This is a genomic window from Vogesella perlucida (genome assembly GCF_979366545.1).
Map to the genome: position 1 here is coordinate 1 of NZ_CEETRO010000012.1, position 56,187 is coordinate 56,187.

Consider the following 56,187-nt stretch of genomic DNA (forward strand, 5'->3'; position numbering starts at 1 on the left):
CCGCTGCGCCAGTGGCCAGCATCACCCTGAATGCCAACATCACCGCCGACGACGTGATCAACGCCGCCGAAGCAGGCCAGCAGGTGGCCATTACCGGTACCGTCGGTGGCGACGTGAAGGTAGGCGATACCGTCACCCTGACCGTCAACAACCAGACCTACACCGGTACCGTACAGGCCGGTAACACCTTCAGCATCAACGTACCGGGCGCCGAGCTGGTAGCCGACGCCGACAAGGTAATCGACGCCAAAGTCACCACTACCGACGCCGCAGGCAACAGCATCACCGTCAGCGACACCGAGGGTTACCGCGTGGATGTGGCACCGACCACTGCTGGTGGTGCGGTAACGGGTACGGAGGACACGGCGTTTGTCTTTACCTGGGCACAGTTCAACGTGGCTGATATCGACAGTGGCAATAACCTGTCGGTCAAAGTGGCCACCCTGCCCGCGGATGGCACACTGCAGTACAACAATGGCAGCAGCTGGGTGGCTGTGACTGCTAACCAGGTCATCAGCAAGGCTGATATCGATACCGGCAAGCTGCGCTTTGTGCCGGATACCAACGAGTCGGGCGTGGATGGCTACAGCACCGCCGGAACTGGTAACCTGCAGAAGGATTACGCCAGCTTCAACTATCAGGCAGTAGATGGCAGTGGCAATAGCAGTAGTACTGCCAGCATGAAGGTTGATATCACACCGGTGGCTGACGCGCCTACCTTGAGTATCAGTCCGGCACCGTCTGCAGCACCGACAGGCCTGAAGAAAGAAGTCTGGACCGGGATGGTGATCAGTGATGGTGTCAATGACGGTAACGGTGTTAGCCCGAATCTGCTGGAGGCTGCTATTGAGAGTGCCAGCGGTACAGCCACCGTATCGACTATCACTAACGTGACGCAGGCCAGCGTTGACGTGAACACGGCCACCAGGGTGACTGGTTTGGTATATCTGGAGGCCGGCAAGACCTACACCTTCAGTGGTGTGGCGGATGACAGCTTCCGTCTGGAAGTGGGTGGTGTTACCGTGGCCAACGCCAACTGGGGCAGCAATAGTGGTAACTATTCAGGTAATTTTGTACCGACAGCCAACGGGTACTACACCCTGACCATGTTCCATCACAATGAAGCCGGCCCGGGCAATTTTGATGTGAATGTCAGCATCAATGGTGCCGCAGCACAGGACCTAAGCTCGAGTACCCTGAAGCTGTACACCGCCACGACCGACATTACTGGTGCTGGCGTGAACCTGTCGCCACTGGTACCGAATGCCAGCGGTGAAGGTGGTTACTACACCGAGGTGCAACAGAATCGTGGCAATGAAGACAGCTGGATTCCGCTGTCCCGCGTTACCAGTGCGCTGGTGGATGCCGATGGTTCGGAATCGCTGGCCTTGTCGATCAGCGGTCTGCGTCCGGGTACCCAGTTGAAGGATGTCAGCGGTGTTGTGGTGATTGCAGATGCGGCAGGCAATGTCACGCTGCCTAATGGCTGGAACCTGGCTACCCTGCAGCTCAAGGGGCCGCAGGACTACAACGGCACTATGAACCTGACCGTGAAGGCGACTGCTACCGAGCAGGTTGGTGGCAGTAGCCAGACTACCACGGTACCACTGACGGTCATTATTGATCCGGTAGCGGATGCGCCAGTGGTCACCGCCACCACGGTTGCTGTGTCGGAAGAGGGCTTGGCCGGTGGTTTGGTAGACAGCACGGGCAACCCGAGCGATACCACCAATAGCAAGACGGCCACTGGCACCATGTCGATTGTTGACCCGGATGGCGATGCCATCAGCAGTGTGGTACTGACCGCACCGACAACGGCACTGACCAGCGCTGGCCAGACTGTGACCTGGAGCGGTAGCAACACCAATACCCTGACTGCCACTGCGGGTGGTCAGACGGTGGCAACCATTACTATCGACAACAGCGGTAAGTACACCGTGAATCTGCTGAAGCCGGTAGATCACGCCACCGGTAATGGCGAGAATGTGCTGTCGCTGAGTGTGGGCGTGAAAGCCACGGCCGGTGGTGTATCTACCACCGGTACGTTGACGGTGAATGTTGAAGACGACGCCCCGGCGGTCATTGCCAGCCAGGATGCCAACATCGCCATGACCAATACCAACTTGTTGATCACGCTGGATGTGTCCGGTTCGATGGCAACAACCGACGGTGTGGCTGGCCAGACCCGTCTGCAAAGTGCCATTGCTTCGGTGAAAACCCTGCTCGACCGTTACGACGAGTTTGGTGATGTGCGCGTGAGCCTGGTGAAATTTGGTGGTGATACCGAAACGGCACAGATGGGTACGACCTGGCTGACCATTGCACAGGCCAAGACCTATCTGGATACACTGAGTGCGGGTGGTGGTACCAACTACGATGCGGCGCTCAACACCACCATGACGGCCTTCAATACCAGCGGCAAGCTGAGCAATGCGCAGAACGTGGCCTATTTCTTCACGGATGGCGTGCCGACTTTCGGTAGCGGTAGCGATGCCACGCTGACAGGTACCCAGAATGGTAACGGTGGCTCGCCGGATGGTGTGGATTCCGGCATTCAGGCAAGCGAAGAAGCGACCTGGAAGAACTTCCTGCTGAACAACCAGGTGAAGTCCTTTGCTATCGGTATGGGCTCGGGCATTACCGATACTACCTACCTGCACCCGATTGCCTACGATGGCCAGTCTTCGGTGAATACCGACGGCGTGCGTGTATCGAGCTTTGATCAGCTCGATAATGTCCTGGGTAGCACCGTGCAAGCACCGGTAGGTGGCCAGTTGGTGAACGGTGGCTTGTTGTCCGGCCTGGTGGGTGCAGATGGCGGCGCGTACATCGCTTCGGTGCAAGTAGCTGGTCGGCTTTACCTGTTCAACGGTACGGCCCAGACCGGTGGCGTGTTTGATGCCAGCACCAAAACCTGGACCATTACCACCGCCAACAATGGCAAGTTCATTGTGGACATGGACGCAGGTACCTACACCTACAAGGCACCGGATACGCTGGCAACAAGCAGCATTACCGAGACCATGAACTTTACTGTGTCGGATCGCGATGGTGATACCCAGTCGTCGGCTGTCAATGTGTATGTTGACAAAACCAACGTCACTATCGGCACCACGGCAGGTGAAACCCTGACTGGTACCGCTGCACCTGACCTGATTCTGGGGCGCGACGGTAATGACGTGATCGATGGCGGTGCTGGCAATGACAAGCTGTATGGTGCTGATGGTGTTGATACCCTGCGCGGCGGTAGCGGCAACGACCTGCTGGATGGTGGTGCCGGTGACGACACCCTGATCGGTGGTAGCGGCAACGACACCATGACAGGTGGTCTGGGTATTGATACCTTCCAGTGGACCCTGGCGGACAAGGGCACGACTGCCAACCCGGCGCAAGATGTCATTACCGACTTCAAGACCGGTGTGGGTGGCGATGTGCTGGATCTGCGTGACCTGCTGCAAGGTGAAAACAGTGGCAACCTGACGCAGTACCTGCACTTCTCGGCCAGTGGTAACGATACGCTGGTACAGATCAGCAGCAGTGGTGCCTTCACCAGCAACGGTGCCAACGCAGCCAGCGTGACTGATCAGAGCATTCTGCTGAAGGATGTAACGCTGAGCAGCCTGGGTAGCACAGACCAACAGGTGATTACCGAGCTGTTGAAAAACAACCTGAAAACCGACCAGTAAAACGGGTGTGTAATTGGGTATGTGACAAAGGAGCCGGCTTGCCGGCTCTTTTTTTGTACCTGTACCAAACGTCACACGCTATGCGGCCAAGTTTCAATACACTGGAACGGCAATTGCTATACTGCCCCTATCTTTCGCTGGAGCGCTGCTGTGGAAAACTTACCGATGCGGGATGGCTTGTCGCTAGACTCCCATTTTCAGCCCATTTATAGCCTGGCCCACCGCCGTACCGTGGGTATGGAGGCGCTACTGCGTGCCTCCGAGCAAGGCATGGCGCTGAGCCCGCCACAGGTGTACGAGCGCTATATCCGCCGTGATGATCGTGCCGCCATGGACCTGGCCGTGGTACGCGCCCATTGCCAGCACTTTGCCCGCACGCCGGCAGCCCAGCGCTGGCTGTTTCTTAATATCGACGCAGTAACGCTGGCCGACCTGAACTACGTGCAGCAGCTGCAGCAGATCATTGCCGACTCGGGCATTCCGCCGCAGCTGATTGTGCTGGAGGTGCTGGAGCAAGCACTGGAGCTGGATGCTGGCCTGCTGGAAGGCGTGGCGCTGCTGCGCGAGCAGGGCTGCTTGCTGGCGATTGATGATTTTGGTGTCGGCCACTCCAACCTGGACCGCGTGTGTAGCTTGGAGCCGGACTTCATCAAGTTTGACCGCCACCTGCTGCGCAGCGCGGTCAACCAGCAGCGCACACGCACGCTTTTGTCGCGCTTGGTACGCCTGATGCACGAAATTGGTGCATTGGTGGTGGTGGAGGGGGTGGAAAGCGAGTCTGATGTGGTGGTAGCGCTGGATTCCGGCTGCGATCTGGTGCAGGGCTACTATGTGGCCATGCCCGCCGTGGTGCCAGACCGCGATGAGCAGATTACCCCGCGGCTGGATGCCAAGTGGGACGAGCTGATGAACCGCGAGCTGCTGCGCCGCAAGCTGAACCGCCGCCAGCTGGAGCTATCACGCCAGGCCTTTGTGCAAACCGCCATTGCCCTGATGCAGGGTAACGAGTTCAGGTTGGCCGCACAGCCTATGTTGAACCTGCCGGATGTGATTCGCTGTTTCTTGCTGGATCAGGAAGGCCGCCAGCTGGGCCGTAATCTGAATGTGCGCGAATTGTCCGAGGTAAACCGCCTGCGCTTTGCCCCACTGGAAGACACTACCGGGGCGGTGTGGTCGCGTCGTAGTTATTTCCAGCACGCGATTGACCAGCCCGGTGTGTTGTATATGAGCGAGCCCTACCTGTCGATGACGGACACGCGCACCTGTGTGACCCTGTCGATGGCGATCGAGATCGACGAGCAAATGCACGTACTGTGTTCGGACGTGATGCTGCCCAAGTAAACGTGGGTAGGGCATACAGCAAAACACCGGGCCTGGGCCCGGTGTTTTGTTTGGGATAGCGCTTACGGTGCGGTAATCGGGTCGAACAAGGTCACTACCTGGCGCACGCCGGCGGTTTTGGCGGCGACCTGTGCGGCCGCTTCGCCTTCGGCGTCGCTAACCAGGCCCAGCAGGTAAACCACGCCACGCTCGGTGACAACCTTGATGGCATTGGGCGGGTAGCCTTGGCCTTCCAGCAGGCGGGTACGAACCTTGGTGGTCAGCCAGGTGTCGTTGTTGCGCTGTGCCAGCGTGGTAACCGGGGCGACAACCAGATGGTTGTAGACACGTCTGACATTGGGAATACCCCGGGCCATCAGCTCGATATCGGCTTTTTGTGCCTCGCTTTGCGCTTCGCCTGTCAGCAGGACGGCGCGGTTATAGCTGGTGGCATTCACGTGGCTGCCGGCAAAACGCTCGCTGAGCTGGCGCACCGCTTTCAGCTCGATACCCTGATCTTCAACATAGGTACCACTGGTGCGTCGGTCAGTTACCACCAAGGCACTGGCGGCCACACCGCCAGCTACCAGGGGGAAGCAGGCGCTCAGGTTGGCCGCCATCAGAGTGGCAACGGTCAGGCTTATCAGGCGGGGTGTCATTCAATCTCCTCCCAGCAGCATGTAATCGATGGCATCGCACAGGGCGTGGATGACCAGCAGGTGGATTTCCTGAATGCGGGCCGTACGTGTGACCGCTACGTTCAGGTGCAGGTCTTCGGGTGACAGGATTTCGGCTACCTGCCCCCCGTCATTACCGGTCAGCGCAATCACGCTCATGCCGCGCTCGTGGGCGGCGTAGATCGCTTCCACGATATTGGCAGACTGGCCGGAGCTGGTAATCACCAGCAGCAGGTCGTTGTGGTGGCCTATGGCCCGTACCTGCTTGGAGTAGATCAGGTCAAATTCGTAATGGTTGCCAATGGCCGTGAGCGCCGGGCTATCGTGCGACAGCGACATGGCAGCCAGGCCCGGGCGTTCTTTTTCGAAATGCCCCAGCATGCTGGTAACAAAATGATGTGCCACGGCCGCGCCGCCGCCGTTACCGCAGGCCAGGATCTTGCCTTCATTCATCAGGCTAGCCACCATTTTTTCAGCAGCTACCGCGATGGCGGGTGCCAGCTCGTCCATGACTAGCTGCTGGGTAGCGATGCTTTCGCGGAAATGCCCGCTGGCGCGATCGATCAAATCCATCGTCTATCCTTTGTACTCAGCCGGCGCAGCGCCTAGCTGATGATGTTCTTGAGCCATACCGGTGGTGCGGCGCCCTCAAACAGCACCGCATCAAAACGGCAGGGGCTATTGAGGTGATGCTGGGTTAGGTAAAGGTTGGCCGCAGCCTGTAATTTGCGGCATTTTGCCGGGCTGATGCTCGCCGCTGCACCGCCATACTGTTGGCTGCTGCGGGCCCGCACCTCGACAAATACCCGGTATTTGCCATCCTGCATGATCAGGTCTATCTCGCCAAAACGGCAATGCCAGTTGCGCGCCAGCAAGACCAGGCCTTGTGCCTGCAAGAACGAGCAGGCTTGGTCTTCAAAGAGGTCGCCGCTCGCCCGGCTCATTACTCGGCGCCAACGATGCTGCTAGGCAAATCACGCTGGACGACCCAGCTTTTGCCGATGCGCAGGTCACCACTGACCCCACCCAGACGTATCTGACCAGGGTTCTTGTTGCTGGCCAGCACCGCACCCAGCCGGTACGCATCGATACCCAGCGCATACAAACGCTCGGTGGCTTTGTTGAGCGGGTTCACCGGGCGGGCAATCAGCCGGGCCTCGGGGTGGTTGGGTATCAGTAGCCAAGGCATATCAATCAGCCGCAAGCCGGTCATGGCCGGACCCGGCTTGTGCACATTCGCCAGCGAGGTAGCATAGGCGGGCAGGTCCGGGTTCAGTACGGCGCGGGTGGCCTCTACCTCTTTGCTATCCAGTGCCAGAAAAACCGCGTCGGCAATACGCAGCTCGATATCCAGTTGGTCTGCAGCCAGGGCCGAAACGTTCAATTCGCGCGCGACTTTGCCGGTGCGGCTACGCCATTCTTCGGCAAATGCCTGGCGCAAACGCTGGGACAGGTTGTCGTTATTGAACAGGATCAGCGGCTGCTGGCTGCCATCATCGCGCATCATGCGGGCAATTTGCTGAGCCTCGGTTTCTATTGTCACCGACAGGCTCCACACCTTGCTGCCTGCTGGCGGGGGCTTATCCAGTGCATTCAGTACCAGCGTGGGCAGCTTGCTGCTTGCAGCGACTCTGGCGGCACCCTGGCGGGTGAGCGGGCCGACAATGAAGGTAGCGCCATTGGCCACCAGCTGCTGGTAAGCCGCGGCCGTGTCACTTTCGTCCCGTAGGGCGACAAAGCTGGTTTCCACGCTGCCATCTGCGCTGGCCGCCGCATCAAAGCCGGCTTTCACCACCTGTGCGGCCTCACCCAGCTGGCTGGAATCTACCGGTAGCATCAACCCCAGATGCACACCCTTGGCTTTGGCCGGCAGTTTGCCGGGCACGGCCACAGGGTTGGCCGCAGCAGGCACTGCTGCGGACGCGCTGCCTTTTGGGGGGGCAGGCTGCAGTGAGGCCTGATTTTGTTGAAGTATGTAGCCCGGGGATTGTGCAATCGCTACACTTGCCGCCAACAAGACGGCAGAGCCGGATAACCATGGAGCCAAAACGTGCAGACAGCGCTTGATCACTTGATGAATTCTGCTCGGGAAACATTTGTCGAAAGGGCATTATATGTGGTGGCAACGCCCATTGGAAATTTGGCTGATGTGACCGTTCGCGCCATTGCCGGGTTCCATGCCGCCGATATTGTGCTGGCCGAAGATACCCGCGTGACCGGCAGCCTGCTGAGCGCCTACGGCATCAGCAAAAAGCTGGTAAGCCTGCGCGAACATAACGAGCGCGAGATGGCGGCCAACGTGATTCGCTGGCTGGAAGAGGGCAAGATCGTGGTGCAGGTTTCCGATGCGGGCACTCCCGGTATCTCCGACCCCGGCGCACGCCTGGCCGAAGCCGTGTGGGCAGCCGGCCTGCGCGTGGTGCCTATCGTCGGCGCCTCGGCCGTAGTGGGCGCGATGTCTGCCAGCGGCCTGGAAACCGCACGCTTTCTGTTTCACGGCTTTTTGCCGCCAAAGCAGGGCGCACGCTGCAAGACCGTGCAGCAATGGGCGCAGGCCGATTACGCCGTAGTGTGCTACGAGGCTCCGCACCGCATTCTGGATTGCGTCGAAGACATCGTGGCCACCCTGGGCCCGGATCGCCCGCTGGTACTGGCGCGCGAGCTCACCAAAACCTTCGAGACCTTCTTGCGCTTGCCCGCTGGCGAACTATTGGCGCGCATACGCAGCGACAGCAACCAGCAGCGTGGCGAGTGCGTGCTGATTATCGATGCCGCTCCGCAAGCCGCCGCAGCAGACGATGCACTCCCTGCCGCGGCCATGTCTTTGCTGGCCGAGCTGGCGGCTGTGTTGCCTACCAAACAGGCTGCGGGTATCGTGGCGTCGCATTACGACCTGAACAAAAAACTGCTGTATGACTATGCACTGAAGCTCAAAAGCACAGAGTGATATTTACAAGTAGCACTGTCGCGTCTATACTGCGTTCCTCTGATTTTCTCGCCCGGGTGGCGAAATTGGTAGACGCAGGGGACTCAAAATCCCCCGCCGCAAGGTGTGCCGGTTCGAGTCCGGCCCCGGGCACCACGAGAAAGTCCAGCAACATCCCAAGCAGTCCATCAAACCCGCACAGCACAAGGCTCTGCGGGTTTTTTGTTGCTTTGCGGCGGCTCACTCTGCCTAGCGTTTCTATGCCCCATTTTGCGTGCCTTTCTTTGACATGCAAATGGCACTGTCTTTTCTTCCCTTGCTGGCTGCCAATATCAAGACCTTTGAGCGCTGCGTGAGCACGTTAAAGCGCTATCCGTATCGCCCTAGCATCAACCGTAGAGTTGGCCGTACGCCAATGCGTGGCAGACCGCGTATGGCGCTGGCGTTGTTGTTGTGCTTGCGTGGGTTTGGTCAGGATGACTTCTGCTTTCATGTCATTTGGGTGATGGGCATGCCCCATGTTGGCTCGTCTTGCTTGGCAATGAAGCAGATGAATGTTCTGGCACGATAGTGTCGGCTTTGTGTGCCTGGCTTAGGCGCAGCAAGGTTTGACTACCTGGCGGCTGTTTGGTGTTAGGGCATGCCGTCTCTCAAGTGCTTATTTATTCCATGCAGCTTTTGGCATTTCATGCTGTATTTTTTAGTTGAAATGAATTTTGTGAAAAATTTGTTTCAAAAAATAATAAAGTAAATACGAAGTAAAACAACTAGATATCCAATGCCGTACTTATCGATATTGGGGTGGAAAATGGCAGGCATGGTCTACACTGTGACTGTTTAGCTTATACTCCGCGGCCAAATTCATGCATGCAAACCTATGCCACTGATTGATACCCACCTGCATTTTGATGCGCCGGAGTTTGCCGCCGATGCTGCCCAGCGTTGGGCCTTGGCGCGGGCTGCTGGGGTGGTACATGCCATTGTGCCTGCAGTGATGGCGGAGTCGTTTAATCATGCTATCGACGTGGCAGAACAGTTTGGCATGGATGTGGCGCTGGGCTTGCACCCGCTTTATCTGGCCAGCCACAAGGCAGAGCACCTGCATGTGCTGGAGCAGTATCTGGCGCAGGGCAAAGCAGTCGCCGTGGGGGAGTGCGGGCTGGATTTCTACGTTCCCGGACTGGATCCGCAGCAGCAGGAGGCGCTTTTGCTGGCGCAGCTGAAGCTTGCCCGTCGTTTCGATTTGCCGGTGATTTTGCATGTGCGCCGTGCGCAAGACCGTGTATTGAAGTGTTTGCGCCAGGTACGGGTGCGTGGGGGGCTGGCGCATGCGTTTAATGGCAGTGCCCAGCAGGCACAGGCTTTTATCGACCTGGGTTTTTGCCTAGGTTTTGGCGGCGCCATGACGTATCAGGGCTCGCAGCGTATACGCCGCCTGGCTGCGGATTTACCGCTGTCTGCGTTAGTGCTGGAAACGGATGGCCCGGATATGGCGCCGGAGTGGGGGCAAGGGCTGCCGAACGGGCCCGAGAACCTGCCCCGCATTGCTTCGGTATTGGCCGAGCTGCGAGGCTTGCCGCTGGCTGAGCTAGCCGAGGCAACTTATCAGAATGTGCGTCGTGTTATACCGGCGCTGCGGCCGATAGTGTGATGACAGTAGTGGTGCTGGATAGTGAACAAGGAGAAAGCAATGTTGAAAAATGTCACGGTAACAGCACGCATCAGTATGGGCTTTGCGTTCATGCTGCTGGTTTTATTGTTGATTGTGGGCAGCAGTTTGTTGGCGTTGGGCCGGGCGGGGGGAAGCCTGGACGATCTGGTAAATCGTAGTCTGGCATTTAGCCATCACATTCAGTCTGTTCGGGCCGAGGTGGGTAATTTACGCCGCTACGAAAAAGACCTGCTACTGAATATCCAGAGCGTAGAGAAACGTAAAGAATATCTGGATAAATGGCAAGACAGTGTGGCGAAAGTGCGTAAGCACCTGCAGGCAGCAGACACCTTGGCCAGTAGCACTGAGCAGGATGCGATCAAGTCGCTATTGGGTGCTATGGAGCGTTATGAGGGCGGGCTCAAGCGTGTTGCCGGCCAAATTGACGCGGGTGGTTTGGCTACGCCGCAAGAGGGTAACAAGGCGCTGGAGCCAGTGAAAGATGCTGTGCGCGGTATGGAAAGTACCACGCGTACCCTGGTTGATAATGCCAGTGAGCAGGCTGTGGCAAGCCAGCAGGCGGTACAGGCCGAGATCGCCTCATCACGTAGTTTGTTGTTGGGGCTGAGCGTGCTGGCGCTGTTGGCCGGGATGGGCACGGCAGTGGCTATTTCACTGTCTATTCGTCGCCCATTGGGCGAGATGACGCTATTGGCTGAGCAGCTGGCGAGCAGCAAAGACCTGTCGGTGACCATTCCTGATTATGGCCGCAATGAACTTGGCCGTACGGGCCAGGCGCTGAATCACCTGATTGTGACGGTGCGCGAGTTGATAAGCGAATCGCATCAGCATTCTGCCAAGTTGGTAGGCGCATCGGATCGTTTGTCTGGCGTGAGTGATGCCATTCACGATGCTGCGGTAAACCAGTCGAATGCTGCATCGGCTAGCGCGGCTGCGGTAGAGCAGCTGACGGTGAGTGTCAGTGTGTTGGCCGATAATGCAGAAGGGGTGGAGCTGCAGTCGCGCCAGACGGCTACGGATGCACGTGCCGGCAGCGATATGGCACAAACCGCCGCAAACCAGATTCAGCATATTGCCCAGAGTATTGCCCAGACTTCCGGCACAATCGATAGCTTGAACCAGCGCTCTAGCGAGATTGGCAATATCGTGAGCGTGATTCGCGAGATTGCCGACCAGACCAATCTGCTCGCACTGAATGCTGCCATCGAGGCGGCACGGGCAGGGGAAACCGGACGTGGTTTTGCGGTGGTAGCCGACGAGGTGCGCAAGCTGGCCGAGCGTACTAGCCAGGCGACAACTGAAATTTCCAGTCGTATTGCCGGTGTGCAGCGTGATACACAGCAGGCCTTCCAGAACATGCAGCAGGCTAACACGCTGGTAGAAAGTGGCGTGGAGGGTACAGGTAAGGTTGTCCAGTCGTTGCAGCAAATATTCCAGTCATCCATCCAGGCGCAAGAGAAGGTCGCAGAGATGGTGCAGGCGATTCAGGAGCAACGCATGGCTAGCCAGGATATTGCGCAGAATATGGAACAGATCGCTCAGATGAATGACCAGACACGGCTGGCGGTGGCCGAGGCCAGTAGCTTGTCTGGCGGTTTGAAGCAGCAATCTCAGGAGCTGGATCACAGCATTACACGCTTCAAGGTATAAGCCCCCTCAGTCTGGTTCAGGTTGCCTGTTGGGCAAAATTTTCGGTATGCAGTAGTGTGGCTGGATAGATTTGTCGATAAGGTTGCCGTGTTGTTGCCAGCAAGCAAAAAGCCCGCATCAAGGATGCGGGCTTTGCGTTTGGTACGGATTTACTTGGTGGCGGGTGCCGCTGGCGTAATGCGGCGTACCAGTGGTGCGCTTGCCGGTTTGGCTGGGGCTGGAGCCAAGCGGGTTGCCGGTACCGGAGTAGGGCGTGCACCTGTGGCATCTTGCATGACCACGGCTACGCGGCGGTTGAGCGGGTCGTTGGCAGCTTTACCCGGCAGTGGCTGTGTGTCGCCGCGGCCAACACTCTCAATGCGGCTGGCTTGTACACCACGGCTGGTCAGATAGTTCTGCACGCTTTGCGCCCGGTTTTTCGACAGCTCCAGATTGGACGCTGGATTGCCAGTGCTATCGGTATGACCTTCTACCAGGAAGCGTTTCTGGGCCAGTTGTGGCATTTGCAGTGTGCTAGCCAGCTGATCCAGCATGGGTTGGCTTTCCGGGCGGATCTTGGCCGAATTCAAGTCGAATTGCACTTGCATGTTGACGGTGATGTCGCGTGTGGTGGCGACTGGTGTCGTGTTTGCCACGACAGGAGCCAGCTCCGTGCCAGTATTGAAAGAACGAGCAGGGATCTTGCTGGCATCCAGCGGGGTAGGGGCAACATAGGTGGTCGGGCAGCTTGGCGCGGTCAGATCGGTACTGACTTCTGCACCATCATCTTTTGGCTTGAGCTGCATGGTTTCCATCAGGCGGCCAGACTCACCCAGTACGCGGTAGGTGGCCAGTTGCTGATTCAGCTCGGCATTCAACAGCTCGCGGCGCGATTGGAACAGCTCGTTTTCGCTATCCAGCATGTCCAGCAATGTACGCTGGCCAATGTCGAATTGCTTGCGGTAAGCATCACGGGCTTTTTCGGTGGAAAGCTGGTGTTGACGCAGCGATTCCAGCTGGCTGCTGATACGTACCGAGTCATTGTAGGCAATAGAAACTTGCTGTCGCATGTCACGGCAGGCTTTTACCCCCAGTGCTTCAGCTTCGTCCCGGCGCTCGGTGGCCGAGGCCAGACGTGCGCGGTCGGCACCGCCACGATATAGGTTCAAGTTCATCACCAGCTCGATGGCTTGTTCGTTGGTACGGCCTTTTACACCGTCCTTGTTATTGGTGGCGGCCTTGTTGGCGCGTAGATCCACCGTAGGCGAGAAGGCACCACGGCGGACATCGATTTCGGCTTCAGCCGCACGGTAGAACGCACGGGCAGCTTGCAGCGATGGATTACTTTTGTCTGCCAGAACCATCAGCTCATTCGCTGGCGGGATCAGCCCCAGGTTCAGCCCCGGCAGCTTCAGCTCGTTGGCTGGCGCTTCGCCAGTAATGCGGGCATAGCGGGCGGAGACATCATTCAGGTTGGATAGCTCGTTCACCAGGTTGGACTCAGCCAGAGCCAGGCGGCCTGCGATTTGTTCCAGGTCTACACGGCGGCCAACCCCTTGGGTAACGCGCTGCAGAATCTGTTCGTAAATGCCTTTGTGAATGGCATAGTTTTCTTCTGCGATATTGACCAGTTTGCTGTAGCGCACTACGTCAACAAAAGCACGTACCGACTCCAGGCCTTGTGCTTCGGCGGCAGCCAGGTATTCGAAGTAGCGTGCGCGGCTGGTATAGTCGAGCTGCTTTACCTGGTTGGTAGTGATGAAGCCGGCAAACAGGTTCTGGCTCAGGGCCAGGTTATAACCGTGGCGGGTGAAGCTGCTGGTGCTAGTGCCGCCGGTGGACGTGGGTGTCTTGTTTTTTTCACGTGCGGTGGCGTAGCTCAGATCCACTGTGGGTTTGAAACCGGCTTCTGCAATGCCACGCTCTTCCAGGCTGGCGCGGAACGTGTGCCACTTCATGCGAACTTCCGCATTGTTTTTCAAGGTTTGTTCAATGGTGTCTTTCAGCTCCAATGCGTGGCTGGTCATGGGTAACGAAAGAGCCAGCAAGGCGATAAGCGTACTGCCGGAGATGCGTTTAGGGCGGAAGTTCATGAGAGCCTCATTGAATACTGTGATAATTGAACAGCTGATTATTAAGCGGTAGTTCTAAGTATTTTAAATAAAAGCTTTATGTGCTGTATTTTCGGAAGTGGATGCTAAAGTGTCAAGCTAAACGTGGCAAAACCCGCGGGCTTGCTATACGCTTGTTGCATGTTAAGACAGAAGCATGAGTTGCCATCCGGCGGAACCAGTCTATGGGTGTACCTTTAGTGTTAAGTCGTTGTAAGTGGCTGCCGGTGTGTCTGGTCCTGGCTGCGCTTGCCCTGGCCGAAATGCCCCTTGAGCGCGTGCAGCAGCTCTATGGTGGCCAAGCTGTACGTATATATCGAGAGTGGCAGCAATTACTTTTGTCTTCCCGGCGCGAAAGCAATGAACAAACCCTGTTGCGGGATGTAAACCAGTTTTTCAACCAGCGCTACCAGTTTGTTGATGATATCGATCTGTGGAAGCAGCCGGACTACTGGGCGACACCTCTGGAAAGTATGGCGCGCGGCGCGGGTGATTGCGAAGATTATACAATCGCCAAATATTTTACCTTGCGCGAGCTCGGCGTGGCACCGCAGAAGCTGCGACTGACTTATGTCAAAGCGCGTCTTGGCGGTGCTGCCAGTACCGTAACGCAGGCGCACATGGTGTTGGCTTACTACCCGGGCCCTGCGGCGGAGCCCCTGATTCTGGATAACCTCATCAGCACCATACGGCCCGCCTCGCAGCGTACAGATTTGCAGCCGGTGTTCAGTTTCAACGCCGATGGTATCTGGGTGGGAGGCGGCCCCAATCCGAACTCCAGTGTGGACAGGCTGACCCGTTGGCGCCAGCTGATCGACAAGATGAAAACCGAAGGCTTTATTTCCTGAGAGATGGCATGAAACGCGTTTCCCTGATTCAACAGCTATGGATGCTGGTTATCGCAGCGGTAGTGCTGGCGGCCGCGGGCAGCCTGACGGCCAACTTGTTTAATGCGCGTGATTATCTGCAACAGCAGTTGGCCGCGCAAAGCGCGGATGCGGCCAACTCGCTCGCTTTGCTTATTACGCAGAATCAGGCTGACCCGGTGATGGGGGAGACGCTGATCAATGCTGCATTTGACCAGGGCCATTTCCGTCAGATCAGCTGGGTGAGTGCCCAAGGCAAGGTGCTGGTGCTGAGGCAGAATGCCCAGCGTGCGGGCGAGACGCCAGCCTGGTTCCGCGAGGTGTTCACGCTGGTGCCGGCCCCGGCGCGTGCCATGGTAAGCAGTGGCTGGATGCAAGCGGGTTATATCCAGGTAGAGAGTGAGGCCGGTTATGCCTACGAGTCATTGTGGCGGGGTGCGCTGAATGTGTCGTTCTGGGTACTGTTGGCCGGTTTGCTCGTGGGTGGTATCGGTTCTCTTGGTGTCAGCACTATCCGCAGGCAGCTGCTTTCCGTGGTGAATCAGGCCAAGTCCATTACCCAGCGCCGTTTTATCACCATTCCAGAGCCGGACGGGCCTGAAATGGGGCGCTTGGCGCAAGCCATGAACGCCATGGTGATGCGCGTGAAAGCCATGTTTGAAGAAGAAGCCGTACGGCTGGAAGCCCTGCGCCGCCAGATCAACTTTGACAGTGTCACCAACCTGGCTAACCGCGGTTTCTTCATGGGGCGGCTGGGTGCAGAGCTGGCCGAGCGTGATAAAGCGGGCCGCACGCTGCTCTTGATGCGTATCGATGGCCTGGCCGAGCTGAATGCCAAATTGGGGCGCCCGCTCACCGACGAGATGCTCAGCCAGTTTGGCACGGTGTTGCGTAATCAGGATCGCTTTGGTCTGGATAGCCTGGCTTCCCGCTTGAATGGTGCCGACTTCGCCCTGCTATTGGCCAGCTCGCAAGCAGAGTTGCCGCGTCTGGAGGCGCTGCATGATGAGCTGGGTGCCTTGCTGGGCAGCTTTGCCTCGCAGGATGTGTGCCTGGCGATGGCGGCGACCGATGTACGGGATGGCGATGCCATTCGCGATATCATGTCGCGTCTAGATAATGCGCTGGCTTTGTCCGAAGCGGCAGGTGGCGTGAAAGTGACACTGGCGGACGAGAATGTCCACAAGCCATTGGCGATGACGGCGGATCACTGGAGTGCTTTGCTGGATGAGGCCATCGCTACCCGTCAGCTCAAGCTGGTACGTTTTGCCGTACGTGATGCCAATGGTGGCCTGTTGCACGAAGAAGCGCCACTGCGCTTGCACCAGGGGGACGATTGGCTGCCTGCCGGGCAGTTCATGCCCATGGCTATCCGTACTCGCCGCGTGGCGGCGCTGGACCTGGCAGCCGTGAACCTGGCACTGCAGCAGTTGGCCGCAGAACCAGTGTGTCAGGGTATTGCGGTGAACCTGGCGGCCGAGTCACTGGCGGATGACCAGTTCGTGACGAAGCTGGTCGGGTTGATTCGCAGCCAGCGTGCCGCTGCGGGCCGGTTGTGGCTGGAGATGGCCGAGGTGGGGATCGTGCAGCGTTTTGACCGCTTCCGCACGCTATGCCTGGCGTTGGCAGACCTGCCGTGCAAGGTGGGGATCGAACACTTTGGCCGGCAATTCAGTTTAATTGGCCAGCTGCACGATCTGGGCATCGACTATCTAAAAATCGACGGTAGTTTTGTGCAGCAAATTGATCAGGAAACCGGCAATCAGGCATTCCTGAAAGGGGTGTGCAATATCGCGCACAATATTGGCCTGGGCGTGGTGGCTGAAGGCGTGCGTACCGATGCCGAGCAGCAGATGTTGCTGTCTTTGGGCTTTGATGGCCTGACCGGCCCCGGTGTGAAATAAACGATTGGGGTGTGGGCCAATCGCAGGGCGAGTGTGGCAAGCCACCTCGCCCTGTTTGTTTGTCTGGCGCGTGCTGTCCTTGTGAATGCGTGCAGGCTGGTGTGTTGGCGAGGCAGGCCTGGGGGTGGCACGGACGAAAAGAAATAAGCATCCGGGGGACTTTTGTTTGCTGCGGCCAACCTTTAGCAGGGCGAGTGTGGCAAACCACCTCGCCCTGCTTGTCTGGTGCGTGCCGTGCTCGTGGATGTGTGCAGGCTGGTGTGCCGGCGAGGCAGGCCTGGGGGTGTCAGTGCGGGAGAAAAGAAAAAAGGCATCCGAAGATGCCTTTTTGTTTGCTGCGGCCAACCTTGGCTTAATTCTGCTGGATACCTGCTACCAGCCATTTGCCATTGCTGCTGTCGTCTTTTACATAGTGCCAGGTTTCGCTGAACGCTACCGCCGGGGCACCCACAGTCTCGCTCACCATGCCGTTAAAGCGCACGCTGGCAATCATGCGGCTGCTTTCCACGGTGGCCTCGACGATCTGGCAGTCCAGCTGCGGGAAGTCGGCAGGTTCGGTGTTGGCCGTGATGTCGTCTTTCAGCGCATTGAACAGGTCGGCTGTCATGTACTTGCGTACTTCTTCCAGGCTGTCGGCAGAGTTGAGGTTCTGCAGATGCAGGAAGGTGGCTTTCGCCTGGCGCAGGAAGTGCGGGGCTTCCGTGCCGTCCGGCAGGCGCTGGAACGATGCAGGTGGCGGGGTCAGGCCACTGCCGCCCATGGCGTTATTGCCGGAGCCGATTGGCGGGATGCCGTTGGCGCCTGCTGGCGAAGGCTGGAAGTGCATGGGCTGCGTTTGCAGCGGTGGTGCTCGATGGCCTGCCTGCTTGCTGGCTGCTCTACGGCGCAGGAAGGAGAGCAGTGCCAGACCCGCCAGCGAGCCGCCAATCACGGCCAGCCATGGGAAACCACCATCGTCATCGCCCATGGCAGAGCCCAGCAGGTAGCCTGCTGCGGCACCCGCCGCACCAGCGGCCACCATGCCGCCGACGCCGGAGCCTTTTTGTTGCGGGGCAACCTGAGTCGGGGTCTTGGCCGGAATGGCGTTCTGTTGCTGGAAGCTTTGGGTTGGGGTGGCGCGCTGCATGCCGGCGCTCTTGCCTTTACCCACGCGTGCGGCTTCTGCAAACGGCGTGGCCAGCACAGCAATGAGGGAGAGGGCCAGAATGGACGTCTTCGCTCGGGTAATCATTGATTCATTCTCCGGTAGGTGAGCTGACTCTGATGGTCAGGTAGCGTTTCGACTAGGCGAAACAAGGCTTAGTTCTGGGCAGGGGTGATTATTTCAAGTACCTGCACGGTATCACCCTGTACGGCAAAGCGTACGTCGCAATGCGCCAGGCGGATGCCATACACCCTGGCGGGGTCGTCCTGGTAGGCGGGGCGCGGGTCTTGTGCCAGTACCTCGTCTATCAGCCCGGCTAGCCATGGCGGTGCCAGCTGCCAAGCCTGCAGGTCAGCGTGTGCCTTGGGCTGCCACTGCACGGCCAGCAGCGGGGGAGGGCCATCGACAAAGCCGCCGCGGGCATCCGGCTTGGCTTCCACAAAGGGGATGTACGGTTTGATGTCCAGTACCGGCGTGCCGTCCAGCAGGTCGGCACCGGCCAAGTGCAGGGTGACACCTTGTTGCGTATCGATACTTTTGAGTTCGACCAAAGACAGGCCCAAACCGTTGGGCCGGTGCGTGGCACGGCTGGCAAACACGCCTACTTTGCTATTACCGCCCAGCCGTGGCGGGCGCACCAGTGGCTGCCAGCCACGGGCCAGGGTTTCGTGGAAGACAAAGGTCAGCCATACGTGCGAAAACGCTTCCAGGCCGCGTACGCAGTCGGGCTGGTTGTAGGGTGGCAGCAGGGTGAGGCTAACCGGGGCCGAGGGCGCCAACGCCGGTTGGCGCGGGATGCCGAATTTTTCCTGATACGGCGAGCTGATCAGGCCAATGGGGTGCAGTGTGTAGCTCATGCCCCGATTGTAGCGAAAGGTTGGCCGCACGGGCGTGCGGCCAACCTTGGGCGGGACGGGCCAGGAGAGGTTAGCCCGCGAAGTGACGCTGATGGCGCATGTCCAGACGGCTCATCGGCAGCAGCATGAAGAAATCGGCGCAGTTGAAATCCGGGTCCCACGCCGGCTCGCCGCACACCCAAGCACCGGCGCGCAGATAGCCCTTGATCAGCGGGGGCACGGGTACCTGGCTGTCGTCTTGTACCTCGCCCAGCGGCAAGGGCAGGTGCGGGGTGACGCGCCATTCGGCAGGTGACAGGTTCTTGCTTTCCAGCAGGCGGTACAGGCTCACTGCTTGGTGGCCGCCATCGGCCAGGCTCACGCTGGCGCAACCGGCCAGATACTGGCCACCATGCTGGCGCACGTAGTCGGCCAAACCGGCCCACAGCAGGGCGATGACGGCACCACGGCGGTAATCTTTGTGTACGCAGGAGCGGCCGATTTCGATGATATGGTCGCGGATACCGGCCAGGCGGCTCATGTCGAATTCGTGCTCGGAGTACAGGCTGGGCAGCTGGCGCGCTTTGTGTGGCGGCAGCATGCGGTAGGTACCCACTACCTTGCCTGTGGTGTTGTCTTCCACAATCAGGTGGTCGCAATACGGGTCGTATTCGTCACGGTCTATCCCTTCGGCAGCAGAGGCCAGGCTGGCCCCCATTTCCTGGGCAAATACCTGATAACGCAACTTTTGTGCGCGGCGGATATCCTTGGCGCTATGCGCCACACGCACACTCAGCTTGCTGGCGGGGGCCAGCAGAGCGGTTTCGAGACCTTGCTGCATCGTGCACTCCGGGTAGAGGTAGTGCCACCATGCTATGCAGCCAGCTTGACAGCGCCGTGACGCCAGCATGGCACGATGATGACCGTCTTTTGAAACCCGCATGACAAGCAGGGTGATTAAAATCAACGACTTATAAAGTGTGCGCTTTTGGCGTACAATAGCCGGTTTTGTTTGACCGATCTTTTCGCACAATACCTATGATCTATCCCACGACCTTTGACGTAATCGTAGTAGGCGGTGGCCACGCCGGCACCGAGGCCGCCTTGGCCGCTGCACGCATGGGCTGCAAGACCCTGCTGCTCACGCACAACATCGAAACCCTGGGCCAGATGTCGTGCAACCCGTCTATTGGCGGTATCGGCAAAGGTCATCTGGTGAAAGAGGTGGATGCGTTGGGTGGTGCCATGGCGCTGGCGACCGATATCGGTGGCATCCAGTTCCGCACGCTCAACGCCAGCAAAGGCCCGGCCGTACGCGCTACCCGCGCCCAGGCCGACCGCGTGCTGTACAAGGCAGCCATTCGCGAAATGCTGGAAAACCAGCCCAACCTGATGCTGTTCCAGCAGCCGGTGGATGATTTGCTGATCGAGGGCGACCGCGTAGCCGGTGCCATCACCGCTATCGGCATTACCTTCCGCGCCAAGACCGTGGTGTTGACGGCCGGCACCTTCCTGTCCGGCAAGATCCACGTCGGGCTGGAAAACTACACCGGCGGCCGCGCTGGCGACCAGGCAGCCTCCACGCTGGGCGAACGCCTGCGCGAGCTCAGCCTGCCGGTAGGCCGCCTGAAAACCGGTACCCCGCCGCGCATCGATGGCCGCACCATCGACTTTTCGGTGATGGAAGCCCAGCCGGGCGATACCCCCGAGCCGGTATTCTCCTACCGCGGCAGCCGCGCCATGCACCCCAAGCAGCTGCCGTGCTGGATTACGCATACCAATCAGCAAACCCACGACATCATCCGCAGCGGTTTTGACCGCAGCCCGATGTTTACCGGCGTGATTGAAGGCGTGGGCCCGCGCTACTGCCCGTCCATCGAAGACAAGATCAACCGCTTTGCCGACAAGGAAAGCCACCAGATCTTCCTGGAGCCGGAAGGCCTCACCACGCACGAGTACTACCCTAACGGTATCTCTACCAGCCTGCCGTTCGACATCCAGCTGGCTGCTGTGCGCTCCATGCGTGGCCTGGAAAACGCCCACATCCTGCGCCCCGGCTATGCCATCGAGTACGACTACTTCGACCCGCGTGGCCTGAAATCCTCGCTGGAAACCAAAGCCATCCATGGCCTGTTCTTTGCCGGCCAGATCAACGGCACCACCGGCTACGAAGAAGCCGCCGCGCAGGGCCTGCTGGCGGGCCTGAACGCCGGCCTGTACGCTCGCGAGCAGGACGCTTGGTGCCCACGCCGCGATGAAGCTTACCTGGGCGTACTGGTGGACGACCTCACCACGCTGGGCGTGTCCGAGCCGTACCGCATGTTTACCAGCCGTGCCGAGTTCCGCCTGCAGCTGCGCGAAGACAATGCCGATCTGCGCTTGACCGAGGTTGGCCGCAAGCTGGGCCTGATCGGCGATGCGCAGTGGGATGCCTTCTGCCGCAAGCGTGACGCGGTAGAAGCAGAAAAGCAGCGCCTCACCAGCACCTGGGTACAACCAGGCAAACTGCAGCCGGGCGAAGATGAAGCCATCGTCGGCCAGAAGCTGGCGCGTGAATACACCCTGGCCGACCTGCTGCGCCGCCCCAATGTAGCCTACGCCGAGCTGATGAAGCTATCGCTGGCAGGGGAGGGGGTGCAAGATGACGTGGTGGCCGAGCAGGTGGAAATCCAGATCAAATATCAAGGCTACATCGACCGCCAGAACGAAGAAGTGGCCAAGCGTGAACAGCTGGACGACGTCAAGCTGCCGCTGGATATCGACTACGCGCTGGTAAAAGGCCTGTCGAAGGAAGTGTCGCAAAAGCTGAACCAGCACCGCCCGGAAACCCTGGGCCAGGCCTCGCGCATCCAGGGCATTACGCCTGCCGCCGTCGCCTTGCTGCTGGTACACCTGAAACGCGGCTTTAGCGAAGCACGCAGCGCAGGTTAAGGCGCTTTTTGTTGCACTGCGCTCCGGGGTAGCCACTTCGGGGCGCATTTGTTTTTGATACCCGTTACAATCGGGTCAACTTACACACCTTATTCCGAACATCATGACGCATCGCGCAGAACTCACCCAGGGCCTGGCCGCTATCGGCCTGGATTTGTCCGACGCACAAATCGATTTGCTGGAAGGCTATCTGGGCCTGCTGGCCAAGTGGAACCAGACCTACAACCTCACCGCCATCCGCGATAAAGACCGCATGGTGAGCTACCACTTGCTGGACAGTCTGACCCTGGTGCCGCAGCTGGCTGGTGGTACGCGCATGCTGGACGTGGGTTCGGGCGGCGGCATGCCGGGTATCCCCACCGCGATTGCCCGCCCCGACCTGAAAGTGGTGGTGCTGGACGCCAATCACAAGAAAACCACCTTCCTGCGCCAGGCGGTGATCGAGCTGAAGCTGGATAACGTGGAAGTGATTACCGAGCGTGTAGAAGCCTACCAGCCGGCAGAAAAGTTCGACCGCATCACCAGCCGTGCCTTCTCCGAGCTGGCCGAGTTTGTGAAACTGTCGCGCCACCTGTTGGCCGCAGACGGCCAGTTTGTCGCCATGAAAGGCGTTTACCCGTTTGAAGAAATCGCCCAGCTGCCGGCCGACTTTGCCGTGGCCGAGGTGAAAAAACTGGACGTGCCGGGGCTGGATGCCGAACAGCGCCACCTGGTACGCGTGGTAGCAAAATGACAGCGCGCATCATCGCTGTGGCCAACCAGAAGGGCGGGGTGGGTAAAACCACTACCGTCGTGAACCTGGCTGCCAGCCTGGTAGAGCAGGGGCGGCGCGTACTGATTGTTGACCTGGATCCGCAGGGCAACGCCACCATGGGTAGCGGCATCGACAAGAGCGCTTTGCAAAAGTCGGTGTACCACGTGCTGATGGGTGAGCACAGCATTGAGGAAGTGCGCCAGCCAGCCAAAGAGGGCGGCTACGACGTACTGCCGGCCAACCGCGACCTGTCCGCTGCCGAAATCGAGCTGGTGCAAGAGCTGGCACGCGAGGCGCGGCTGAAAAATGCGCTGGAGCTGGTGTCCGCCGACTACGACTACGTGCTGATCGACAGCCCGCCGTCGCTGAACCTGCTGACCCTGAACGGCCTGGTGGCGGCTCAGGGCGTGCTGATCCCCATGGTGTGCGAATACTACGCGCTGGAAGGGCTGACTGACCTGGTGAATACCCTGCGCAAAGTGCGTGCGGCGGTAAATCCGCGTATCGAAATCATGGGCCTGCTGCGTACCATGTTCGATGCGCGCAGCAACCTGTCGCAGCAAGTGTCCGAGCAGCTGGCACGCCACTTTGGCGGCAAGGTGTTCGACACCGTCGTGCCGCGTAACATCCGCCTGGCCGAGGCGCCTAGCCACGGCTTGCCCGGCATCGTGTATGACCGTGCCGCCCGCGGCTCGCAAGCCTACCTTACTCTGGCGGCCGAGCTGATCGCCCGCCTCGAACCGCAAACCGCAAGTACCGAGCAATAATATGGCCAAACTCAAAGGACTCGGGCGTGGCCTGGACGCGCTCCTCTCCACCGTCGAATCAGACAACGAACGCCTGACCACCCTGCCTGTCAGCAGCATCCGACCGGGCAAATACCAGCCGCGCAGCCATATGGACGAAACCGCACTGGCAGAGTTGGCCGCATCCATCCGCTCCCAGGGTTTGATCCAGCCCATCGTAGTGCGCGAAATCGGCTTGGGTGACTACGAACTGATCGCCGGCGAACGCCGCTGGCGCGCCAGCCAGCTGGCTGGGCTCACCGACATCCCTGCTGTGGTGCGCAGCGTAGCCGACCAGTCGGCACTGGCCATGGGCCTGATCGAGAATATTCAGCGCCAGCAGCTGGACCCGCTGGAAGAGGCCAAGGGCATCAAGCGCCTGATCGAGGAATTCGGCCTGACGCACGAAGGGGCTGCCGATGCACTGGGCCGCTCGCGTAGTGCCATCAGCAACCTGTTGCGCTTGCTGGCGCTGCCAGCGCCGCTGCAAACCATGCTGCATGAAGGTCAGCTGGAAATGGGCCATGCCCGCGCCTTGCTCCCGCTGCCGGTGCTGCAGCAAATGGCATTGGCCCAAGCGGTGGTGGCCGAGCAGCTTTCCGTGCGTGAAGTCGAGCAGCGTGTACACGCCCTGGCCGAACCCAAAGTTGGCCGCAAAGCCGCTGCGGCAGCGCCGCGGGATGCCGATATCGAACGCCTGGCAGGCATGCTGTCTGATAAGCTCGGCATGAGTGTCAGCTTCCGTCATGGCAGCAAGGGCAAAGGCAAGGTCATCATTGATTATGCAAGTCTGGACGAGCTGGACGGGCTGCTGGAAAAACTGCAAGCAAAATCAACTGGCTGAGCGGATAGTGACGATTATCCAGACGACTTAACGAAGTTGACGCTTTCGTCACCCCAAGCCTATAATCGACCGATTTTTTAAGTGCCGTACATGAATAATCCGGACGCAAAACGCGTAATACGCCTGCAGGTCAGACTGACGCTGCTGGCTGTGGTAGCCAGTGTGGTGATTGCTGGACCCGCGCTGAATGTACCGGTGTCGGCACTCATAGGCGGGCTATGTGCCATCTTGCCGGCACTGGCTTATGTGCACATCGCCGGGGCGGTAAACAGGGTTTCTCCTGCAGAATTGATGCGGGCGCATTACAAGGCAGAAGCAGTCAAGTTTGTGCTGACACTTTTGTTATTTGGTGGTGCTCTCGCTTTTTTCAAGGATTTGTCGGTGGCGGGTCTGTTTGGCGGCTACATAGCAGCCACTTCCGCTTACTGGTTCGGGCTTCTGATTAAAAATTGAGATAAAGCGATGGCAAGTAACGCAACTGATTACATCAAGCACCACCTGACATTCTGGAACTCTTCGCACGAAGGTGGTTTCTCCAGCCTGCACGTGGACAGCTTCTCTGTTTCCCTGATCCTCGGCTTCCTGTTTGCCGGTGTGTTTGCCTACGTGGCACGCAACGCCAAGCTGGAAAACCCTGGCAAACTGCAGCTGTTTGTCGAATCCATCGTCGAGATGGTCGATACCCAGGTGAAAGAAATCTTCCATGCCAAGAGCAAAGTCATTGCGCCGCTGGCACTGACCATTTTCTGCTGGGTGTTCCTGATGAACGCCATGGACATGCTGCCTGTTGACCTGATTCCGATGGCTGCCCAGTGGATCGGCTTCACCTTCTTCGGTGCCGACCCTCACCATGTTTACTTCCGTGTTGTACCGTCTGCCGACGTGAACGTGACCTTCGGTCTGTCCATCTCCGTGCTGATCTGCATCATCGGTTTCTCCATCTCCGCCAAAGGTCTGGGCGGCTGGATCAAAGAACTGTTTACCGCCCCGTTCCACGCTAGTGGTCCGGTAGGCACCATCCTGCTGGCTCCTGCCAACTTTGCCCTGCAAATGGTAGAGCTGCTGGCCAAACCGATTTCTCTGTCTCTGCGTCTGTTCGGTAACATGTACTCCGGCGAGCTGATCTTCATCCTGATCGCACTGCTGCCGTGGGCTGCACAATGGCTGTTGGGCGCACCATGGGCAATCTTCCATATTCTGGTGATTACCCTGCAGGCTTTCGTGTTCATGATGCTGACCATCGTGTACCTGAGCCTGGCCGTAGAGAAACACTAATTTTTAGCAGTTTTTTCGTACCTTTTCTCAAACCATCCTTGCATTAGTCTTTAGGAGATTTAAATGGAAGCTCTCGTTTCTCAGATCCAGTCGATGACCGCTCTGGCTGCAGCTCTGATCATTGGCCTTGGTGCTATCGGTACCGCTCTGGGCTTCGCCATTCTGGGCGGCAAGTTCCTGGAGTCCTCCGCTCGCCAGCCGGAACTGATCCCGGTTCTGCAAACCAAGCTGTTCATTATCGCTGGTCTGCTGGACGCCATCTCCATGATCGGTGTGGGTGTAGCTATGCTGTACACCTTCAACAACCCGTTCCTGTCTGCAGCTCTGGCTGCCCTGAAAGCTGGCGCTTAATTTTTAAGCGAAAACGGTTGTTGTCGTAACCACACTGGAGGAAAACAAGCGTGGAATTCAACGTAACACTACTGGGCCAGGCGATCACTTTCGCTATCCTGGTATGGTTCACCATGAAGTTTGTTTGGCCTCCGCTTACCAACATGATGGAAGAGCGTGCCAAGCGTATTGCTGATGGCTTGGCCGCTGCAGAACGTGGCAAGCAGGATCTGGAAGCAGCTGAAAAGCGTGTTGCTGACGAACTTCGTCAGGCTAAACAACAAGCTACCGAGCTGATTCTGGCCGCTGAAAAGCGCGCCAACCAGATCGTGGAAGAGGCTAAGGATGCCGCTCGCACCGAAGGTGCCAAGCTGGTAACCGAAGCCAAATCCCAGATCGATCAGGAAGTGTTGCGTGCCAAGGAAGCCCTGCGCGAGCAGGTAGCTGGTCTGGCCGTAGCCGGCGCAGAGAAAATCCTGCGTAAAGAGATCGACGCTGCGAAGCACGCTGATCTGTTAGCCTCCATCAAAGCGGAGTTTTAATTAACTCATGGCAGAACTCATTACCGTAGCAAGGCCCTATGCCGAAGCGGTATACAGCCTTGCCACCGAGCAGCAGTCTCAAGCCAAGTGGTCTGACGCGCTCGCGTGGCTGGCTGCCATGGTGGCGAACCCGGACGTGACGCAAGTCGTCACGAACCCGAAACATACCGCGCAAGAGATTGAGGCGTTGTTTTTGGACGTACTGGGCGACAAGGCCAATGATGACATCAAACAGTTCATCGTTACCCTTATCGAAAACCGTCGTCTGACGCTGCTGCCTGAAATTGCCGAACAGTTTGAAGCCCTCAAGGCCCGTGCCGAAGGTGTGCTGGACGCTCAAGTAGAGTCCGCCTACCCGATGGACGAAAGCCAGCAAGCCGACCTGATCGCCACGCTTACCAAGAAGTACGGCAAAACCGTACGGATTGAAGTGCGTGTTGTCCCCGAGCTGATCGGCGGCCTGCGAGTACTGGTTGGTGACGACGTGATTGATGCGTCGGTGAGCGGCAAGCTGCAGGCAATGGCAGCAAGCCTCAAGAATTAGGAGAGATCATGCAGTTGAACCCCTCTGAAATCAGCGATCTGATCAAGGCGAAGATTCAGAACCTGGCTGAAGGTGCCGAGACCCGTACCAAAGGTACTGTGATCTCCGTTACCGACGGTATCGTTCGTATCCATGGCCTGACAGACGTGATGCAGGGTGAAATGCTCGAGTTCTCGGGCAACACCTTTGGCCTGGCCATGAACCTGGAGCGTGACTCCGTAGGTGCCGTGATCCTGGGCGAGTACGAGCACATCTCCGAAGGTCAGGAAGTGAAGTGTACCGGTCGCATTCTGGAAGTGCCGGTAGGTCGCGAACTGGTTGGCCGCGTGGTAAACGCGCTGGGTCAGCCGATCGATGGCAAAGGCCCGATCAACGCGTCCAAAACTTCCCCGATCGAAAAGATTGCTCCGGGCGTTATTGCCCGTCAATCCGTTTCGCAGCCAATGCAAACCGGCCTGAAGTCCATCGACTCCATGGTACCGGTTGGCCGCGGCCAGCGTGAACTGATCATTGGCGACCGTCAGACTGGTAAAACCGCTGTGGCACTGGATGCCATCGTGAACCAGAAAGGCACCGGCGTTGTCTGCATCTACGTAGCCGTAGGTCAGAAAGCGTCCTCCATCGCCAACGTAGTGCGCAAGCTGGAAGAGCACGGCGCAATGGGTCACACCATTGTGGTTGCTGCTACTGCTTCCGAAGCTGCTGCACTGCAGTTCATTGCACCGTACTCCGGCTGCGCCATGGGCGAATTCTTCCGCGATATCGGTGAAGATGCACTGATCGTTTATGACGATCTGTCCAAACAAGCCGTAGCCTACCGTCAGATCTCCCTGCTGCTGCGCCGCCCACCGGGCCGCGAAGCTTACCCGGGCGACGTTTTCTACCTGCACTCCCGTCTGCTGGAACGTGCTTCCCGCATCAACGAAGACGAAGTAGAAAAACTGACTGGTGGCGCTGTTAAAGGCAAAACCGGTTCGCTGACTGCTCTGCCAATCATCGAAACCCAAGCTGGTGACGTTTCCGCTTTCGTTCCGACCAACGTAATTTCCATTACCGACGGTCAGATCTTCCTGGAAACCGACCTGTTCAACGCTGGTATCCGTCCTGCTATTAACGCAGGTATTTCGGTATCCCGCGTGGGTGGCGCTGCACAAACCAAGGTCATCAAGAAACTGGGCGGTGGTATCCGTCTGGCTCTGGCCCAGTACCGCGAACTGGCTGCGTTCTCGCAGTTTGCTTCCGATCTGGACGAGGCGACCCGCAAGCAGCTGCAACACGGTGAAGTGGTTACCGAGCTGATGAAGCAGAAACAGTTCTCGACCCTGTCTACCGCCGAAATGGCGCTGACCCTGTGGTCCGTGAACAAGGGTTACTACGAAGACGTACCGGTTAAGAAAGCCCTGGCTTTCGAAGCAGCGTTCCTGGCTTACGTTCGCGCTAATCACGCCGACGTGCTGACCGCTACCGACGCTTCTGGTGATCTGTCTGCCGACAACGAAAAAGTACTGGCCAAGGCGATCGAATCGTTCAAGGCTGGCTACAGCTTCTAATCTGGGTCTTTCGGATACCTCGAGTTAAAGAAAGGTTCAGGATATGGCAGTCGGTAAAGAGATTCTCACCAAGATCCGAAGCGTGCAAAACACGCAGAAGATCACCCGCGCTATGCAAATGGTGTCGACCTCCAAGATGCGCAAAACGCAAGAGCGTATGCGCGCTGCCCGTCCTTACGCCGAGAAGGTGCGTGCTGTCATGGCGCACCTGGCTTCGGCCAATACGGATCTGGAGCACCCACTGCTTGCCCGTCGCAGCGAAATCAAGCGTGCAGGCATTATTGTGGTTACCTCGGACAAGGGCTTGTGCGGTGGCTTGAACGCCAACGTTCTCAAGCGCTTCTATGCCAAGGTAAACACGCTGCAAGAGCAAGGCGTTGAAATTCAAGCCTGCGCTCTGGGCCAGAAAGGCCTGGCAGCCTGCCAGCGTGCCAAGCTGAACGTTGTGGCAAGTGCGGTTCATCTGGGCGATGTGCCCAAGATGGAAAAACTGATCGGCCCGCTTACAGTGCTGTTGAAACAGTACGCTGAAGGCGAACTGGATGCGGTTTACATCGTGTACTCCCGCTTCATCAATACGATGAAACAGGAGCCGGCGCTGGAACAGTTGCTGCCTCTGACCGAAGAGCACATGGTTGTCGAGCACGCCCACTCGTGGGATTACGTGTACGAACCAAGTGCACCGGAAGTCATGGAGTTCCTGGTGAAGCGTTACCTGGAATCTGTCGTGTATCAGGCTGTGGCCGAGAACATGGCGTCCGAACAAGCTGCCCGTATGGTAGCGATGAAGGCCGCAACAGATAACGCGGGTAATGCCATCAAGCAACTGCGCCTTGTGTATAACAAGTCGCGTCAGGCAGCTATTACCAAAGAACTGTCTGAAATCGTGTCTGGTGCCGCTGCGGTATAACCGTCGCAGGACTGTAAAAGTTTATTGAGTTAGGAACCGATAATGAGCCAAGGCAAAATCGTACAAATCATTGGCCCGGTGGTTGACGTGGAATTCCCGCGCGACGCCATGCCAAAGATTTATGATGCCCTGAAGCTGGTTGACGCAGAACTGACGCTTGAAGTCCAGCAACAGCTGGGCGACGGCGTAGTGCGCACCATTGCTATGGGTAGCTCTGACGGCCTGAAGCGTGGTATGGCGATTACCAATACCGGTGCACCGATTTCGGTACCGGTTGGCGCTGCCACCCTGGGTCGTATCATGGACGTACTGGGTAGCCCGGTGGATGAAGCCGGCCCTGTTGCGTCTGAACACGTTCGCGCCATTCACCAGGCTGCGCCGAAGTTTGACGAACTGTCCTCCGCTACCGAACTGCTGGAAACAGGCATCAAGGTTATTGACCTGCTGTGCCCGTTTGCCAAAGGCGGTAAAGTGGGCCTGTTCGGTGGTGCCGGTGTGGGCAAGACCGTAAACATGATGGAACTGATCAACAACATCGCTAAAGCTCACTCGGGTCTGTCCGTGTTTGCCGGTGTTGGTGAACGTACCCGTGAAGGTAACGACTTCTATCACGAGATGAAAGAGTCGAACGTTCTGGATAAAGTGGCCATGGTTTACGGCCAGATGAACGAGCCACCGGGCAACCGTCTGCGCGTAGCGCTGACCGGTCTGACCATGGCCGAGCATTTCCGTGACGAAAAAGACGAAAACGGCAAAGGCCGCGACGTTCTGTTCTTCGTGGACAACATCTACCGTTACACCCTGGCCGGTACCGAAGTATCCGCACTGCTGGGCCGTATGCCTTCCGCAGTGGGTTACCAGCCTACCCTGGCCGAAGAGATGGGCCGTCTGCAAGAGCGTATTACCTCGACCAAGGATGGTTCCATTACCTCCATCCAGGCCGTATACGTACCTGCCGATGACTTGACTGACCCGTCCCCGGCCACCACTTTTGCTCACTTGGATGCAACCGTGGTTCTGTCGCGTGATATCGCATCGCTGGGTATCTACCCTGCGGTAGATCCGCTGGACTCCACTTCCCGCCAGCTGGATCCGCTGGTGGTAGGCGACGAGCACTACTCCGTTGCCCGCGGTGTTCAGACCACGCTGCAGAAGTACAAGGAACTGCGTGACATTATCGCGATTCTGGGTATGGACGAACTGTCTGAAGAAGACAAACTCGTTGTTTACCGTGCGCGTAAGATCCAGCGTTTCCTGTCCCAGCCGTTCCACGTAGCTGAAGTATTTACCGGTTCCCCGGGCAAATACGTTCCGCTGAAGGAAACGATCAAGGGCTTCAAGGCAATTCTCAGCGGCGAATACGATCACCTGCCAGAACAAGCGTTCTACATGGTAGGCGGTATCGACGAAGCTGCCGAAAAAGCCAAGACCCTGTAATCAAGGAGACGGCTCATGGCCAAGATGCATGTGGAAGTGGTCAGCACTGAACAGCTCATCTATTCCGGCGAAGCGGAGTTCCTCGTGGCTCCGGCGCAGGAAGGCGAGATCGGTGTTTACCCACGTCACGTGCCGCTTCTGACCCGTATCAAGCCTGGTGTACTGCGTTTGACAGTGCCAGGCTCCAAGGACGAGGTACTGGTGGCGGTGTCGGGTGGCATGATGGAAGTGCAACCGACCCACATCACCGTTCTGGCTGATACGGCGATCCGCGGTGAGGATCTGGACGAAGCTCGCGCCAACGAGGCCAAACGTGCCGCTGAGGATGCCCTCAAGCACGCTTCCGACGACCTGGATACGGCAAAAGCCCACGCAGCCCTGGCTGCAGCGATTGCCCAGCTCAAGGCGCTGGAATACCTCCGCAAGCGCGTGCACTAAGCGCACAACCGTGCGATGCAAGCTACAGGCTGCCACGAAAGTGGCAGCCTTTTTCATGCCCGCTTTAGGGCATAATAGTCACCTATCCAATACGAATTTCCGGGCATTTTGATATGGAATCTCTCAGCGTTGTCATCCTGGCTGCCGGTAAAGGCAAGCGTATGTATTCGGCCATGCCCAAGGTACTGCACCCCATCGGCGGCCAACCCATGCTGGCCCGTGTGATTAGCACGGCGCGCCAGTTGCAGCCGGCGAACATGGTGGTGGTATACGGCCACGGCGGCGACCAGGTGCGCGAACAGATTCGTGATCAAGACGTGGCCTGGGCACTGCAGGCCGAGCAGCTGGGCACTGGCCACGCACTGAAAATGGCGCTGTCGCAGCTGCCCAAGGTTGGTCGCACCCTGGTGCTGTACGGCGACGTACCACTGACCACTGTCGACACCCTGCAAAAGCTGCTGGATGCGGCGCACAACGGCATGAGCCTGCTCACCGACGTACTGGCCGACGCCAGCGGTTACGGTCGCATCGTGCGTAATGCGGCAGGCGAGATCGTGGCCATTGTGGAAGACAAAGACTGCAATGCCGAGCAGAAAGCCATCCGCGAGATCAACACCGGCATGATGGTGCTGCCCAACGATAAGCTGGAAGGCTGGCTGGGCGAGCTGCGCAACGGCAACGCCCAGGGCGAGTACTACCTTACCGACGTGATCGAGCTGGCCGTGCGCGACGGCATGGCCGTACCGGGAGTCACCGTGGCTGCCGGCTGGGAAGCCGCGGGCGTCAACAACAAGGTGCAGCTGGCCGAGCTGGAACGCCAGCTGCAGCAAAACCAGGCGCGGGCGCTGCTGACAGCCGGCGTGATGCTGGCCGACCCGGCCCGTATCGATATCCGCGGCCAACTCCAGCACGGCATGGATGTCAGCATCGATGTCGGTTGCGTGTTCGAGGGCCAGGTAACGCTGGGCGATAATGTAGAAATCGGCGCTTACTGCGTACTGAAAAATGTACAGATCGCCGCTGGTACCCGCATCGCGCCGTACTCGCATCTGGAAGACGCCGTAGTGGGCGAAGCCTGCCGCATCGGCCCGTACGCCCGTCTGCGCCCTGGCGCAGAGTTGGCCGCACATGTACACGTGGGCAACTTTGTCGAGATCAAGAAAGCCACCGTGGGCGAAGGCTCCAAGGTGAACCACCTCACGTATATTGGCGATGCGCAGATCGGTAGCAAGGTCAATGTTGGCGCGGGTTCCGTTACCTGCAACTACGATGGCGTGAACAAGTTCAAGACCGTTATCGGCGATAACGTGTTTGTCGGCTCCGGCACCCTGATGGTGGCACCGGTGACGCTGGAAGCCGGTGCCACCATTGGCGCCGGCTCCGTGCTGACCAAAACCGCCCCCGCCGGCCAGCTCACCGTGGCCCGCGCCAAACAGCTGACCGTACCTGGCTGGCAGCGCCCGCAAAAGCTGAAATAAGCGGCGAGACCGCACCGCCGCCACACCGCCAGCGCCCCGTGCCCTGGCGGTTTTTTCATGCCGCCGCCGGTGGCGTATCGCCCCCTTGTCATCCACCATACCGGCTGCTAATATTTCGAAAAACTTACGAACCGAAATATTTTAATGACCAAGCGTAACACCCAGCAGCGTCGCCACGCCATTGTGGCCCTGGTGCAAGAGCGTGGCGAAGTGAGTGTAGAAGACCTCACCCAGCGTTTTGCCACCTCCGAAGTCACCATCCGCAAAGACCTGGCCCTGCTGGAAACCGGCGGCCTGCTGCTGCGCCGTTACGGCGGTGCCGTGTCGCTACCCACCGAAATGGTGGCCGAAAGCGACCCGGTGAAAGTTTCGGAACGAAAGCAGGCTATCGCCCGTGCCGCTGCCGAGCGCATCCGCGACCACAATCGCGTGATTATCGATAGCGGTACCACCACCAGCGCCATGATCCCGCTGCTGGGCAACAAACGCGGCCTGATCGTGATGACCAACTCGCTGAACGTGGCGGGCAGCCTGCGCGAGCTGGAAAACGAACCCACGCTGCTGATGACCGGCGGCACCTGGGACCCGCATTCCGAATCGTTTCAGGGCCAGATCGCCGAGCAGGTGCTGCGCTCCTACGATTTTGACCAGTTATTCATCGGTGCTGACGGCATCGACCTGGCGCGTGGTACCACCACCTTCAACGAACTGGTAGGCCTGTCGCGCGTGATGGCCGAAGTCTCGCGCGAAGTGGTGGTGATGGTGGAATCCGACAAGATCGGCCGCCGCATTCCCAACCTGGAGCTGCCGTGGGCACGCATCCAGACCCTGATCACCGACGACGCCCTGGCGCCCGAAGCCAGGGAGACGATCCGGGCCAAAGGCGTGACGCTGATCTGCGCGCCCTTTACCCATTCATAATTCAAGGAGAAGTGTATGTGCGGCATCGTAGGCGCTATTGCGCGTCGTAATATTGTTCCTGTTCTGGTCGACGGCCTGAAGCGCCTGGAATACCGCGGCTACGACTCGTCCGGCATCGCCGTGCACGTAGGCAGCGACATCACCCGCGTACGCCGGGTTGGCCGCGTGGCCGAAATGGAAGCCGCCGCCCAGGCCGATAATGTGCAGGGCGAGCTGGGCATTGGCCACACCCGCTGGGCCACCCACGGCGGCGTCACCGAATACAACGCCCACCCGCACGTGTCGCACGGCCTGATCGCCGTGGTGCACAACGGCATCATCGAAAACCACGAAGAAAAGCGCGAAGCCCTGAAAGCCGCCGGCTACGTGTTCGAATCGCAAACCGACACCGAAGTCATCGCCCACCTGGTACACCAGTACTACGTGGTAGAAAAAGACCTGTTCCGCGCCGTACACCGCGCCACCCGCGAGCTTACCGGCGCCTACGCCATCGGCGTTATCGCGCTGGACCGGCCCGACGAACTGGTGTGCGCGCGCATGGGCTGCCCGCTGCTGGTGGGCCTGGGCGAAGGCGAAAACTTCATCGCCTCCGACGTCTCCGCCGTGCTGTCCGCCACCCGCCGTGTGATCTTCCTGGAAGAGGGCGACATCGGCCACCTTACCCGCGACAGCGTGAAGCTGATCGACAAAGACGACCAGCCGGTAGCGCGCAAAGTACACGTATCCGACGTGTCGCTGGCTTCGCTGGAGTTGGGTCCGTACAGCCACTTCATGCAAAAAGAAATCCACGAGCAGCCCAAAGCGCTGTCCGACACCATCGAAGTGGTGCTGGACGACGGCTTCGTGCCCGAGCTGTTCGGCCCCGCTGCGGCCAACGTATTGCCACAGCTCACCGGTGTGAAGATTCTGGCTTGCGGCACCAGCTACTACGCCGGCCTCACCGCCAAATACTGGATCGAAAGCATCGCCGGTGTGGTGTGCGACGTGGAAATCGCCAGCGAATACCGCTACCGCGACGCCTACGCCGACCCGAACCACCTGGTGGTCACCATCTCGCAGTCCGGCGAAACGCTGGACACCATGGAAGCGCTGAAATACGCCAAGAGCCTGGGCCACCAGCACGCGCTGTCCATCTGCAACGTGCGTGAATCCGCCATCCCGCGTGCGTCCGAACTGGTGTTCTACACCCGCGCTGGCGCCGAAATCGGCGTGGCCTCCACCAAGGCCTTCACCACCCAGCTGGTTAGCCTGTTTGCGCTGGCCGTCACGCTGGGCAAGGTACGCGGCCGCGTGAGCGCAGCACAAGAAACGCAATACCTGGACGAGCTGCGCCACCTGCCGGGCAGCGTGCAGCACGCGCTGAACCTGGAGCCGCAAATCAAGGCCTGGAGCAGCCAGTTTGCCGCCAAGAACGACGCGCTGTTCCTCGGCCGCGGTCTGCATTACCCCATCGCGCTGGAAGGCGCGCTGAAGCTGAAGGAAATCTCCTACATCCACGCCGAAGCCTACCCCGCGGGTGAGCTGAAGCACGGCCCGCTGGCGCTGGTAGACGAAAACATGCCGGTGGTGGTGATCGCCCCCAACGACGTGCTGCTGGAAAAAGTGAAGTCCAACATGCAGGAAGTGCGCGCCCGTGGCGGCGAGCTGTTCGTGTTTGCCGACGCCGACAGCCACTTTGTCGATTCCGACGGCGTACACGTTATCCGCACCCCACGCCACGTGGGCGTGCTCAGCCCCATCGTGCACTCCATCCCGGTGCAGATCCTGGCCTACCACGTCGCCCTGGCGCGTGGCACCGACGTGGACAAACCACGCAACCTGGCCAAATCGGTGACCGTGGAATAAGGTTGGCCGCAGGCAGTGGCTACACCGAATAAAGTCTGTCGGATCCGAATAAAGTTCGTCGGAGTCTGAGTGAAGAGAGGGGGCCGTTGGCCCCCTCTACGGTTTTTGGCAAGTGAAATTTTGTTGATTATTACATTGAATTCTCATGACACCAACGTTTCGTATTGTTTCATTTATCTTTTCTATATTTTTTTTGTTCTTTGATTTAGAGATAATGCACGAACCACTCCCAAACCATTCTGCATCGGTTATGTAGATAGGCGCTAGAATTTCTTTCTTCCCTTTTATTGATATGGCAATATCGTTACCATTAAACCAATCAACAAGACAACTGCTAACAGAACCATCTAACATTGATTGCTTTATTTCCGCATAAGAATTAAATTGCACAATGTTAGATTTCTTAATTACAGTCTTGGCATATCTTTCGTGATTTGAGCCGTGCAAAACTCCAATACTATCGTTGCTTAGAGCCCCAACACTGAATTCTAATAGTATTTCTGGCGTATTGAAATATGGAATTGTGCCAATAAGATATTTACTTCGATCTGCTGTCATGGAGATGCTTGAGAAGATAAAGTCAACCTCATCTAGGCTCAAGCTTTTGAAAATTACATTCCAGTCAAGAGGGATGAATTTACACTCAAAGCCTGATTTCTCTAATATGTTTTTCACATAGTGATATTCTATCCCTGATGCAAATCCATTGCTAATATATGTACATGGGTAGTTACTGCAGTCAAAACCTATCTTAATCATTGAATATGATCCTCTCAAGGCGCCTGTAAGCATGATAATTTGATTCTAAGGCCTCGATGTTATCTGCTGAAAAGTATACTACTCCAGGGCAGGTATCCATACTGATGGTTTTTGGAATTTTTTGGTTTAAGTGAGGTATTTTATAACTATCAACGTAACCGGGTAGATTTCTTACTTCATTAATAGCACTACCAACTATGGTGTCTTTATTTGAAATCATTAGCACTGCCATGTAGAGCTGCGATGAGTTCCAATCAATTAATTTTGGCCCGTCATATCTGTTGTGGTCTGTTAATAATTTAATTAACTCTTCAACTTGGTTTGTGCCTATTGCTCTTGATACGGCTTCAATACATATTGATCCTTGTAGCCTAGCGCCAACCTCAATAAGAACTGGAGCATTTCTGCGATAGCACCAGAATACTTCTGAATGAGCTGCGCCGAACTCAATATTTAGTGCAGATAAACATTGGTAAACATAATCTACAATCATTCTTTCTTTTTTACCGTATGAGCGTTTTGGTATTAGGTATTCTTTGTCACCAATAGCGCCATGATCAATTAAATTTCTCCGCTTTTCTCTCCAAAGATCAACTACAAAATGGCTGTTGCTTTTGCTGACTGTGTTTATTATGTATTGGTCACCATGAATTCTTTCTTGAACTATGAGATTATGATTGATCTCCCCCATGGAGTTAATTTTTCCAAGAAGAGTATTAAAGGCGCGCTTAATTTCATTTTCTGAACTACAGCAGTATACACCATCAGATCCGGCACTATTTGTTGGTTTTACAATGACAGGTTTAAGCTTGTTTTTATTAAAAAAGCATATTGCATCTGATGCTCTATTTGTCATGATGCTGTCTATTGATGCTAAACCATTTTTTTTAATTGACATTTGCATTAAAAATTTATCTCTTCGCATCTTGGATGATGATGGATCATTTCCTGGGAGTTTCAATTCTCGGCAGAGCATATCTGCTAGAATAACACCTGACTCGCAGCCGGCAACTAAAAAAGTTGGCGAAAATTTTCTTATAAAATCAAGCGTACTGTCTATATTTTTATGCTTTATATTCACGATGAAATTTTCAGGCATAAAGCTAGGGGCATCAAATTCAAGAATAACATTCATAGACTGAATATGGATAAGACTAAAGCCATCCTTTATTAGCCTTTTTGCAAGGGATGCCCCTGTCGAGTAAGCATCCACAATGACTCCTATTTTTTTATGCATTTTTAGATCTCCGGAACTGTTTGATAACAAGAGTGCAAGATAAGGCGGTTATTAAAATGCATGATATGGTTTGAATGTTAGATGGTGGTGTGTTATATGCAATTTTTTGAAAGGCCAGAACAAATATTGGTGTGGTAGAAAGAATGATTTCTAGTAAGACAGGCTCTAATCGCTTAATGCACTCTTGTAGTAGTATTGATCCGGGAATAACCCCAAGCAAGGATATGTATGCGGCATGCATAATGCTATCAAAAGATATGGACATAGATTTTTCATAGACTGAAATAACTAATGCTATGAATGTAAGTAATATAAACCTGAATGCGAGCTGCTGTGATGATGATGTCTTTCTTTCAGTCAGTTGTTTCATATGAACTACAAGTTTTGAGTCGCTGAATACTGCGGCAGAACAGGCAATGATTCCAAGTATGGCAGAGTTTTTTTCTTTGAGGCTTATGCTAAATACTTGTTCGGAAAATAATAATACAACAAAGATGGTATTTGCGACGCATATTAAAAAATCGAAAGTGTCACCATGTCCTGATTTTCTATTTTTTTTGTCAAGCCAGTAGGTGAGAATTGGTGTTGAAGCTGTTATTACGCAAATGACTAAGACAGGTGGCAATGTGGAAAGTGCATAGAAAATCCCTCCCCAGCTGCCAAGTGTCCATATGTTTAAAAGAAATATGTCAAGTGCGGGGATTAACTTTTCACTCTTCCTAACAATATAGAAGCATGTCAAATAAATTAATGATGAAATTGTCATTGCTATTGCCGTCAAGGAAAATACGCTATGCGCTTGAAAAGCAGTTGCCCTATAGACGTCTTGCCATCCGTTAAGTAAATTTAGTAGTATCGTAAGTACGGTGCCATAAATAATAGAGTTATTCATAATCTATGGAGTATTGTTGATGTGTTAAATATTCCACTGGCCGCACTGCCGAGTAGATAAAGACCGGCAGCTATTGATATTGCTCTGTGTATTAAATATCCAAAGCTGGATTTGTTGGAGGAAATAATAATTCCAATTGAGACATAAAGTGCTTGGCCGGTTATTGTCCCGAGGAAGTAGTAAACTATATATGAAATGAAATTTCCGGGAGATATGTTGTGAGATGTTGAGGCTACGACTGATAACGTTGTTATTGTTGTTCCTGGGTTGATCATGGTGGCTACAAAAATGCTAGGCCAACCTAATTTTGAACTCCTTACATCCAAAATGAACGATTGTTTTAATGTCATGATTCCAAAGTATGCAATGTATAAATTTGCAAGAAATGTAAATATATAAAGTGCTGCCAATTCTAATTGCGTATTGATTTTAATGGTGGCAAGGCTGTAGAAATAAAAACATGCCGAGAATATAAAAATGTCTGCAGTGGCGACGGCTGTTGCAGATAGAATGCTTTCTCTTTTGTCTGAATTCATGCCGCTTGAAATTAGTGTTGCGGCAATTGGTCCAAACAAAAGAGAAAGCGAAAGTCCATACAAGAACATATGTGCCATTGTCTTTTTTTTATTACTTCTTCTGGAATTTTTCTTTTTTTACTCGACAGTGAGGGCACTTAAATTCTTCAGGTAAGTCTTCCCAATGTGTCATTGGTGGAATTCCTTCTGTTGGCTCTCCATCCTCTTCAAAATATACATAGTGACAGATTGGACACTCGTACGACATTTTAATCTCCCATGCTGTGTTCTATTGCTTTAGAACTTAGCTTATCATTAAGCGCTTTAAACATGTTTGCAAATCCATCCATGAAAGCCATGGCGCCAGTCATTGCATGATTAGCAATTTTTGGATCTTTATTAATGTAAGAAACTAGAATGTCCCTGCCAGTCGCTACATGCATCGGTTCTACATCGCAGTGAATTGCAAAAAAGCTTAGTACAGGATCGTCTTCCCCAGTAAGTTTATATACGTCTGAGTATTTCTTGAATCCTTCAAAGAAGTACTGAAATTCTCTGGATGATGTCATTTCTGAGGCTAAATGGTATCCTAGAGCTTCACCAATAGAGTCGCTACGATACATTCTATGAGTATTGTTACCCATGGCCACTCCTTCAGGTAGCATATACTCTTGGCTAAATATTTCTTTGTCTGTAAGACCTAGATGATTAATTAATTTCAAGAAAAGATGATGGTGAGTCGGTAGCATGTGCTTAGTGTGTTGGTGTAGACCATATTCATCAACAGAAGCATAGAGAATGTGAGCGGCTTTAGCGCTACCATTCCAAGGATCGTCTCGCATCCAGTCATCTGTTACTCTTGCAGCGAGAGAAATAATCCCAGATGGGACGTCTTTAAAAAAAGCCCACACTGTAGAGAAAAAAAGAGCTAGCTCATCTGGATTAAGAGGCCTATCCGAAATTATTCTGCCGAAATCATCGAGCTCTTGAATCGCTTGATGTCGAGTAATAGCGGTTGCAATTCTTGTGTATTCATCATCGGCAGAACCAATTCCTTTAGCTTTCTCGTTTTGGCGAACTACTTTTACGTCAGTGATGTGCATTATAAAATCTCCTATTGAAATGAATGAGTTAGATTAATTGAATATTTGGAATATTCAAAATAAGTAATACAACCATGTCATTGACTTGTCAATGAGAAATGCTGATTTGATAGTCTGTGCTAGATATTTCATCTGACAGGCCATGGATAGCCATTATTTATTTATTAAATCTGGTGATATTCAAAGGTGGCGTAGCAAGCCCGGATAAGGCGCAGCCGCATCCGGGGAGGCTTAGAGCCCAAATGCAAGAAGATGTCCACATTTGGGCGCGGTACTCGGTGATGTCTATCCCAACCATCGCCTTTACCGCGTCTTGCACGCCTTGCCGGGGTAGCCGCGACGGGTGTTGGCCTCGGGGCTTGCCAGGCGACGAGCGGGTGGTGTACCGGCACTGCTGCTAGGCAAGTCAAAGGCGGGCTTCATCTGGCAGCCCGCCTTTGTCGTTGGCGCTTGCTGGCCTTAGCGGCTGGCTTTGGCGATTTCCTCGGCTACCAGCGCTTGCAGCTGGGCATGGCCAAAGCTTGGCAGGGGCCGGCCGTTGACGAAGAACTCCGGCGTTTTGCGCACCTGCAGGGTTTGCGCATCTGCCAGGTCCTGCGCGATGACGTTGGCGATGTCCGCTGCTGCCATATCGCTTTTCAGTTTGGCCATGTCCAGCCCCACTGCGGCCAACGGTGCCCAGATCCGTTCTTTATCCACGCTGTGGTTTTGTGCCAGCGCATCCTGCGCGGCCAGTAAGGCTTCCATTGCTTCCCAGTACTTGCCTTGCCGGCGGGCGGCTTCCAGCGCGGCGACCAGTTGGTCGGACCCTGCATGGAAGGGGGCGTAGCGCAGTACCAGGCGGATCTTGCCGGGGTTGGCCGCCATCATGTCCTTGATCAGCGGGTAAAACGCGCGGCAGGTTTCGCAGGCGGGGTCGAAGAACTCGACCAGCACCACCGGGGCATTGGGGTTGCCCAGCGCTGGCGAGTGCATGCGTACCAGTGCCTCGCGGTTGACGCTGGCCTGCTGTGTGGCCTGTTCGCGCTGCTGCGCTTGGTAAAAGGCGCTTGCCGCCAGAAAGCCGCACAGCAAGACGCTGGCGGCCACGATGAAGAGGGTTTTCGGTTTCATTTGCATGCTCGTATGTGGGTTGCCAGTAGTAAGGCGGTAATGGTGAGGAAGGCGGCGGCCGATAGCAGCGGGATGGTGACGAAGCCGAACCACTCGATGACGGTGACCGAGCACGGCACGCCCTGGCTGCATGGCTGCATGGTCTCGGGGATGACGCCGGCAGCCACCAGCAGGTGGAAGCACGCTATCAGGCTGCCGGGCACGGCCAGGGCCAGCCCGTAGCGCGCTACTTTGTGGTCGTAGGGAAACAGCCCCAGTGGCAGCAGCAGTACCAGCGGAAACATGAAGATGCGCTGGTACCAGCACAGCACGCAGGGTGTCAGCATCATTACTTCGCCAAAAAACAGGGCGCCAAGGGTGGCCAGCGTGGCCAGTAGCCAGGCGGCAAATACCCGTAGCCAGGCCACAGGGGTTGGCCGCACCGGTGTGGAACGGATCAGAAAAGTCATGAATGTGCCTTGGGCGGAATGCAGACGCACCGCTGCCAGCGTACCGGCAACGGTGAGGATGGGGGTGCCGGCTGGGGCCGGCGCAAGGGTGTCAGGCGGCGGGGGGCCGGATGGGGGGCGCAATGGCGCGCATGGCCAGGGCCGATGGGGCGTGGCCTTGCTGAGGCGCCATGAAGGCGGCTGCCAAGGGGGCGTTGCCTGCCGGCTGCGGGCCGGCGTGCAGGGCGCAGCAGTCTTCACCGCACGCAGGCTGTTCCGGCTCGCCACGGTGTTTGCCCGCGCAGGTTTGTACACAGCTGCGCAAGCCGGCATCGGCACAGCTGCCGCCGCTATGGGCCAGGCTCATGGCTTGAAGCGATAGCAGCATCAGGGCCAGTAACAAACAGGTAAGGCGGACAAGGCGCATGCGGTGGCACTTAGCTCGGGTGCGGGTTGGTCGGAATAGGCTGGGCTGCAGGGTGTGCAGCCGCGTGCGCTATGACCCGGCGCGCTGGCGAGGGTTCCGGCCGAGTGCTGGCGCGGCAGGCTAGCGGTTGCGCCTCGCCCGCCGCCGGTAGCGAGCTGCCACACAAAACGATGCTGGTCGGCGTTTGCGCAAAGAGCGGGGCCTTGGCCCCGCTCTTCTTATGGTGCCGACGCGTCTGTCGGCCACGTAGCCCGGATAAGGCGAAGCCGCATCCGGGGATGCGTAGGGGCCACGTGCAAGACGTTGGCCGTATCTGTGTAACGCCCCAGCCTTTTCCGCATCGTTCAGTCCGCTCGGCCCGGTACAGATGATGCCTTACAGGTGGCGCTCGAAGTGCTGTACCAGGCGGCGCAAGTCGTCCGCTGTGGTGTGCAGCTGTTCGGCATAGGCGTGGGTCTGGCGGATGTTGTGGCTGTTTTGCTCGGTCAGCGTATTCATGGCCTCCATGTTCAACGCCACTTCGGTGGAGGTGGACGACTGCTGTTGCAGCATGTCAGCGACCGTTTGCGATGCGGTTGATACGCCATGGCTGGCCTGGCGGATAGCGCCCAGGCTGTCGCTGGCGCCGCGTACCGCCGTGGCGACCTGGCTGACTTGTGCCAGGGCGTGCTGGATGCTGCGTGTGACGTCGCCGGTGCGCTGCATCAGTACGCTGATGGATTGTTCGATTTCTTTGGTGTTGCCGGCAGTGCGCTCTGCCAGGCTGCGCACTTCGTCGGCTACTACGGCAAAACCGCGGCCGGATTCCCCCGCGCGGGCGGCTTCGATGGCCGCATTCAAGGCCAGCAGGTTGGTCTGGTTGGCAATGTCCTTGATCACCAGCGCGACATTGCCGATGTCCTGGGTGGATTGTTGCAGTATGGCAATGGCGTCGTTGGAAGCTTGAAACTCCTGCATCGCCACGCTGGTGGCTTGCTCGGTCTGCTGCATGGCTTGCTCGCCGGCCAGGGTAAGCTGGCGGGCCTCGTCGGCATGGCCAGCGCCGTTGCGCGTGGCGTGCGAAATCTCGGTGACCGATACCGATAGCTGCTCCAGCGCGGCTGCCACGCGGCTGATGCCGTCCAGCGCCTGCTCGCCGCGGCCTTTCAGCGTAGCGGCCTGCTCGTTGACGGCAGCGGCAATGCTGCCCACATCGTTGGCGCCGCCTACCACGTCGGCGATAACGGCGCGGGTATTGATGCGCATACTTTCCAGTGCCTGGCTCATGTCGCGCAGCTCGGCACAGCCTGCGGGTTGGAACGGTTCGCCGAAATGGCCTTCGCCCAAGCGGTGTATACCCTGGCGGATGTGCGACAGCGGCGCAATGGCCTGACGCCGCAGCCACAGCCCCCCGCCCAATAGCCAAGCCGACAGCAGCAGGCTCACCGCTGCCGCTACGCCATCGGGCAGGAACAGGCTGATGGGTAGCAGCAATACGGCCGGTACCAGCAGCCATAGCAGCAGGCGGTCCAGGCTGGCACCGTTGTCTATGCGTGTGGGCGGCAGGCTGGCGCGTTTGGCGCGGATATCAGCGTACAGCTGCTCAGTGGCGGCGACTTGCTGCCGGTCCGGGCTGTTACGCACCGACATGTAGCCCGTAATGCGGCCGTTTTCGCGGATGGGGGTGGCGTAGGCGTCTACCCAGTAGAAATCGCCGTTTTTGCTGCGGTTCTTGACCAGCCCGCGCCAGGGGTGGCCAGCCTTGATAGTGCGCCACATATCGTCGAAAGCCTCGGGCGGCATGTCGGGGTGGCGCACGATATTGTGCGGCTGGCCGATGAGTTCTGCTTCACTAAAGCCGCTGATCTCGATGAAGGCGCGATTGGCATAGGTAATGATGCCGCGCAGGTCGGTCTTGGTGACGATAGGGCGCTTGGGTACCAGAAAGCGTTCGGTCTGGGTGACAGGCAGGTTGCTGCGCATGGTGGGTGTCCTCGGGCTTTGACCGTGGTTATGCGTGCGGTTTTATAGTCAGTGGTAACAATATATTATAAATAAAACTATAAATAGGCAAATTGCATATGCCGAAGGGATTGTCGGTGCAACGTCGTTGCAACACACAGTGATCTCACTTGGCAAAGCATGCGGCCAACGTTGGCAGGCAGATATCCGTGAGCTATATGTCATGACGGCGGCTGTCAGCGCGGGGAAAACCTACAGCTTGTCCCTGCGCGCCATAAGGGTAGATGTGCGGCTGCCCCGCCAGGCCATGGCGGTCGGTGGTCACCCGTATGTGCTGGCCTGGCGCGTTATCTCTGGTACTTTGCACGAGATACACGCCTATGTCGGGCGCAGGTAGCCGCAGTACTGTGGTTCTGTTTGAAGTGTGCCTGGGGTAGGCCGACTGCTTGAACCATGGGGGCTGATTCATTTACTGCTGATGCTGATCGGGGTGTTGTGGCGTTGCTTGCCAGAATGGCGGTACTAGGCAGACTGTAGGGGGAGCTGCAGCGGGTGCCGTACCATCAGTGCTGCAGCCATTGGCACACAATCATGATCTGGCCGCACTACCGTGTGAGCGGTGTGCGGCCAGATTGTGGTTACCCACTTGGGTGTCGTATTACGTACAGTGATGCGGCAGCCGACAGGCCGCCACCCGGTATCTGCTTGTGGCGTATCCGGGTGGAGGTCGATGCAGGCTATGCCGGGCGCCGTGGTGTCATTTGCCGCGCTCATGCCTGTTCGAGGTGTTGGCATCGTGGTCAGGTGGCTGTATCGGGGTGTCCAGCCGCGACACCTTGGTGCCTTGCAAGGACACATTGAACATCAACCCGCCATTGGTCATGACAAAGCCGATGACCGGGGCGGTGGCGGTGTCGGTATTCACCGAGCCATCTGCGCCGATGGTCAGCAAGGCGACGTTGGCGTCCACACCCGCTGTCCAGCCATTACCCTGGCGGAAATGGTCCAGTGCCCCCTGCGTCATGAACAGAAAGACCAGCGCCTTGGACTGCGCGCCGGCCTGAAAGCCCAGCGACCCGGTCATGGTTTTGTAATAGCCGGCCTGCGCATTGCCTACGCGCAATTCACCCTCGCCATACGCACCGCCCACAACAAAGCCTGCCGTCAGTACCGATGGGAACACCAGTACCCCTTTGGCCTTGGCCACCAGTTCGCGCGAGCCTTTGGCCTGCAGGTAAAGCTTGCCCAGTGTGTCGTCCACATTGGCATGAATGGCAGCGCGTTGCGACAGGGTGCTGCGCTGATAATCGGGCATGGTGGTGGTGCAGCTGGCCAGCGCCATACTGAGCGAGAGCACCCAAACAGTTCGTTTGAACATGACAAAACCTCCGGTGAAACCGTACAAGAATTTGTGCGGGGCGGTGCAAGATCAGACAGCATCCCGCACATGGTGGCTGTGTTCGGTACGCCAGCACACATAGCCGCTGCAGATGTGCCCTAGTGTTCGCCAGAGCGGCCGTGCAGTGATGTCGGGGTCGGTGGTACGTCGCGTGGTGTGGTCGTGCGGGGAGCCTGTTTTGTGTGCTGATGACCGGTTCTGGCACGTGTTGCCGCGGTGATGGCGGCTAGAAGAAGCCGCGTACCAGTGCCTGTACGCTGCGTTGCTGCGGTAGGGCGCCGTACTGGCTACCTGGGGTGCCCTGTTGCTGTAGCCACTGCAGGGCGTAGTCGGCGCGCTCGCCGCGCCAGCGCGCCTCGACCCACAGCCGGGTGCTGTGGTCTATCTGGTCGTGGTGGTAGAGCAGGGCCAGGTCCAGGTGCGGGGTAGCGTCTTGCCAGCGGGCCTGCCAGAGCAACTGGCGGCGGGTGGCCAGCTGGCCACTACGCTGCTGCTGCAGGCGGTAGGTGTAATAGGCAGCGGGCTGTCGTGCCAGCGCCGCCCACGTTTGGGTGTCCAGTGCTGTGCCGTCGTATTGCCATTCCAGCCCCAGCGTCAGCTTGCCAGGTAGCGTGTACTGCACGCCGCTCGCCAGCTGGTTGCGCCAGCTATTGCCATCTGTCCGGCCACCGGCCCATTCGCCATAGAGCACGGTGGCCTGCCCCAGTATGCCGCTGAGGTTGGCCCCCAGCCGGCTACCGCTATCGCTGGCGTGATAGAGCAGCCACTGTGGCGACAGTGGCAGGGCAGGCTGGCTGAGGCTGAGTAGCCAGCGTGACTGGCGGTTGGGGGCGTCGGCATCCGGCAGCGCGGTTGTGCTGCTGCTGTGGCTCAGGGCGGGGGCGAGCAGCAGGTTGGCCGCACCGCCGTCCCACCATTGCTGGGCGCGCAGCATCACCGTGCCCTGGCGGTTGTCGCGCTGGCTGGCCGGGTCGGCAGAGATCACGCTGCGTACCGCGCTATCGCGCAGAAAGTCGGTAGGGTTGAAGCCGGTTGCCACACCGTTGCGCACGTTGATGCGACCCAGTGCCAGCTGGCCTGTGCTGTCCGGCTGCCAGGCGGCGTAGGCATCACTGACCGTCAGCACGTTGCCAGGCTGGCCGTTATCCGGCTGGCGCCAGTCAGCCCTGGCGGCTAGCTGCAGGCGCAGGTTATCGCTGATGGCTTGTTCGCCGCGTGCACTCAGCGACAGACGCTGGCTGCCGCTGGGGTAGCCGGGTGGCTGCCACTGGCTGTGTTCGTGCGCCAGCTCGATAAATTTCGTCCCGCTGCTGGCGGGCGCTGGGGTGTTGTCCGGCGTGGCGTCAGCCAGCGCCAGCGCGGCGGCGTCCGTGTCGGGCAGCGCGGTGTCTGCCGGGGCTTGCGCCAGCACCGGTAGGGTGGCCAGCGCCAGCGTGGCGGTAAGTAGCCGGCTCATTGGGGCTGGAAGCGTGGCAGGTAATCGCGTTGTAGCCAGGCTTCCGGTACCTCGCGTTTTACCCAGTCGCTGTAACGCATCACGGTGATCCAGTCAGGCTCCAGGCCGTCGATGATGACCGTTTCGGTGGGGCGCTCTACGCCTAGCCAGCGTTGATAGCGGCGGTAGTAGGCGGTTTTCAGCAGCTTGCCGCTGTCGGCGTAAAAGCGGGCCTTGATCGGCCGCGCACCGTCCTGGCTGACCCACATGTCGATGCGTGGGTAGTTGGCGCCGTCGCCGCTGGCGTGCAGGGTAAGTTTGTAGCTGGCACGCGGCTGGCGGTCGCCATCCAGTGTGTCTTCTGCGATGGCCGTGGTGGCGCGGTAGTCGCGTGCGAAGTTGGTGGTGACCACATCACCGTTGGAGGCCTGGCCCAGTAGCCGCTGCTGCGGCGACAGGCGGACGCTGGCCTTGCTGGCCGGGTCGTAAAACCACAGATCGCGGCCGTTGTAGAGAATGAGCTTGCCCACGTCGCGCGCGGGTGACTGGTAGCGCACCAGGCTGCGGAACTGGCCATCGCTGGCGCTGGCGCGCGAATATATGGCCAGCGTGCTGCTGTCGCTTTGCTTGCCCTGGCGGTATTCGGTCAGGGTGTTTGTCAGGCCGAAGGCGAAGTCAGGGTTACGCACGGCGTCGCTGGCGGCCAGGATGGCTTGCGGCTCGGGTGCGGCCAACAGTGTTGTGCTCAGGGCTAGCCCCAGCAGGGTCATGAGCAGTCGGGTCATGGTGTGTCCTCAGGCGTGACGCAGTGCGTCGACAATTTGCTGGCGTGCTGCGCGGCGCGCTGGCCACCAGGCGGAAAGCAGCGTCACGCCCAGCATGCCGCCCATACTGCCCAGCAGCAGTGGGATGTCCTGCCCTACGCGTACCAGGATCAGGTAAGCGTAGGCGTAGCCCGGCGGGGTCCAGCGCCAGCCGCTGTGGTTGATCAGTGCGGCAATCGCCAGTGCGGCCAGTACGCCCAGCACCACACCGGCCAGCCCCAGTAGCAGCGCCTCGCACAGGAACAGGCGGCGTATACCGGCGCGGCGCAGGCCCAGCGCGCGCAGGGTACCTATCTCGCTGGTGCGTTCTACTACGGCGCTGCTCATGGTGTTACCCAGCGTAAACAGCACGATGACCCCGATCAGCATGGCAATAAAGCCGAACATGGAATCCATGAACTGGTTGGTCTGGCCGTAGGTGGGGTTCAGCTGGGCAAAATCCAGCAACACCAGGTCTTGTCCGCCACCGTGTTGTGCCAGCAGGGTGCGAAGGCGGGCGGTGGCTAGCGGCAGGTCGGCAGTATGGTGCAGCTGTAGCAGGATGGCGGTGACTTGCGGCTGGGCCTGGCCGTATACCAGGCGCTGCGCTTGCTGCAGGTGCATGGCCATATACAGGTCGTCCAGCGCCTTGATGCCCATATTGCTGGCCTTTACCACCTGCAGGCTGGCCACATTGGGCGCGCCGCGCTGACTGGCGGCCAGCAGCTCGATACGGTTGGCCGCATCGTGGCCGGCGCTGGCTGGTGTTGCCTCCTGCTGTGTCAGTGCCGCCAGGTCGGCTGGCGTATCCTGCCCGCTGCGGCTGCCGGTCGCCAGCGGCGTGCACGGCATGTCGGCAGGTAGCAGCGCGCACAGGCGCAGCTTGCGTGCGACACCCTGGCCCAGCACCACGCTGTCGGCGGGCCGGCCTTCCAGCGCCAGCGGCTGGGCGTAGCTCACCACGCCGTACTCGTTCCAGCGCATCATGCGGTTACGGGCGGCGGCATCCACGCCGTTGACCAGCACCGAGCGCGATACGTTGGCCGCAAAGCGCCCGGCAATGCCGCCCAGCTGCAGGGTTGGCGTTACTTCGTTCAGCAGTGGGCGCAGCTGCGGGTCTTGCTGTAGTGCGTTCATCAGTACGGCGTAGTTGTGAATGCCGTAGGCAGCCGGGTTGTCGCTGCCCTCTTCAAAGTAGCCCTGGCGCTGGATCTGCAGGTGGCCGGTGTACTGCACGAAGCCGGTGAGCGTGCCGTACTGGATATTGGAACGGTAGCCGCCAAACAGCAGGATGGCGGTAAGCCCCACCACCATGGTGAGCAGGGTAGCCAGCGAGCGGCGCCGGTTGCGCAGCAGGTTGCGCAGCGCCAGTAGCAGCGTGCTCATGGCTGACCCTCCAGTGTGGTGTGGAGTTGGCCGTCGCGCAGTGGTATCAGTGCGTCGGCGGCGGCGATGATCTGCGCGTCGTGCGAGGAGAACACAAACGACACCGCGTGCTCGCGCTGCAGGCGGCGCATCAACGTAATGATCTCGGCGCCGGTGTGGCTGTCCAGGTTGGCCGTGGGCTCGTCGGCCAGCACCAGTGCCGGCTGCCCTACCAGGGCGCGGGCGATGGCCACGCGCTGGCGCTGGCCGCCGGACAGCTGGCCGGGGCGGTTGTCCATGCGCTCGGCCAGGCCCACGGCGGCCAGCATGTCGCGCACGCGCTGGCGGCGCTCGTTGCCGCCCACCCCGGCCAGAATCAGCGGGTACTCCACGTTCTCGTAGGCGCTCAGCACCGGCAGCAGGTTGAAGTGCTGGAACACGAAACCGATATGGCGGGCGCGAAAGTCCGACAGTGCGTCGTCGTCCAGTGCGTTTAGCACCTGGCCGGCGATCTCGATGCAGCCGCTATCGGCGCGGTCCAGGCCGCCAATCAGGTTCAGCAGCGTGGTTTTGCCGCTGCCAGACGGGCCAGCCAGTACAGTAAAGCAGTCGGGCTGGATGTCGGCGCTGACGCCGGCGAGTGCCGGTACGGTCACACTGTCCAGGTAGTAGGTCTTGCATACATCACGCAGGCGCACGGTAGGCATGGTGGCTTCTCAAGGTTGGCCGTAATGACGAGATGTTAGCGATGGCAGCATGCAGTGTATTGAAGGATTACGACATGCACCGCAAAAACAGTGCCCTTATAATCTTGTCATGTTCAAGATAGACCAGCCCCCGCATCCTGTCGGCAGCCCCTTGTCGGCCGCGCGCAATGCAATGTGGCTGCCCCGTGCCGGGCTGGCCGCCGCCGTGCGGGCCGTGGTACTGCGCGATAGCCGTGGTCTCACGTTACCGGATGCGCAGCGCTACACCTACTTTCCGGCATCACCCTTGTGCACCATTACCTGGTTTTTGCACGGTGACTGCCATCTGGTTCACGCCAGCTTGCCGCCGCCACCCGATAGCCGGCGTGAGCGGCTGCCCGATTTCTGCGTTGGCGGCCCGTTCAACCACCCCTGCTGCAGCTGGGTATCGGGCGAGGTTCACGCTTTGATGCTGCTCCTGCCGCCAGATGCATTGCTGGCGCTGACCGGTCTGCAGGCAGGCGAGCTGCTAAACCGTTTTGCCGATGGTAGCCGTGTCCTGGACGATGGCTGGCAGCAGCTGAGCCGTGCCGTGGCGGCCGCCGCCGACGACGAAGCCCGCATCGCGCTGATCGAGGCATTTCTTACCCCGCTCTGGGCCCTGGTGCGCCCACCGCAAAGCCTGGTCAGCCGCCTCAATAGCGACTGGCTGCAACACCTGGCACTGCGTGCGGCCAACTCTGGCTTGGGGCGCAGCGTGCGCCAGGTCGAGCGCCGCATCAAAAGCTGGACTGGCCAGTCGCTACGCGAACTAAACGGCATGGGCCGTGCCGAGCGCGCGTTTCTGGAGGGCGTTGCCGCCGAGCGCGACGGCCTCATCAATTGGGGCGAGCTGGCCGACCTGACCGGCTACGCCGACCAGTCGCACTTGTGCCGCCAGACGCGACGGGTTACCGGCTTTACCCCGGCCGAGCTGCGTCGCCGCCTGGCCGAAGACGAGGGCTGCTGGGTATACCGGCTATGGGGTCTGAGCGAGCTGCATCTGCGCCAGGACTGAAACGGCTACGCCTGCTGGCAGGGTTGGCCGCAGGCACCAAGGCGGCGTTATTTGCGAAGAGGTGCCCCAACGGGGGATAATGCCCCTTTTGCCTGTAAGGCAAACCCGAAAGGAATAGCATGAGCGCCCTACCAAACTGCCCGGCCTGTCAGTCCGAATTTACCTACGAAGACGGCAGCCTCTACGTTTGCCCGGAGTGCGCGCACGAGTGGCCACAGGATGGCGCCGCCGCGGTGGAAGCAGAAGAAACCCGCGTGATTCGCGACGCCAACGGTAACCTGCTGCAAGACGGCGATAGCGTTACCGTGATCAAAGACCTGAAAGTAAAAGGCAGCTCGCTGGTAGTAAAAGTGGGTACCAAGGTGAAGAACATCCGCCTGGTGGATGGCGACCACGATATCGACTGCAAAATCGACGGCATTGGCCAGATGAGCCTGAAGTCGGAGTTTGTGAAAAAGGCCTGATATAGCGGCCTTATCAGCGAAAAAGCTGCCAGATGGCAGCTTTTTTATTGCGCGGCGTGTATCGCTAGCGCGGGATGATGACGATGGCGGGCTGAAGCATGGCCATTTTTTTGGCGGCTTTGGCGGCCTTTTTCTCTTTCGGGTTGAGCACGGCGTGCTTTTTGGCTTCCTTGCTGCGTTGTTGCGATTTCATGGTGCCACCTCTCGCGGCGACCGGCGGTGCCGGGGTCAGGGCCAGTATAGGCCTGCCCCGGCCAGGGCCCGGTTTTATTGCGCCGTGCTGTTGCGCGGCTGGCCTGCGGCGCCCAGCGGCAGCACCATCTCGTGCCACTGCATGCCGCCGTGCAGCGAGGCCGACGGCTGCACGTACTGGTAGCCCAGGTGGGCGTACAGTGCCACGTGCTGCGGCTTGCACATCAGGTGGATGGCCTGTTTGCCGGCAGCCTGCATGCGCTGGATAAAGGCGCGCATCAGCAGCCCGGCGTAGCCACGGCCCTGGCAGGCCGGGTCGATGACCACCGACATGATCACCACGTTGGCCGCTGCCGGGTCGTGGCCGATCAGCTCCTTGAAGGCTTCGTCGGCCATTTCCACCTGGTGGGCGCAGCCGCTGTTGATGAAGCCCACCAGTACGCCGTCGCATTCCAGCACCAGAAAACCGGCCGGGTACTGCGCAATGCGCAGCGCGATTTTTTCGGCGGTGGCGGCCTCGTCGCCTTCGTAGGCGCTGCTTTCGATGGCGTAGCAGCGGGCGGCGTCGCGTGGCTCGGCCAGACGCAGGGTCAATTGCGGGGTGTGTGGCGTCATGGTGTTAGTCCATCAGTTGGCGGTACAGGTACACCAGTACCCGCGCCAGTTCTTCGGCAGTTTGCGCCTGGCCGGTATTGCCGCCATGGCCGCCGCCTTCGGTTTCAAACAGTAGCGCGTCGTGGCCCAGTGCCTGCAGGCGCGCCACCATTTTGCGCGCGTGCGCCGGGTGCACGCGGTCGTCCTTGCTGCTGGTGGTGAACAGCGCCAGCGGGTAGGCTGCGTCGCCGCGCACATGGTGGTAGGGCGAGTACGCCGCCAGCGCGGCGCGCTCGGCGGGGTCGTCCGGGTCGCCGTATTCGTCCACCCAGCTGGCGCCGGCCAGCAGCTGCGTATAGCGCAGCATGTCCAGCAGCGGCACCTCGCACACCACGGCGTTAAACAGCTCGGGGCGCTGGGTGAGGCAGGCACCCACCAGCAGGCCGCCGTTACTGCCGCCTTCTATGCCCAGCCGGCGCGGGCTGGTGATGCCGCGGGTGATCAGGTCTTCGGCTACCGCAATGAAGTCGTCAAAGCTTACTTGGCGGTTCACCCCCTGCGCCGCCTGGTGCCAGGCCGGGCCGAACTCGCCACCGCCGCGGATATTGGCCACCGCAAACACGCCGCCTTTTTCCAGCCATTGCGGGCCAAAGTTGTCCATGTAGTAGGGCATCATCGGCACCTCGAAACCGCCGTAGCCGTACAGCAGCGTGGGCGCGTTGCCGTCCTGCGCCAGCCCGGCGCGGTGCACCACAAAGTAGGGGATGGCGGTGCCGTCTGGCGCGCTGGCGTGGTATTGGGTGGCGACGTAGCCGCTGGCATCAAACGCCGCTGGCTGCTGGCGCAGCACCTCGGGCTGTCCGCCCGCCAGCAGGTCCAGCCGGTACAGGCCGGCGGGGGTGAGAAAGTCGCTGTAGCTGTAGTACAGCAGGTTGCTATGCCATGGCTGGTCGGCAAACTCCACCACGCCGCCCTGCGGCAGCGGGTTGGCGTGCGGCTGCCAGCTGCCGTCGGCCCAGCGCAGGGTGTCGAGCCGGCTTTTCACGTTGTCGATCACGATAATGGCCAGCAGGTCCAGCGTGGCTTCTACCATTTCTACCGACTGGCGCGCCCCAGGCACACACAGCGGCTGGATGCGGCCAACCTGGCCGCTGTCGGCGGCGCAGGCCACGGCTAGCAGGCTGCCGGCGGCGTAGTGTTGACCGGCAAAGGGCCAGTCTTCTGCCAGCTTGACGATCAGGTCGCCGTGGCTGTAGGCCTCGATCTCGGCACGGGGCGGCAACGGTAGCGCGATCAGGCTATCGCCACTCAGTAGGTAATAGGTTTTGCTGTAAAAGCTGTCCGAGGCTTCGACGATGTCGAACGCCGTAATGCTGCCGGGCGCCAGCGGGTTGGCCGCATCCAGAAAACGCCACGCCGCTACCATCATGGCGTCTTCGTCCAGCTGCAGCAGCGGCTGCGCGTCGGCCCAGCTTTGCCCGCGTGCCTGCAGCCATACCTCGCGCGGGTAGCCGGCGCGGGTGAGCTGGCTGTCGTCCCACGCCGGGCACACGAACACGCTGTCCAAATCGCGCCAGGCGACGTGGTTTTTGCCGTAGGGAAAGGCAAAGCCGCCCGCCACAAAGGCACCGGCGGCCAGGTCGTATTCGCGGGTGACGCTGGCGTCGCTGCCGCCGGGGGTCAGGCTCAGCAGCACGCGGGTGGGCTGCAGTGTGTAGTGCGACACGCCGTCCAGGTACCAGTCCACCTCCTCATCGGCGGCCAGCTGGTCGATGTCGATCACCGTTTGCCAGTCCTGCGCGTTGGCGCGGTAGCTGTCCAGCGTGGTGCGGCGGTAGATGCCGCGCGGGTGGGCATCGTCCTGATGAAAGTTGTACAGCCAGCCATCGTGCTCGGCAAAAAACGGAATCTGCCGCGTGTCGCGCAGGTTGGCCAGAATGCTGGCTTGCAAATCGGCAAAGCGCGGATCACTGTCCAGGCGCGCCCGGGTGGCGGCGTTCTGGGCGGCCACCCAGTCTAGCGTAGCAGCGGCGTCCAGGCTTTCCAGCCAGGCAAAATCGTCGGTGTGTAGGGTCATCGGGGCAGGGCAATAGGTTGGCCGCAAGGCAGCAATGCGCGGATTGTGCGGCAGTTTGCACGGGCAGGGAAGCGGTGGCGCATTCGGCTTGTACAGGCTTGCCACGCAGCTGGCATAATGCAGCCACCCCCGCTGCCACCGGAGCATGCCATGCAAAAAATCGCCCTGTTACTGGCCACCCTGCTGGCCACCAGCCCGCTATGGGCCCAGCCTGTTACCGCCCGCCAAGCCGCTACCTGCAAGACGCAGGCCAGCTGTGCCTATTTTGGTGATGTCTACAGTGGCGACCGCGCCTTTCGCACCGCCGTGCAGGCCGTGTTTCGCGGCAGCGGCAACAAGGCACCCAGTTGGGTTGCCGCGGGCGTGATGACACCGCTACTGCCCATCCAGCAAGGGCGCGAACTCTACCTGCGCGGCAGCGTGTGCCAGCCGCACAACTGCCCGCACCAGCTGTGGGTACTCTACCAGCCGCGCCGCCAGCAGCTGGTGGCGCGCTACACCCGCGAAGACGGCAGCGAGGCCTGGCTAGGCCGCCCGTCTGCCGCACAAAAGGCGCTGCTGCAGGACGAAAACGACCCCGCCTCGCCGCTGGCCGGCAAGCTTAGCGACAGCACACCGCTGCCGCTGGTGTTGCCGTAGGCAAGGTCACGTGGCGTGATGAACACGCCTGCGGCCAAGCTTGAGGGCTTGGCCGCGTGCCTAGCCGTACACCTTCCAGAAAAACGCGGCGGTGAGCACGCTGCCCAGCGCGACCACTATCCGCTTCAGCCATAGCGCCGGCAGGCGGCGCGCCAGGCGTGCGCCGGCGACGCCGCCCAGCACGGTACCGGCCAGCATCACCAGTGCGGCCGGCCAGTCCACCAGGCCTGCGACGATGAAGGTCAGCACCGCCACGCCGGAGATCAGCACCGATAGCCAGGTTTTCAGTGCATTCATGCGGGTGAGGGTGTCCAGCGCAAACAGGCTGTACAGCGCCAGCATCATGATGCCCATGCCGCCGCCGAAAAAGCCGCCGTAGATGCTGACCACAAATTGCCCCACTAGCAGCGCGCTGGTGCTGCGGCCAACGTTGGCCGCGTGCTGGCTCATCCAGCGCGTGAGGGTGGTGCTAAAGGCAAACATGGCGGTAGCCAGCAGAATCAGCCACGGGATCAGCACGTCGAACAGCCGCGGTGATACCACGGTCACCAGCCAGCCACCGGCCAGGCCACCCAGCAGGCTGGCGGCGCTCATGCCCACCATGGCGCGCTGGCCGCTGAGCTCGCGGCGGAAGGTGAGGCTGCTGGCCAGGTAGCCGGGCCATTGCGATACCGAGCTGGTGGCATTGGCCACAATGGGCGGTACACCGGCCGCCACCAGCGCGGGGAAGGTGATCAGCGTGCCGCCACCGGCCACGGCGTTGAGGGCGCCAGCGGCAAAGGCGGCGGCAAACAAGCCCAGTGCAATGGTGAGTGTCATGCTGCCAGCTCGCGGGCGAATACCGCGACCACGCGGTCCAGCTCGCTGCGGCCAACTTGCCAGTGGGTCACCAGCCGCATCAGGCCGTCTTCCGGCCCGTTGGCCTTGATGTTGGCCGCGGCCAGCGCCGCCATCAGGCGGTGGCTATCCAGCGTGGCCGGCAGACGGAACCACACCATATTGATGTGCACATCTTCCAGATTCACCCCTACCCCCGGCAGCGCGGCCAGCTGTTCGGCCAGATAGCGCGCGTTGGCGTGGTCTTCTGGCAGGCGCGCCACCATGTCGGTGAGCGCCAGCAGGCCGGGCGCGGCCAGTACGCCCGCCTGGCGCAGGCCACCGCCCAGCAGCTTGCGGTTCTTGCGGGCGCGGGCGATGAAGGCGGCGGAGCCGGCCAGGATGGAGCCCACCGGCGCGGCCAGGCCTTTAGACAGGCAGCACATTACGCTGTCGCTGTAGCGGGTGATGTCACGTACGTCGCAGCCCAGGTGGGTGGCGGCGTTGAACACGCGGGCGCCGTCCAGGTGTACCGGCACGCCGTGCTGCTGTGCTACGTCCCACACGGCGGCCATGTCGGCCAGCGGGATGACGCGGCCGTTGCTGTGCGCGTTTTCCAGGCAGATCAGGCCGGTGCGCGGCCAGTGGATGTCTTCGCCCACACGGATGCGTTTTTTCACCTCGGCAGCCGGCAGTACGCCGTGATGGCTGGCGATGGTGCGCAGCTGCACGCCGGCAATGACGGCGGCACCGCCGGTTTCGTGCCAGACGATGTGGCAGTCGTCGCCCAGAATCACCTCGTCGCCGCGCTGGCAGTGGGTAAACAGCGCCAGCTGGTTGCCAAAGTTGCCACTGGGCACGAACAGCGCGGCTTCTTTACCCAGCAGGCG

Annotated in this window: 54 protein-coding genes and 1 tRNA gene (1 of these 55 only partly in view); 27 read left to right on the forward strand and 28 right to left on the reverse strand. The window is 58.8% G+C overall.

Annotated features, from left to right (window positions below; genetic code table 11):
• A partial coding sequence (locus ACZ9XP_RS15635) for an Ig-like domain-containing protein (RefSeq protein WP_465188749.1) occupies positions 1-3,686 on the forward strand: 3,686 nt, incomplete at its 5' end.
• Positions 3,687-3,836: 150 nt separating this feature from the next.
• The gene (locus ACZ9XP_RS15640) at positions 3,837-5,027 is read left to right on the forward strand and encodes a sensor domain-containing phosphodiesterase (protein WP_240803412.1); all 1,191 of its coding nucleotides are present in this window, start codon (positions 3,837-3,839) and stop codon (positions 5,025-5,027) included.
• A 62-nt stretch (positions 5,028-5,089) separates the two neighbouring features.
• Here ACZ9XP_RS15640 and ACZ9XP_RS15645 read toward each other — a convergent pair whose 3' ends face one another.
• The 4 genes from ACZ9XP_RS15645 to ACZ9XP_RS15660 are packed head-to-tail and all read right to left on the reverse strand — an operon-like array spanning position 5,090 to position 7,754.
• Positions 5,090-5,665, reverse strand: coding sequence for a BON domain-containing protein (locus tag ACZ9XP_RS15645; protein WP_147685250.1), 576 nt, complete (start codon positions 5,663-5,665; stop codon positions 5,090-5,092).
• Positions 5,666-6,256, reverse strand: coding sequence for an SIS domain-containing protein (locus tag ACZ9XP_RS15650; RefSeq protein WP_147685248.1), 591 nt, complete (start codon positions 6,254-6,256; stop codon positions 5,666-5,668).
• A gap of 32 nt (positions 6,257-6,288) precedes the next feature.
• Positions 6,289-6,627, reverse strand: coding sequence for a YraN family protein (locus tag ACZ9XP_RS15655; RefSeq protein WP_465188750.1), 339 nt, complete (start codon positions 6,625-6,627; stop codon positions 6,289-6,291).
• Entirely contained in the window at positions 6,627-7,754 is a 1,128-nt protein-coding gene (locus ACZ9XP_RS15660; protein ID WP_465188751.1) for a penicillin-binding protein activator, read from the reverse strand. The genes ACZ9XP_RS15655 and ACZ9XP_RS15660 overlap by 1 nt, the downstream gene beginning before the upstream one ends.
• Before the next feature lie 3 nt (positions 7,755-7,757).
• Here ACZ9XP_RS15660 and rsmI point away from each other — a divergent pair, with 3 nt between their 5' ends.
• The 4 genes from rsmI (at position 7,758) to ACZ9XP_RS15680 (ending at position 11,931) form a co-directional block, all read left to right on the forward strand.
• Positions 7,758-8,630 carry a 16S rRNA (cytidine(1402)-2'-O)-methyltransferase gene (rsmI, locus tag ACZ9XP_RS15665; protein WP_465188752.1) on the forward strand — a complete coding sequence of 291 codons (873 nt, stop codon included), beginning with the start codon at positions 7,758-7,760 and terminating at the stop codon, positions 8,628-8,630.
• Positions 8,631-8,680: 50 nt separating this feature from the next.
• Positions 8,681-8,765: transfer RNA gene (locus ACZ9XP_RS15670), tRNA-Leu, on the forward strand.
• A 721-nt stretch (positions 8,766-9,486) separates the two neighbouring features.
• Positions 9,487-10,260, forward strand: coding sequence for a TatD family hydrolase (locus tag ACZ9XP_RS15675; protein ID WP_465188753.1), 774 nt, complete (start codon positions 9,487-9,489; stop codon positions 10,258-10,260).
• 39 nt (positions 10,261-10,299) lie between these two features.
• Entirely contained in the window at positions 10,300-11,931 is a 1,632-nt protein-coding gene (locus ACZ9XP_RS15680; protein ID WP_465188754.1) for a methyl-accepting chemotaxis protein, read from the forward strand.
• Between the two features lie 149 nt (positions 11,932-12,080).
• On the opposite strand, the gene ACZ9XP_RS15685 is transcribed toward ACZ9XP_RS15680, so the two are convergent.
• Complete coding sequence (locus tag ACZ9XP_RS15685; RefSeq protein ID WP_206211245.1) at positions 12,081-14,003, reverse strand: TolC family outer membrane protein; 1,923 nt, start codon at positions 14,001-14,003, stop codon at positions 12,081-12,083.
• A gap of 203 nt (positions 14,004-14,206) precedes the next feature.
• Between ACZ9XP_RS15685 and ACZ9XP_RS15690 the strand changes: the two genes are divergently transcribed.
• Together ACZ9XP_RS15690 and ACZ9XP_RS15695 are read left to right on the forward strand one after the other, a co-directional pair.
• Entirely contained in the window at positions 14,207-14,869 is a 663-nt protein-coding gene (locus ACZ9XP_RS15690) for a transglutaminase-like cysteine peptidase (RefSeq protein ID WP_147685236.1), read from the forward strand.
• Positions 14,870-14,877: 8 nt separating this feature from the next.
• On the forward strand, positions 14,878-16,791 hold the full coding sequence (locus tag ACZ9XP_RS15695; protein WP_147685234.1) for an EAL domain-containing protein: 1,914 nt from the start codon (positions 14,878-14,880) through the stop codon (positions 16,789-16,791).
• 352 nt (positions 16,792-17,143) lie between these two features.
• On the opposite strand, the gene ACZ9XP_RS15700 is transcribed toward ACZ9XP_RS15695, so the two are convergent.
• From ACZ9XP_RS15700 to ACZ9XP_RS15710, 3 genes are all read right to left on the reverse strand, one after another.
• Positions 17,144-18,022 (reverse strand): Tim44 domain-containing protein, encoded by an 879-nt coding sequence (locus tag ACZ9XP_RS15700; RefSeq protein WP_147685232.1) that lies wholly within the window; start codon positions 18,020-18,022, stop codon positions 17,144-17,146.
• Positions 18,023-18,090: 68 nt separating this feature from the next.
• On the reverse strand, positions 18,091-18,792 hold the full coding sequence (tsaA, locus tag ACZ9XP_RS15705) for a tRNA (N6-threonylcarbamoyladenosine(37)-N6)-methyltransferase TrmO (protein ID WP_147685230.1): 702 nt from the start codon (positions 18,790-18,792) through the stop codon (positions 18,091-18,093).
• A gap of 70 nt (positions 18,793-18,862) precedes the next feature.
• Positions 18,863-19,612, reverse strand: a complete 750-nt coding sequence (locus ACZ9XP_RS15710; protein ID WP_147685228.1) for a GNAT family N-acetyltransferase — start codon at positions 19,610-19,612, stop codon at positions 18,863-18,865.
• Positions 19,613-19,809: 197 nt separating this feature from the next.
• Between ACZ9XP_RS15710 and mnmG the strand changes: the two genes are divergently transcribed.
• From mnmG to glmS, 16 genes are all read left to right on the forward strand, one after another.
• The gene (gene mnmG, locus ACZ9XP_RS15715; RefSeq protein ID WP_147685226.1) at positions 19,810-21,702 is read left to right on the forward strand and encodes a tRNA uridine-5-carboxymethylaminomethyl(34) synthesis enzyme MnmG; all 1,893 of its coding nucleotides are present in this window, start codon (positions 19,810-19,812) and stop codon (positions 21,700-21,702) included.
• A gap of 103 nt (positions 21,703-21,805) precedes the next feature.
• Positions 21,806-22,435 (forward strand): 16S rRNA (guanine(527)-N(7))-methyltransferase RsmG, encoded by a 630-nt coding sequence (gene rsmG / locus ACZ9XP_RS15720; RefSeq protein WP_017509497.1) that lies wholly within the window; start codon positions 21,806-21,808, stop codon positions 22,433-22,435.
• Positions 22,432-23,223: an AAA family ATPase gene (locus tag ACZ9XP_RS15725; protein WP_147685224.1), complete on the forward strand. Its 792-nt coding sequence runs from the start codon at positions 22,432-22,434 to the stop codon at positions 23,221-23,223. The genes rsmG and ACZ9XP_RS15725 overlap by 4 nt, the downstream gene beginning before the upstream one ends.
• Before the next feature lies 1 nt (position 23,224).
• Entirely contained in the window at positions 23,225-24,085 is an 861-nt protein-coding gene (locus ACZ9XP_RS15730; RefSeq protein WP_147685221.1) for a ParB/RepB/Spo0J family partition protein, read from the forward strand.
• Between the two features lie 90 nt (positions 24,086-24,175).
• The gene (locus ACZ9XP_RS15735) at positions 24,176-24,538 is read left to right on the forward strand and encodes an ATP synthase subunit I (RefSeq protein ID WP_147685219.1); all 363 of its coding nucleotides are present in this window, start codon (positions 24,176-24,178) and stop codon (positions 24,536-24,538) included.
• Positions 24,539-24,547: 9 nt separating this feature from the next.
• Entirely contained in the window at positions 24,548-25,360 is an 813-nt protein-coding gene (gene atpB / locus ACZ9XP_RS15740) for a F0F1 ATP synthase subunit A (protein WP_147685217.1), read from the forward strand.
• 63 nt (positions 25,361-25,423) lie between these two features.
• Positions 25,424-25,711 carry a F0F1 ATP synthase subunit C gene (gene atpE, locus ACZ9XP_RS15745; protein WP_026108060.1) on the forward strand — a complete coding sequence of 96 codons (288 nt, stop codon included), beginning with the start codon at positions 25,424-25,426 and terminating at the stop codon, positions 25,709-25,711.
• A 50-nt stretch (positions 25,712-25,761) separates the two neighbouring features.
• Entirely contained in the window at positions 25,762-26,232 is a 471-nt protein-coding gene (locus ACZ9XP_RS15750; RefSeq protein ID WP_147685215.1) for a F0F1 ATP synthase subunit B, read from the forward strand.
• 7 nt (positions 26,233-26,239) lie between these two features.
• Positions 26,240-26,776: a F0F1 ATP synthase subunit delta gene (locus ACZ9XP_RS15755; RefSeq protein WP_017509490.1), complete on the forward strand. Its 537-nt coding sequence runs from the start codon at positions 26,240-26,242 to the stop codon at positions 26,774-26,776.
• 8 nt (positions 26,777-26,784) lie between these two features.
• The gene (atpA, locus tag ACZ9XP_RS15760) at positions 26,785-28,326 is read left to right on the forward strand and encodes a F0F1 ATP synthase subunit alpha (RefSeq protein ID WP_147685213.1); all 1,542 of its coding nucleotides are present in this window, start codon (positions 26,785-26,787) and stop codon (positions 28,324-28,326) included.
• Positions 28,327-28,369: 43 nt separating this feature from the next.
• Positions 28,370-29,236 (forward strand): F0F1 ATP synthase subunit gamma, encoded by an 867-nt coding sequence (gene atpG, locus ACZ9XP_RS15765; protein ID WP_017509488.1) that lies wholly within the window; start codon positions 28,370-28,372, stop codon positions 29,234-29,236.
• 42 nt (positions 29,237-29,278) lie between these two features.
• The gene (gene atpD / locus ACZ9XP_RS15770) at positions 29,279-30,673 is read left to right on the forward strand and encodes a F0F1 ATP synthase subunit beta (protein WP_017509487.1); all 1,395 of its coding nucleotides are present in this window, start codon (positions 29,279-29,281) and stop codon (positions 30,671-30,673) included.
• A 15-nt stretch (positions 30,674-30,688) separates the two neighbouring features.
• A complete protein-coding gene (locus tag ACZ9XP_RS15775; protein ID WP_147685211.1) occupies positions 30,689-31,111 on the forward strand; it encodes a F0F1 ATP synthase subunit epsilon in 423 nt (140 codons plus the stop codon).
• A gap of 113 nt (positions 31,112-31,224) precedes the next feature.
• Positions 31,225-32,589, forward strand: coding sequence for a bifunctional UDP-N-acetylglucosamine diphosphorylase/glucosamine-1-phosphate N-acetyltransferase GlmU (glmU, locus tag ACZ9XP_RS15780; protein WP_147685209.1), 1,365 nt, complete (start codon positions 31,225-31,227; stop codon positions 32,587-32,589).
• Between the two features lie 144 nt (positions 32,590-32,733).
• Positions 32,734-33,510: a DeoR/GlpR family DNA-binding transcription regulator gene (locus tag ACZ9XP_RS15785; RefSeq protein WP_465188755.1), complete on the forward strand. Its 777-nt coding sequence runs from the start codon at positions 32,734-32,736 to the stop codon at positions 33,508-33,510.
• 15 nt (positions 33,511-33,525) lie between these two features.
• A complete protein-coding gene (glmS, locus tag ACZ9XP_RS15790) occupies positions 33,526-35,355 on the forward strand; it encodes a glutamine--fructose-6-phosphate transaminase (isomerizing) (RefSeq protein ID WP_147685205.1) in 1,830 nt (609 codons plus the stop codon).
• A gap of 96 nt (positions 35,356-35,451) precedes the next feature.
• Here the strand turns inward: glmS and ACZ9XP_RS15795 are convergent, their stop codons facing one another.
• The 15 genes from ACZ9XP_RS15795 to ACZ9XP_RS15865 form a co-directional block, all read right to left on the reverse strand.
• Positions 35,452-36,114: a transporter substrate-binding domain-containing protein gene (locus ACZ9XP_RS15795; RefSeq protein WP_170253651.1), complete on the reverse strand. Its 663-nt coding sequence runs from the start codon at positions 36,112-36,114 to the stop codon at positions 35,452-35,454.
• Positions 36,107-37,351, reverse strand: a complete 1,245-nt coding sequence (locus ACZ9XP_RS15800) for an ATP-grasp domain-containing protein (RefSeq protein WP_147685200.1) — start codon at positions 37,349-37,351, stop codon at positions 36,107-36,109. The genes ACZ9XP_RS15795 and ACZ9XP_RS15800 overlap by 8 nt, the downstream gene beginning before the upstream one ends.
• Positions 37,344-38,117, reverse strand: coding sequence for an EamA family transporter (locus ACZ9XP_RS15805; protein ID WP_170253650.1), 774 nt, complete (start codon positions 38,115-38,117; stop codon positions 37,344-37,346). Before ACZ9XP_RS15805 ends, ACZ9XP_RS15800 begins: the two co-directional genes overlap by 8 nt.
• 122 nt (positions 38,118-38,239) lie before the next feature.
• Positions 38,240-38,857, reverse strand: a complete 618-nt coding sequence (locus tag ACZ9XP_RS15810; RefSeq protein ID WP_147685196.1) for a hypothetical protein — start codon at positions 38,855-38,857, stop codon at positions 38,240-38,242.
• 13 nt (positions 38,858-38,870) lie between these two features.
• Positions 38,871-39,026 carry a rubredoxin gene (locus tag ACZ9XP_RS15815; RefSeq protein WP_147685194.1) on the reverse strand — a complete coding sequence of 52 codons (156 nt, stop codon included), beginning with the start codon at positions 39,024-39,026 and terminating at the stop codon, positions 38,871-38,873.
• Between the two features lies 1 nt (position 39,027).
• The gene (locus tag ACZ9XP_RS15820; protein ID WP_147685192.1) at positions 39,028-39,861 is read right to left on the reverse strand and encodes an iron-containing redox enzyme family protein; all 834 of its coding nucleotides are present in this window, start codon (positions 39,859-39,861) and stop codon (positions 39,028-39,030) included.
• A gap of 459 nt (positions 39,862-40,320) precedes the next feature.
• Complete coding sequence (locus ACZ9XP_RS15825) at positions 40,321-40,974, reverse strand: DsbA family protein (protein ID WP_147685190.1); 654 nt, start codon at positions 40,972-40,974, stop codon at positions 40,321-40,323.
• Positions 40,971-41,423, reverse strand: a complete 453-nt coding sequence (locus tag ACZ9XP_RS15830; protein WP_465188756.1) for a disulfide bond formation protein B — start codon at positions 41,421-41,423, stop codon at positions 40,971-40,973. Before ACZ9XP_RS15830 ends, ACZ9XP_RS15825 begins: the two co-directional genes overlap by 4 nt.
• Before the next feature lie 91 nt (positions 41,424-41,514).
• Positions 41,515-41,829 carry a hypothetical protein gene (locus ACZ9XP_RS15835; protein ID WP_147685185.1) on the reverse strand — a complete coding sequence of 105 codons (315 nt, stop codon included), beginning with the start codon at positions 41,827-41,829 and terminating at the stop codon, positions 41,515-41,517.
• 375 nt (positions 41,830-42,204) lie between these two features.
• Entirely contained in the window at positions 42,205-43,791 is a 1,587-nt protein-coding gene (locus ACZ9XP_RS15840) for a methyl-accepting chemotaxis protein (RefSeq protein ID WP_147685183.1), read from the reverse strand.
• Between the two features lie 736 nt (positions 43,792-44,527).
• Positions 44,528-45,148 (reverse strand): BPSL1445 family SYLF domain-containing lipoprotein, encoded by a 621-nt coding sequence (locus ACZ9XP_RS15845; protein WP_147685181.1) that lies wholly within the window; start codon positions 45,146-45,148, stop codon positions 44,528-44,530.
• 247 nt (positions 45,149-45,395) lie between these two features.
• A complete protein-coding gene (locus ACZ9XP_RS15850) occupies positions 45,396-46,625 on the reverse strand; it encodes a hypothetical protein (protein WP_147685179.1) in 1,230 nt (409 codons plus the stop codon).
• The gene (locus tag ACZ9XP_RS15855; protein WP_147685176.1) at positions 46,622-47,389 is read right to left on the reverse strand and encodes an outer membrane lipoprotein-sorting protein; all 768 of its coding nucleotides are present in this window, start codon (positions 47,387-47,389) and stop codon (positions 46,622-46,624) included. Before ACZ9XP_RS15855 ends, ACZ9XP_RS15850 begins: the two co-directional genes overlap by 4 nt.
• A gap of 9 nt (positions 47,390-47,398) precedes the next feature.
• A complete protein-coding gene (locus ACZ9XP_RS15860; protein WP_147685174.1) occupies positions 47,399-48,793 on the reverse strand; it encodes an FtsX-like permease family protein in 1,395 nt (464 codons plus the stop codon).
• Positions 48,790-49,479 (reverse strand): ABC transporter ATP-binding protein, encoded by a 690-nt coding sequence (locus ACZ9XP_RS15865; protein WP_147685172.1) that lies wholly within the window; start codon positions 49,477-49,479, stop codon positions 48,790-48,792. The genes ACZ9XP_RS15860 and ACZ9XP_RS15865 overlap by 4 nt, the downstream gene beginning before the upstream one ends.
• Positions 49,480-49,588: 109 nt before the next feature.
• Between ACZ9XP_RS15865 and ACZ9XP_RS15870 the strand changes: the two genes are divergently transcribed.
• Both ACZ9XP_RS15870 and ACZ9XP_RS15875 read left to right on the forward strand, forming a co-directional pair.
• Positions 49,589-50,515, forward strand: coding sequence for a helix-turn-helix domain-containing protein (locus tag ACZ9XP_RS15870; RefSeq protein ID WP_170253649.1), 927 nt, complete (start codon positions 49,589-49,591; stop codon positions 50,513-50,515).
• A 119-nt stretch (positions 50,516-50,634) separates the two neighbouring features.
• A complete protein-coding gene (locus ACZ9XP_RS15875) occupies positions 50,635-50,979 on the forward strand; it encodes a zinc ribbon domain-containing protein YjdM (protein ID WP_017509463.1) in 345 nt (114 codons plus the stop codon).
• 64 nt (positions 50,980-51,043) lie between these two features.
• Here ACZ9XP_RS15875 and ACZ9XP_RS15880 read toward each other — a convergent pair whose 3' ends face one another.
• The 3 genes from ACZ9XP_RS15880 to ACZ9XP_RS15890 form a co-directional block, all read right to left on the reverse strand.
• A complete protein-coding gene (locus tag ACZ9XP_RS15880) occupies positions 51,044-51,172 on the reverse strand; it encodes a hypothetical protein (RefSeq protein ID WP_276607903.1) in 129 nt (42 codons plus the stop codon).
• A gap of 74 nt (positions 51,173-51,246) precedes the next feature.
• Entirely contained in the window at positions 51,247-51,786 is a 540-nt protein-coding gene (locus ACZ9XP_RS15885) for a GNAT family N-acetyltransferase (RefSeq protein WP_147685168.1), read from the reverse strand.
• 4 nt (positions 51,787-51,790) lie between these two features.
• Positions 51,791-53,842, reverse strand: a complete 2,052-nt coding sequence (locus ACZ9XP_RS15890; protein WP_147685166.1) for a prolyl oligopeptidase family serine peptidase — start codon at positions 53,840-53,842, stop codon at positions 51,791-51,793.
• Between the two features lie 150 nt (positions 53,843-53,992).
• Between ACZ9XP_RS15890 and ACZ9XP_RS15895 the strand changes: the two genes are divergently transcribed.
• Complete coding sequence (locus ACZ9XP_RS15895) at positions 53,993-54,481, forward strand: Ivy family c-type lysozyme inhibitor (RefSeq protein WP_170253648.1); 489 nt, start codon at positions 53,993-53,995, stop codon at positions 54,479-54,481.
• A 60-nt stretch (positions 54,482-54,541) separates the two neighbouring features.
• Here the strand turns inward: ACZ9XP_RS15895 and ACZ9XP_RS15900 are convergent, their stop codons facing one another.
• Positions 54,542-55,300 carry a sulfite exporter TauE/SafE family protein gene (locus ACZ9XP_RS15900; protein WP_465188757.1) on the reverse strand — a complete coding sequence of 253 codons (759 nt, stop codon included), beginning with the start codon at positions 55,298-55,300 and terminating at the stop codon, positions 54,542-54,544.
• Positions 55,297-56,187 carry the 3' portion of a low-specificity L-threonine aldolase gene (gene ltaE / locus ACZ9XP_RS15905; RefSeq protein ID WP_147685160.1) on the reverse strand. Its footprint extends 141 nt past the window's final position, so the window shows 891 of its 1,032 coding nt (coding positions 142-1,032); the start codon falls outside the window, past its right edge — the gene reads right to left on this strand; it ends in the stop codon at positions 55,297-55,299. Before ltaE ends, ACZ9XP_RS15900 begins: the two co-directional genes overlap by 4 nt.

Coding starts and splice junctions, on each gene's coding strand:
- ACZ9XP_RS15645 (WP_147685250.1), bottom strand. CDS start 5,665: ATGACACCCCGCCTGATAAGCCTGACCGTTGCCACTCTGATGGCGGCC.
- ACZ9XP_RS15650 (WP_147685248.1), bottom strand. CDS start 6,256: ATGGATTTGATCGATCGCGCCAGCGGGCATTTCCGCGAAAGCATCGCT.
- ACZ9XP_RS15655 (WP_465188750.1), bottom strand. CDS start 6,627: ATGAGCCGGGCGAGCGGCGACCTCTTTGAAGACCAAGCCTGCTCGTTC.
- rsmI (WP_465188752.1), top strand. CDS start 7,758: ATGAATTCTGCTCGGGAAACATTTGTCGAAAGGGCATTATATGTGGTG.
- ACZ9XP_RS15675 (WP_465188753.1), top strand. CDS start 9,487: ATGCCACTGATTGATACCCACCTGCATTTTGATGCGCCGGAGTTTGCC.
- ACZ9XP_RS15680 (WP_465188754.1), top strand. CDS start 10,300: ATGTTGAAAAATGTCACGGTAACAGCACGCATCAGTATGGGCTTTGCG.
- ACZ9XP_RS15685 (WP_206211245.1), bottom strand. CDS start 14,003: ATGAACTTCCGCCCTAAACGCATCTCCGGCAGTACGCTTATCGCCTTG.
- ACZ9XP_RS15690 (WP_147685236.1), top strand. CDS start 14,207: ATGGGTGTACCTTTAGTGTTAAGTCGTTGTAAGTGGCTGCCGGTGTGT.
- ACZ9XP_RS15695 (WP_147685234.1), top strand. CDS start 14,878: ATGAAACGCGTTTCCCTGATTCAACAGCTATGGATGCTGGTTATCGCA.
- ACZ9XP_RS15700 (WP_147685232.1), bottom strand. CDS start 18,022: ATGATTACCCGAGCGAAGACGTCCATTCTGGCCCTCTCCCTCATTGCT.
- tsaA (WP_147685230.1), bottom strand. CDS start 18,792: ATGAGCTACACACTGCACCCCATTGGCCTGATCAGCTCGCCGTATCAG.
- ACZ9XP_RS15710 (WP_147685228.1), bottom strand. CDS start 19,612: ATGCAGCAAGGTCTCGAAACCGCTCTGCTGGCCCCCGCCAGCAAGCTG.
- mnmG (WP_147685226.1), top strand. CDS start 19,810: ATGATCTATCCCACGACCTTTGACGTAATCGTAGTAGGCGGTGGCCAC.
- rsmG (WP_017509497.1), top strand. CDS start 21,806: ATGACGCATCGCGCAGAACTCACCCAGGGCCTGGCCGCTATCGGCCTG.
- ACZ9XP_RS15725 (WP_147685224.1), top strand. CDS start 22,432: ATGACAGCGCGCATCATCGCTGTGGCCAACCAGAAGGGCGGGGTGGGT.
- ACZ9XP_RS15730 (WP_147685221.1), top strand. CDS start 23,225: ATGGCCAAACTCAAAGGACTCGGGCGTGGCCTGGACGCGCTCCTCTCC.
- ACZ9XP_RS15735 (WP_147685219.1), top strand. CDS start 24,176: ATGAATAATCCGGACGCAAAACGCGTAATACGCCTGCAGGTCAGACTG.
- atpB (WP_147685217.1), top strand. CDS start 24,548: ATGGCAAGTAACGCAACTGATTACATCAAGCACCACCTGACATTCTGG.
- atpE (WP_026108060.1), top strand. CDS start 25,424: ATGGAAGCTCTCGTTTCTCAGATCCAGTCGATGACCGCTCTGGCTGCA.
- ACZ9XP_RS15755 (WP_017509490.1), top strand. CDS start 26,240: ATGGCAGAACTCATTACCGTAGCAAGGCCCTATGCCGAAGCGGTATAC.
- atpA (WP_147685213.1), top strand. CDS start 26,785: ATGCAGTTGAACCCCTCTGAAATCAGCGATCTGATCAAGGCGAAGATT.
- atpG (WP_017509488.1), top strand. CDS start 28,370: ATGGCAGTCGGTAAAGAGATTCTCACCAAGATCCGAAGCGTGCAAAAC.
- atpD (WP_017509487.1), top strand. CDS start 29,279: ATGAGCCAAGGCAAAATCGTACAAATCATTGGCCCGGTGGTTGACGTG.
- ACZ9XP_RS15775 (WP_147685211.1), top strand. CDS start 30,689: ATGGCCAAGATGCATGTGGAAGTGGTCAGCACTGAACAGCTCATCTAT.
- glmU (WP_147685209.1), top strand. CDS start 31,225: ATGGAATCTCTCAGCGTTGTCATCCTGGCTGCCGGTAAAGGCAAGCGT.
- ACZ9XP_RS15785 (WP_465188755.1), top strand. CDS start 32,734: ATGACCAAGCGTAACACCCAGCAGCGTCGCCACGCCATTGTGGCCCTG.
- glmS (WP_147685205.1), top strand. CDS start 33,526: ATGTGCGGCATCGTAGGCGCTATTGCGCGTCGTAATATTGTTCCTGTT.
- ACZ9XP_RS15795 (WP_170253651.1), bottom strand. CDS start 36,114: ATGATTAAGATAGGTTTTGACTGCAGTAACTACCCATGTACATATATT.
- ACZ9XP_RS15800 (WP_147685200.1), bottom strand. CDS start 37,351: ATGCATAAAAAAATAGGAGTCATTGTGGATGCTTACTCGACAGGGGCA.
- ACZ9XP_RS15805 (WP_170253650.1), bottom strand. CDS start 38,117: ATGACAATTTCATCATTAATTTATTTGACATGCTTCTATATTGTTAGG.
- ACZ9XP_RS15810 (WP_147685196.1), bottom strand. CDS start 38,857: ATGGCACATATGTTCTTGTATGGACTTTCGCTTTCTCTTTTGTTTGGA.
- ACZ9XP_RS15815 (WP_147685194.1), bottom strand. CDS start 39,026: ATGTCGTACGAGTGTCCAATCTGTCACTATGTATATTTTGAAGAGGAT.
- ACZ9XP_RS15820 (WP_147685192.1), bottom strand. CDS start 39,861: ATGCACATCACTGACGTAAAAGTAGTTCGCCAAAACGAGAAAGCTAAA.
- ACZ9XP_RS15825 (WP_147685190.1), bottom strand. CDS start 40,974: ATGAAACCGAAAACCCTCTTCATCGTGGCCGCCAGCGTCTTGCTGTGC.
- ACZ9XP_RS15830 (WP_465188756.1), bottom strand. CDS start 41,423: ATGACTTTTCTGATCCGTTCCACACCGGTGCGGCCAACCCCTGTGGCC.
- ACZ9XP_RS15835 (WP_147685185.1), bottom strand. CDS start 41,829: ATGCGCCTTGTCCGCCTTACCTGTTTGTTACTGGCCCTGATGCTGCTA.
- ACZ9XP_RS15840 (WP_147685183.1), bottom strand. CDS start 43,791: ATGCGCAGCAACCTGCCTGTCACCCAGACCGAACGCTTTCTGGTACCC.
- ACZ9XP_RS15845 (WP_147685181.1), bottom strand. CDS start 45,148: ATGTTCAAACGAACTGTTTGGGTGCTCTCGCTCAGTATGGCGCTGGCC.
- ACZ9XP_RS15850 (WP_147685179.1), bottom strand. CDS start 46,625: ATGAGCCGGCTACTTACCGCCACGCTGGCGCTGGCCACCCTACCGGTG.
- ACZ9XP_RS15855 (WP_147685176.1), bottom strand. CDS start 47,389: ATGACCCGACTGCTCATGACCCTGCTGGGGCTAGCCCTGAGCACAACA.
- ACZ9XP_RS15860 (WP_147685174.1), bottom strand. CDS start 48,793: ATGAGCACGCTGCTACTGGCGCTGCGCAACCTGCTGCGCAACCGGCGC.
- ACZ9XP_RS15865 (WP_147685172.1), bottom strand. CDS start 49,479: ATGCCTACCGTGCGCCTGCGTGATGTATGCAAGACCTACTACCTGGAC.
- ACZ9XP_RS15870 (WP_170253649.1), top strand. CDS start 49,589: ATGTTCAAGATAGACCAGCCCCCGCATCCTGTCGGCAGCCCCTTGTCG.
- ACZ9XP_RS15875 (WP_017509463.1), top strand. CDS start 50,635: ATGAGCGCCCTACCAAACTGCCCGGCCTGTCAGTCCGAATTTACCTAC.
- ACZ9XP_RS15880 (WP_276607903.1), bottom strand. CDS start 51,172: ATGAAATCGCAACAACGCAGCAAGGAAGCCAAAAAGCACGCCGTGCTC.
- ACZ9XP_RS15885 (WP_147685168.1), bottom strand. CDS start 51,786: ATGACGCCACACACCCCGCAATTGACCCTGCGTCTGGCCGAGCCACGC.
- ACZ9XP_RS15890 (WP_147685166.1), bottom strand. CDS start 53,842: ATGACCCTACACACCGACGATTTTGCCTGGCTGGAAAGCCTGGACGCC.
- ACZ9XP_RS15895 (WP_170253648.1), top strand. CDS start 53,993: ATGCAAAAAATCGCCCTGTTACTGGCCACCCTGCTGGCCACCAGCCCG.
- ACZ9XP_RS15900 (WP_465188757.1), bottom strand. CDS start 55,300: ATGACACTCACCATTGCACTGGGCTTGTTTGCCGCCGCCTTTGCCGCT.